The organism is Paenibacillus sp. NPDC057934 (assembly GCF_042887565.1).
In the GTDB taxonomy this organism is placed as follows: Bacteria; Bacillota; Bacilli; order Paenibacillales; family Paenibacillaceae; genus Paenibacillus_AQ.
The window spans coordinates 57,672-115,342 of the sequence record NZ_JBHVPB010000009.1 but is presented as its reverse complement, the minus strand read 5'-3'; the positions used below and the strand labels follow the sequence as shown (position 1 = coordinate 115,342).

Here is a 57,671-nt window from a genome sequence, read left to right as displayed (position 1 = left end):
GACTCCAAACCGATGCAGATGCTGTTTTAAACGCTCGGTTACGATGAGTTGCTCACCCGCTGTAACGATATGCTCGACACAACGCGGGAATTTCTCTGCCAGGCTCGGACTGTGAAAGATGAATTTCAAAAGTGACACCGGTAAATACAGTACGTTGATGTGATTCGATGTAATATGTTCGAACAGCTCAAGCGGATCTTGTCGCACTTCCGGACTGACAAGGTGTAGCTGACTGCCGGACAAAAGTGCCGAGAAGATCTCCTGGGCACTGACATCAAAACCAATCGAAGTATATTGCAAAATTCTTGCCTGACGCGGGATATTCATCTGTGTGAACTGGTAATGCAGCAGATTAACCATATTTTGATGTTCTATCATAACGCCCTTCGGGGTTCCCGTCGTACCTGAAGTATAGATTACATAGAGTAAATGACGAGAGCCGGCTTCTAGATGTATGCTTTTCTCAGCTGAACTCTCAAGCTGCTCCGACTCTGAATCGACCGACAGCCTAATCAGTTCTCGGGACAGCAGTATTGAAGCCTGGCTATGGTTCATCATGTAGCTGACTCTTTCGGCCGGATAGGCGGGATCGATTGGCATATAGGCTCCCCCTGCCTTCAAGATGCCCATGATACCAACGATCATTTCGACAGAGCGTTCCACCATAAGGCCCACAATGCTATCCTGCCGGACTCCTTCTTGACGCAACATGGAGGCTACACGGTCAGCGCGGCGGTTCAGTTCCTTATATGAGATCTGCTCCTCCTCTGATCTAACAGCAATGCTGTTCGGCGTAAGTTTCACTTGCTCTTCAAACAGCCGGTGTATGGTCATCTCTCTTGGATAAGCCGCTGCCGTTTCATTGAAGCCCTCGAAGAGCAACGTTCTCTCATCCTCATCGGAAAGGTGCAAATCACCAAGCTTCACTTGCGGATTCTGAGCGATTTGGCTTGCAAGATATACAAAGTGCTTGGCAAAACGCTGAATCGTTACCGCTTTGAATAATTTTGTGCAATATTCCAGTTTGAAGACCATCGTATTATTTTTTTCTTCCGCAAATAAACATAAGTCATATTTAGATATCCTGGAATGACTATCATACTGTGAAAAAATCAAGTCGCCCTTCCGCACCTCGGGCACTGACATATTGTGCAAGCTGAACATAACGTCAAACAACGGATTCCTAGCAGGCTCCCTGGCAATCTTTAATTGTTCAACCAGGTCCTCAAATTGATAGTCCTGATTTTCGAACGCATGCAGTGTCGTTTCCCTGACTTCCTCTAAGAATTGGGCAAAGGTTTTGTTTGCGGCGGGATGACTTCTCATTGCAAGTGTGTTGACGAACATCCCCATCATTTCAAACAAGTCCGAATGATTTCTCCCTTTAATCAAGCTTCCCACCACGATATCATCCTGACCGGAGTATCTAGCCAACGTAATGTTATAGATGGAGAAGAGCATCATATACATCGTTGTATCCGTCTGGGCCATCTGCTCCTTAAGCTTACCTGCAAGCGCCTTAGGCAACTCGAATTGGAAACAGATCTTGCAAACCGGACGTTGCTTTTTCCGTAATTCTAATGCTTTGCTTTACCATTTGAACAGTGGTCTGTTCAGGTTGAGTTAAGGGTTTTATCTCTGCGGTTTCATCATAATCTACCAGCAATTTCTTCCAATACGATAGTCCGGCTTTTTTGTCCTGCTGATCAAGCCATTGTATGTAATCGCCATATCCTGCAGCCTGACTCTTCTCTTCAGTAATCAATTCCAACAATTGTTTTTTTGTTTTACCGTTGTTAAGTGAATTATAGTACCTTTTAAAATCATTAATCAGTAATGAAAGACACCAACTATCTATAATCAGATGATGAAAATCCCAAATCATCTTCCTATTCTCATTGCTCAAAATAATATATTTCACTCTTAGAAGAGAATCATTCTGTATATCAAAACCGCGCTTAACATCAAGCTCCGATATTTCCGCCAATTTAGCATTTTGGTCTATCTCATGAAGTTCCAACAAATCAATTTGTTCGTATTCCACCTCTCTGCTGCCTACTACGATTTGTCTTGGACTTGCTAATTTTTCATGTATAAAGGCAGTTTTCAACACCTCATGTCTGATTGTAAGCAACCTAAGAGCTTGAATGAGATGTTCCTCTATCACTATGCCCGCGAGATTAAATACATATTGCATTATATATTCATTGGATTCACCGTCAGTCATATGATGGTAAAGCATGCCCTCTTGCAAAGGTGTTAGCGGATATACTCCTTTGATTTCGTTTTCACTGTTAATCACCATCAAGCTCCCTCCGTTACACTTCATTAGTTCTCCAGATTGTTACCTGCTCCTGTCCTGACACTTATCGTTTCTTACTTTTAATCCTTTTTACAAGCTGCACAATTCCAGATGCAAAAACAAATAATCCGTACACGTACAGAAATAAAAGAATTAAATTAAAAAAACCTTCCTGGAGCGTCATAGGAAAAACGTCATGAAAAGAAGATATCTTTTTGGATAAACCAAGATTAGTAAAAACATTATCACCTACAGTAGCGATCGTAAAGATTACAATACCTTTTACAAGTTTATTTCTCATTTATAGTCCCATCCTTTATCCATAGTTAATTATTCACAAGATTAATTATTCACCAAGACATTATTGGAAGAATCTTATTCCCACGTCAAAAAGAACGTCTATTCCAAGTAAATGCAAACACACTTTGGCCCGTTTCTTATGTAAATCAATTTTCTTAACAAGGTTCTCCAGACCCTTAAGGGGTCCTTTTTCAAACACAATCTTTTTATCGTTCACAGAAATATGTGAAAAATTAATCTCCTGATTTTCATTCAGTAATTTAAATAATTGGATCATTTCTTCATTGGGGATCTTTTGAAAAAAGCTGTCTTGAAACTCCGTGTCATTTATCTTGCTAACAAAACACGAATTTTCCAATACATAAAGATTATTGATCTTCTGAACCAAGCCGCGTCCATTATAACCGAGCATTTTAATAATATGCTTTTCTTGACAAATCTGATGATATTTCGAGAAATTCATAGTTGTTTTAATAAAAATGTATCCGGGAAAGATCAATTTGGTTACTTGAATATGTTCTCCGCCCTTTTTCTCAGGCACAATTCGTTTGGGTACAATACAAGATATGTCATTCAAAGTCTTATTATTTGCGATGGACTCCCTTACATTATCCTCTTTGCCGATTTCAACAGAACAAATATACCAATCCATTTCTCATATCACCATCCAAAATTATGAATTATTTCATATCAATATACTTATCCATAAGTCATTTAAAGCTTAAGCAAGCGTCATAATGAATAGGTCAAATATGTAAAAACATCTTCAACGTTAATCGCCATATTTAAAAATACGGCTGATTCCCTAGAAGATGTTTATATTGAATAATTCATAGATTTTAAATAACTATACGGGCATAGCTTCGCCCCTTCATGCTTCAAGTGATGAGCACTACAATATGTTAAATTATCTCCAACCGCTTGAGTATAACGTGCCTAAACATCGATTAAACAAACGGTTATTCTATTATAATATCTATTAAATCCCATCTTTAGACATAATAACATATACCACAAATTCTTTCAATTCATTTTCTATTTCCCTAGTTCTTCATACTAGAGTTAGTATATGATTTTCAATCCGATCTAACGACCCTTATATACCCATTTTTTTATATTATATTACATAATTCTAATCCATAAGGTGTTGTATAAGATTTCGTATCTATGTATCCGTTAATCTCGACGTTAATTCTATAGCCCTCCTCTTTAGATAGATTAATCCCATCATATATTAATTGAAAGGATTCCTGTTATTACCTTTAAAGTATTTTAGATTAGGAGGAAAGTACAGTATAACCCCTCACCTTCCATATACTTGATTCATTTTCAAAAGACTAAAAGCAACTCATCCGCGGACAAGTCGCCTTCTGATCAATCAATGGTTAACAGATGCTTTATAATTTTGTACTCTCCGAACGTAACTCCGCGAGATCCCCAAGTCCTTCGCAATCTCCCACTACGTTCGTTCCTCCCCGCCGGTGTCCAGACCTAAGCGGCCGACGACGACTTCCTTCTCCTAATGCTTAGTGAGCTCTCGTATCTCGTTAGTTCAATCATTTAACTTCAATAACAAAAAACTGCTGATGTATCATCTTTCGAAAACATAAGTAGTGTTAAGGCTACCCTCTGCGGGTGGCCCTTCTTTATAAATCAGGTTAAGTGTTTCCAAATCTGCTTACGATACCCATACTGATGCTCATGTACAAGCAAACCGCTCACATCGGATTGTCTTATCCACACTATCTTCATAGTACATCTAACGCAAAATCAGCCCTGTCTAATCCGGAGTATAGCTTCCTCAAGACTCATGCTTTCCTTCGTCAGTACTTTGCGCTCAATAAGCTCTACCTGACCTTCAGCAGCTCCCTTGCCGATCACAATGGTGAGTGGGAGACCGATCAGCTCGGCATCCTTGAATTTCACGCCTGGACGCTCATCCCGGTCATCGAGCAGCACTTCTATTCCTTGCTCACTCAGCACCGTGTAGAGATTCTCCGCAGCTGTGCGCTGAACTTCATCCTTCACCGACATTAGCAAAATGTGAACCTGGAATGGAGCCAACGCCGCTGGCCAGATTATCCCATGGTCATCATGATTCTGCTCCACTACGGCGGCGAGCAGCCGGGAAATGCCGATGCCATAACAGCCCATGATCATGTCCGTGTTCTTACCGGAAGGGTCAAGATAGCGTGCACCCAGCTTTTCGCTGTATTTGGTCCCCAGCTTGAAGACATGCCCTATTTCAATCCCCAGATGGAATTTTAGCTGTCCTGTGCCGCAACGCGGGCAGCAGTCTCCTTCCTCCACATTTCGGAAATCACCTACCTGGCCCAGACTAAAATCCCGCCCAGGTACTACATAGCGAAGGTGGTAATCCACTTCGCCAGCGCCGACTACCCCATGTGCCATAGCTGCTACCTCTGCATCGACAAGCAACGGGATCAGCAGACTGATAGGACCAATAAAGCCACTCTCCGTCCCCGCAGCCGATTGAACAGCTTCATAATCCACGAGCGTGATCTCCTCGGCACCTACCGCTTTTTTCACCTTGATTTCATTGACTTCATGATCACCCCTGACCAGAACCGCAAATACTTTGCCTCCGCCGGAATAGATCAGGGTCTTGATAATCTCCTGAGGCTGTAGCCCCACAGCTGCAAGCTGTTCAATGGTGCGAAGGCCTGGCGTGTGGAATTTCTCCATGGCTGACAGGTCTGCCTCTACTTTCACTACTTGCTCATTTGTCTTAGCAGATTCGGCCTGCTCTAGATTGGCAGCATAATTGCATGCCGTACAGGCAGCAATGGTATCTTCGCCGATATCTGCAAGTGCCATGAACTCATGACTACCGCCTTCGCCGCCAATCGCCCCTGAGTCCGCCTCCACCGCCCGGAAGATCAGTCCACAGCGTTCAAAAATCCGATGATACGCATTAAACATGTTCTGATAAGATTGGTCCAGACTCTCCCACCCGTTGTCGAAGGAGTACGCATCCTTCATCAGGAACTCTCTGCCCCGCAGAAGTCCCGAGCGGGGACGTCGTTCATCACGGAACTTAGTCTGGATCTGATACAGTGTAACCGGCAGCTTCCGGTAAGAGCTGATCTCGTTCCGTACCAATGTAGTGATAACTTCCTCATGCGTTGGACCAAGCACAAATTCCCGTTCATGACGATCCTGCAGAGTGATCAATTCCTTGCCATATACGCCTAACCGGCCCGATTCCTGCCACAGTTCGGCAGGCTGCAACGCAGGCAGCAGCACTTCCTGGGCTCCCGCCTTGTCCATTTCTTCTCTCACAATGTTCTCCAACTTGTGCAGGACACGCCGTCCAAGCGGCAAATAACTGTAAATCCCGGCGGCCAGCTGCCGGATATACCCGGCCCGCAGCAGCAGGCCATGGCTTGCTGTTTCCGCTTCCGCCGGAGCCTCTCGCAGAGTCGTAAGTAACAGATTGCTTTGGCGCATTTTCATCGTCCTCCCGGATTCCTTTTTAAAAAAGATGTGCACTGTCTGACGGCTGTCAGAACCGTCGCCAGAAAAAACAAAAACAAAAAGACGCATTCGTCAGGGACGAATGCGTCGTGATACCACCCTGTTTCGACTGCCGCAGACAATCGTGGCAGTCCTCCATCGGATAACGGCCGAGTCCGGCAGCGTTTGTACTTTCTCACGCGCTGCTGCTTCCAAGGCAGGATGCACTCCGCTCGTTATGAGGAACCTTTCACCCGGTGGGTTCCCTCTCTGTTCCAACGATAATGAGACTGCAGATCCTTGGTCCATGCATTTTTCCATATGGTTACAAACTAAACGAAGTTCAACTTACATAGATTGTAATTAATTTATACGATCATGTGGAATTCGTCAAGGAGAGGATTTAAATTCTAACACTATGATAACGGATATCCCGGCTGCTGTGCAATCAACAAGAGACCGTTCCCCAGTTCTGACAACTGAGAAAACGGTCTCTTCGTATAAGAAAAATTATGCTTTTATAATAATATTCTTAGACAAGTACAGTGGAGCCCATCAGGAATTTGTCAACTTCACGGGCAGCTGCGCGACCTTCGTTAATTGCCCATACCACCAAGCTTTGTCCACGGCGCATATCACCTGCAGCAAATACTTTCTCCACGTTGGTGTTGAACTTGCCATAACGCGCCTTCACATTCGTGCGACGGTCCGTTTCCAGGTTCAACGCCTGAACCAGATCTTGTTCCGGTCCGTCAAAACCAATCGCAATCAGCGCCAGCTGAGCAGGATAAACCGCTTCTGTGCCAGGCACTGGCTGGTAGATTTTGCGTCCGGTCTCATCAACGATCCGGCGGATTTGCACAGTGTGCAACTCCTGCAAATTCCCCTCTTCATCTCCGACAAACTTGGTCGTCATGATCGAGAACTCACGCGGATCATCGCCGAATACTGCTTTGGCTTCCTGTTGTGCATAATCAAGGGTATACACATTCGGGAACTGTGGCCAAGGGTTAGCTATCGGGTCCCGCTCCAGTGGAGCCTTGTCATGCGTACCAAACTGAGTGATGCTGTTACAACCATGACGAAGCGATGTAGCAACACAGTCAGAACCAGTATCCCCGCCGCCCAGAACAACGACGTCCTTGCCAGCTGCTGATACGAAATTCCCATCCTCCAGATTGGAACTCAGATAGCTCTTGATCGTTCCGTTCAGGTAATCCATCGCATACATAACGCCTTTCAGATCACTGCCTTCGACGTTGAACTGACGCGCCTTAGTCGCTCCTCCGCAAAGTACAACTGCGTCGAACTCGTCCACCAGCTGTTGTGCCGGGATATCCTTGCCAATCTCAGTGTTTACTACAAAGTTCACACCTTCTGCAGCAAGCAGATCCACACGGCGCTGTACTACACGTTTATCCAGCTTCATAGTTGGAATACCGTAGGTCAGAAGTCCGCCGACACGATCGCTGCGCTCGTATACCGTAACGGTATGTCCCGCTTTGTTCAACTGTGCAGCTGCTGCCAGACCTGCCGGACCAGAACCAACAATGGCAACCGTCTTGCCAGTACGTTTCTCTGGAGGTGTAGGTACCACCCAGCCCTCTTCAAAGCCCTTGTCGATAATCGCCAGTTCGATAGTCTTGATGGTAACCGGCTGGCCGATCAGGCCGACCGTACATGAGCCTTCACACGGTGCTGGACAGATGCTGCCGGTGAATTCAGGAAAATTATTTGTCTTGTGCAGGCGCTCCAGCGCTTCCCGCCACAACCCGCGATACACCAGATTATTCCATTCCGGAATCAGGTTGTGTACAGGACAACCTGAGGTTCCGCCAGCCATATCAATACCGGTATGACAATAAGGGGTTCCGCAATCCATGCAGCGTGCACCCTGTGTCCGAAGCTCGTCCTCGGATAAATGGTGGTGGAACTCTTCCCAATCTTTTACCCGCTGCTCAGGATCACGATCACCTGGGAGCTGGCGTTTATACTCCATAAAACCTGTAGGTGTAGACATGTTTACGTTTCCCCCATCCGTTCTCTTCGTGTTGATATCTATAGTTTATTGTAGCATACCTGTGGCTTAATGATGTCGTGAACAGTGCAACTTTAGTCCTGTGCATTCTATCGTTTAGCAATTTCTAATTTTAATAATATTAGCATTCCAGACTTTTGCACTGTAATGGATTAATCTGCTGATTATTTGTACTATTTCACATGTTGTGTTAGAGAAAACGCTTTTACGCCAGCTCCGAACGTTCATATACTATAAAACGGTAATCATACGGATTCTTCTCATCCCTGATTCCAGGTGTATTGGAAACTTCAGCCCATTTTTCCCAATTCACCTCTGGAAAGAGTGTTTCTCCTTCAAAATCATACTGGATCCGCGTCACGATCAGCTTATCTGCATAGGGCAGCATCATTCGGTAAATCTCAGCTCCGCCCATGACCACCAGCTCATCCGTACGCTTCGCAGCTTCCAGCGCCTCCTCAAGCGTATACACCACTTCGGCCCCTTCAGCAGTGAAGCTCCGATCTCTGGTCAGGACAATATTCGTTCTGCCTTTCAAGGGTTTACCGCCCAGTGAATCCCACGTTTTGCGACCCATCAGCATCGTTTTACCCAGAGTCTCACTCTTGAAAAAAGCAAAATCCCGCGGCAGATGCCAAGGCATCTTATTATCCTTGCCGATAACACCATTAACCCCCATAGCCCAAATCATACTGATACTCATACTATCTTCTCCTTTGCTACCTAATCCTAGATGGCTACTGGTGCCTTGATTCCCGGATGATGTTGATAGCCTTCAAACTCAAAGTCCTCAAATACATAATCGAAAATACTGTCCGGGTTTCTGAGAATATTCAGCTTCGGCAGTGGATACGGTTCTCTCTGCAACTGAGTCGCTACTTGCTCTAAATGATTTGTATAAATATGCACATCCGCACCCGACCAAATGAACTCACCGACTTCCAGGCCGGTCTGCTGGGCGACCATGTGGGTCAGCAGTGCGTAGCTGGCAATATTGAATGGAAGACCAAGGAACGTATCCACCGAACGCATGGTGAGCATGCAGGACAGTTTGCCGCCCGCTACATAGAATTGAAATACAAAGTGGCACGGCGGCAGCTTCATATTCTCGATCTCGCCAACGTTCCAGGCACTAACAATGTGTCTGCGTGAGTCAGGATTGTTTTTAATTGCCTCGATGACATTCGTAATCTGGTCGATAAGCCGTCCATCTGCAGTCTCCCATGCTCGCCACTGTGAACCATAGACCGGCCCCAAATTGCCGTTTTCATCCGCCCACTCGTCCCATATTCTAACTCCATTCTCTTTGAGATAGGAGATATTAGTCTCGCCCTTCAAAAACCAAAGTAGCTCATGCACTACCGATTTTAAATGGATACGCTTGGTCGTTACAAGCGGAAAGCCTTTACTAAGGTCAAACCGCAGCTGCCGTCCAAAAACAGACCGGGTACCTGTCCCCGTCCGGTCACTTTTTTCCACTCCGTTGTCCAAAACATCCTGAAGTAATTCCAAATAATTGCGCAAAACTTAACGCCCCTCTTCTTTGATGACATTACATATAAGGTTCTCTCATTTGCTTTTCTTTAACCTTGAATATGCCTTTCGAGAAACGTAAAGCCGCTCCCAAAGGAGCAGCTCTTCATTTCGTCCGTTCTATTAGTTTACCACGACCTGATCCTGCTTGTAACTTGCCAAACTGTAGAAACCGAGAAAAACAGTACTGTTTCTCTACCTTTGCTGCAGTATTTTGAGAAAAGCGCTGACGATAAAAGAACGATTCGCCAATCCTTATAACAACAAGTGCAGATCGCCCTTGCAACTTCCTATACTTTTCATAAGAGGCCCTTACATATCGGTCATGTTGATTACTGACCCATTCAGGAGTGCCTGTGAGCTTCTTTTTGCCAACATGCGTTAGGGGTGCCCTGTCACTTAAATGTCCTTGAGGAGGGTGCTGACGAGGCTTCAGAGGTAATCCGCGAGTGATTGATTTGATCCTAAGTGCATGAACACCAATCCCCTTATTCAGTAATACACAGTTAATTCTTCTGTACACTAGCACGCAAATTTGCCTGGCCAGCTATCGGAAAAGTAATCATGGGAGAAGTATGTCCGAAGTCTACATCCGCTATAACGGGGAGGTATCTAAGCTTCCTGTTTGCTCTTGATTATTTTGGTCAGTAGCTCGCTTGTCATACCTGAACCCTTTTGAAATCTGCCTATAGCGATGCCTTTTACCTGCTCAAAGCCCAATAATACGTATTTCATCGCCTGCTTGTAGCTTGTCTGCTCTCATGAGGATCACTTCCCAGTCCTTATTCAGGTTTTTTAGCCTTCCAAATATACCTGTACTCCCTGATGCCCAATCGACCATAGATGACATGTGCTTTAAACTTGTTCTCCAGTTCCTTGCCATTCTTGAGGTCCGTATAATCCGGGTTGCCGGGAATACCAGAAATAAACTTCGCAAATTCTTTTTCATCTGGAAAATAGGAGACCGCATCATGGAACTCTTCGATCTCTATATGTATAAATCCATTAGCCTCTAGCCGCTCTCTGACCTTGTCTAGTGCGCCCGAATGAATTCCGAATACCGTGGCCCCTCCTGGACGTAAAATCCGGCTGTGGTTCAGGATAGAGGTTGGCCCTCTTCGGTCGTAGATGAGATCAAACTGGTGATTAGCAAAGGGCAGCAGTTCTTTGGTTGAAGACCAGACAAACTGGAGATTGGGTGTCTGCTCCTGGATGAGAAGTCTTTGGGCGATATTAATCATTTCGATGGAGTTATCTTGTATCACCTCATCTAAATTTTGGAAAACAAAAAGAGAGCAAAGACGCAAAATGCGTCCTCGCTCTCTTCAGCAGCCTGACATGCAGGCCGATTGTAATACTATTTCAAGATGTGGATCGGGTGACCTTCTACCAGTTCAGCTGCTTCCATGACGATTTCGCCAAGGGTTGGGTGAGCGTGGATCGTCAGAGCGATATCTTCGAGCGTAGCGCCCATTTCAATGGCCAGACCCAGCTCAGCAATCAGGTTAGAAGCTTCGATACCGACGATTTGCGCGCCGAGTACAAGGTTGTTCTCGCTGTTAGCCACAATTTTGATGAAGCCTTCCGCACCGTTCAGGGAGACTGCACGTCCATTGCCCGCGAACGGGAACTTGCCGCTCTTCACTTTGTAGCCTTTATCCTTAGCTTCTTTCTCAGTCAAGCCAACGCTGGAGCACTCAGGATCTGTGAAGACAACAGCCGGAATGACTTTGTAGTCAACCACGGATGTGTGTCCTGAGATCGCTTCTGCTGCAACTTTACCTTCGTAAGAAGCTTTGTGAGCCAGAGCCAGACCAGGAACAATGTCCCCGATAGCGAAGATGTGTGGAATGTTAGTACGTCCTTGGTGGTCAACTTTGATCAGACCGCGCTCGTCCAGCTCAACGCCGATAAGGTCCAGACCAAGCTCACCATCCGTGTTTGGACGACGGCCAACGGTAACAAGCAAGTAATCTGCAGTAACTTCTTTGGACTCGCCGCCCACAGAGTACTTCACGGTAACTTCCTTGTCGTTTTGTACAGCACTCTCAGCTTTAGCATTGGTAACGATCTCGATGCCAGTCTTCGCCATGTTCTTGGCTACCAGACGAGTCATATCCTTGTCGAAGCCAGGAAGAACAGTATCCAGACCTTCGATGATGGTTACTTTAGTGCCGAATTTAGAGTACATTTGACCCAGCTCAGCGCCGATGTAGCCGCCGCCGATAACGATCAGGCTCTTCGGAATTTCCGGAAGCTCAAGCGCTTCAGTGGAAGACAGAATGCGACCGCCGAACGGGAATGGTTTCAGTTCGATTGGACGGGAACCTGTAGCAATGATGCAGTTCTTGAAACGGTAACGCGGAGATTCGTGATCGTTGAATACCCGTGCTTCGGTTTCGCTGATGAACATGCACTCACCGTTGAATACTTCGATCTTGTTGCCTTTCAGAAGGCCAGATACGCCAGTAGTCATTTGCTTAACAACTTTGTTCTTGAACTCTTGTGTTTTAGCAAAATCCACTTTAACGTTCTCAGCTGTTACACCGTAAACGTCAGCGTGTTGTGCAGATTCATAAGAGTGAGCTGCTGCGATCAGTGCTTTGGACGGAATACAACCACGGTTCAAACATACGCCGCCGAGTTCCGATTTGTCTACGATAAGCACTTTTTGACCAAGCTGAGCTGCACGAATGGCTGCTACATATCCGCCGGGACCTGCACCAATGACTAATGTATCAATATCGAGTGAAGCGTCTCCCACTACCATATTATTACACCTCCATAACTAGCATATCAGGATTAGCAAGCAATGTTTTAATGTAGTTCATGAAATTCTGTGCTGTTGCGCCATCGATAATACGGTGGTCAAAGCTCAGGGACAATGCCATTACAGGAGCAGCTACGATTTCACCGTTCTTAACAACTGGTTTCTCAGTGATACGGCCAGTACCCAGGATCGCAACTTCAGGGAAGTTAATGATTGGAGTAAAGAACATACCGCCTGCGGAACCAATGTTGGAGATCGAGATGGTGCTGCCTTTCATTTCGTTCGGAGTCAGCTTGCCTTCACGACCACGCAGAGCAAGGTCACTAATGGCGCTAGCAATCATCCAGATGCTCTTACGGTCAGCATCTTTGATAACTGGAACGATCAGACCGTTATCCGTATCTGTTGCGATACCAACATTGTAGTATTTCTTGTAGACAATTTCGTTATTCTCTTCGTCAATGGAAGCGTTAAGCGCAGGGAATTGACGGGAAGCTGCAACGAGTGCCTTCACGATGAACGGAAGGTAAGTTACCTTCACGCCTTTTTTCTCAGCTACAGGTTTCATGCGGGCACGGAATGCTACCAGTTCAGTTACGTCAACTTCGTCCATGATCGTAACGTGTGGTGCGGTGTAAGCCGATTTAACCATAGCGTTAGAGATTGCTTTACGGATACCTTTGAATGGTACGCGCTCTTCTTCCAGGCTCACGTTGCCTGCAGAAGTTGCTGCTGCCGGAGCAGCTTTCTCTTCAGTCTTAGGCGCTTCAGCAGAAACTGCTGCCGGTGCTGCTGCAGAACCACCGTTTTGGAAGGCTTCAACATCCTCACGAGTGATTTTGCCACTTTTACCAGTGCCATTAACTTTGGAGATGTCTACACCCTGTTCACGAGCGAATTTGCGCACGCTTGGTGTAGCCAATACGTCACGGTCAGGAGCTGGTACAGAACCAGCAGCTGCTCCGCCTTCTTTAGCGTCAGCAGGGCTGCTTGCCGCTGGAGAAGAAGTTGTATCTGCGCTACCTTTTGCCGCGTCAGCTTCTTGGGAACCCTGCTCTTCCGCGTGGCCGCCTTCATGCACAGGAACGTCACCTTCTGCATCAATTACCGCAACAGTCTGGCCTACGCGGAACACGTCGCCATCCTTTGCCAGTACTTCAAGCACGGTACCGTTAACTGGACAAGGAACTTCTACTACAGCCTTGTCGTTTTGTACTTCCAAAATGATATCTTCATCGGTTACTTTATCGCCGACTTTGATATGCACTTTAATAATTTCACCTTCATGCAGGCCTTCGCCTAGCTCAGGGAACGGGTAGTTGTATTTAGCCACGTTCAAGTACCTCCTTAATGGTAATAGACTATGGGATGTGATTTATTTAGAATTCCAGAACTTTCTTCACGCCTGCAATAACGCGGGCAGGGTTAGGCAACCAAGTGTCTTCGATTTGCGCGAACGGATAGATTGTATCCGGTCCAGCTATACGAAGCACTGGAGCTTCCAAGTGCAGGATACCTTTTTCGTTGATTTGTGCAATAACTTCTGCAGCTACGCCGGAGCTCTTTTGAGCTTCTTGTACCACGATTGCACGGTTTGTTTTCTTCACGGATTCCATGATGGTGTCAATGTCGATCGGGCTAACGGTACGCAGGTCGATAATTTCAGCCTGAATGCCTTCCTTCTCGAGTTGCTCAGCTGCTTTGGTAGCTGTGTGAACCATCAGGCCATAAGCGATGATGGTAACATCAGAACCTTCGCGAACTACATTGGCTTTACCAAGTTCAACGGTGTACTCACCTTCAGGTACTTCAGCACGGAATGCATGGTACAAGTTAAGGTGCTCCATGAAGAATACTGGGTCGTTGTCGCGAATCGAAGCGATCATCAGACCTTTTGCATCGTAAGGGTTGGAAGGAACTACTACTTTAATACCCGGGCTTTGGGCAATCAAACCTTCCAGGGAGTCCGTGTGCAGCTCAGCCGCTTTAACACCGCCGCCAAATGGCGTACGGAATACGATTGGCGAGTTGTATTTGCCGCCGGAACGGTAGCGCATACGTGCTGCTTGGATAACGATTTGATCCAGAGCTTCATAAATAAAGCCGATAAATTGAATTTCTGCGATTGGACGGAAGCCTTGAATACCAAGACCTACAGCCAGACCACCGATAGCGGACTCGGCCAGCGGCGTATCGAATACGCGATCTTCGCCAAACTCTTTTTGCAGACCTTCAGTTGTGCGGAATACACCGCCTACGTTACCAACATCTTCCCCAAAAACAAGGACGTTAGGGTCACGATTCAGTTCAACGCGGATAGCGTCGCGAATCGCTTCTTTCAAGTTCATTTGTGCCATGCCTGTTATCCCCCTTATTCAAAATCGGCTTTTTGCTCTTCCAGATGTTTCGGAGTTGCCTCGAACATGCTGTCAATCAAGCCGGAAACGGTCATTTTTTCGGTTTGTTCTGCTTTTTTGATTTGCTCATTAACAGTAGCTTTTGCTTCTTCTTTCACGCGCGCTGTATCTTCTTCGGTCCAAAGGCCTTTTTTCTCCAGATACTTAGCAAGACGGGCAATTGGGTCCTTCTCGTTCCATTGTCCTTCTTCTTCCTTAGAGCGGTATTTGCTCGCATCGTCAGAAAGGGAGTGTGGACGGAAACGGTAAGTTACAGCTTCGATCAGGGTAGCGCCTTCTCCGTTACGAGCACGCTCAGCAGCTTCTTGAACTGCGCTGATAACCGCGAAGATATCCATACCATCAACCTTGATTCCCGGAATACCGGCTGCAACCGCTTTGTGAGCGATAGACTTAGAAGCCGTTTGCTTCGAGAATGGCGTGGTGATGGCGTAACCGTTGTTTTGAACAAAGAAAATTACAGGCAGTTTAAAGCGCCCAGCAAAGTTAAGGCCTTCATAGAAGTCACCTTCGGAGGAACCACCGTCACCTGTATAAGTAATCGCTACGTTCTTCTGGTTCTTCAATTTGAAGCCCATTGCAATACCAGTAGCGTGCAGAATTTGTGCGCCAATGATGATTTGTGGCATTAGCACGTTTACGCCGTCAGGAATTTGTCCACCATGTTGGTGTCCACGGGAATACAAGAACGCTTGGTACAGCGGAAGGCCGTGCCATACGAGCTGTGGAATATCACGGTAGCCTGGGCATACGAAGTCTTCCTTCTCCAGAGCAAACTCACTACCGATCATGGTAGCTTCCTGACCAGATACTGGTGCGTAGAAACCGAGGCGGCCTTGACGACCAAGATTCACAGCACGATCATCCCAGGTACGGGTAAATACCATACGGTACATAATTTCTTTCAATTGATCATCAGTAAGAGCAGGCAGTTTATCTTTATTGATAACTTCTCCATCCGGGGAAAGTACCGAAAGAGCCTCGACGTCCTCTGTGTACACTTCATAAGGAACTTTACTCATTATCATCTTCACCTCAACAAAAAAATTTGAATATCAGTTGCCTCTGTTATAGAATTATTATACACCTGTTTTATCTATTTCGTCAAAGAAATACGCATAAAATTTATGTTTCCATAAATTTTGTATGTATAACAGGTTTAATTAAATTATATAACAGATGCCAATCATTTTGACAAGTAAATGATGTATGCCACATTTACCCCTTGGTAATATTATCGTATTGCCGTCGGGAATGCAAAATTCGACAAGAAAGGTGACAAGAACAGCTATGAATGACTCTGTTTTTCTGAAACGTACAATTGTTAAAAAAAACCTGTGGAGCGAATCGCTGCAGGAGGAACGCAAGCTGCGTATCTACCTCCCGCCCGGCTACAATGAAGTTCTTAGTTATCCCGTCGTGTACTGCCAGGATGGTGAGGAATTCTTCAACTTCGGCCGAATCGCCACGCTGGCTGGCCAGCTGATCCTGGAAGAAGATGTCGAACCTTTCATTATTGTAGGCGTTGAAGTCGACGTGAAAGTTAGAACCCAGGAATATGCGCCTTTCGGCAACCGGTTTGAGCAATACCTGTCTTGCTTTGCCGAAGAAATTATTCCCTTCATTGAACATAATTATCCGGTACGGCGTACGCCTGCTGAACGTATTCTGGCTGGTGATTCTCTCGGAGGCAGTGTGTCCCTCCATCTGGCCTTAGCTTATCCATCCATATTTAACCGTATCCTCAGCCTTTCTGGTGCTTTTTATCCGGAGACCCGTGAAATGATCGAAGATGAAGAGGACCTCTCCTGGCTTACTATTAATATGGTAGTTGGACTGCAGGAAACAGAATATAAGACAGATACAGGCGTTTACGACTTTGTGGATATGAATCGCAAGACAAAAGCGCTGCTTGAAGAGCGCGGAGCCACAGTATCCTACCGAGAGAAAGACGGCGTTCATCTCTGGGGATTTTGGCAGAAAGAACTGCCTGAATCGCTTCTCTATTTCTTTTAAACACCTGAAACAGCCTTGAGACATGCAAAAATGAACATCATGAGAACAATATGTACATTCCCTGTGTGATTGCGCTTTCAGGGCGGTAGGGACAGAAACGGCCCCCCGCCCTTCTCAAGGACGGTTGTTCCGAATCTTAAAGCAAGGATTAGAGCTTTTCGCTAACGATGGTGTCTAGCAGCACATCGCAGCCGGCATCCATCAGATCATATACCTGTTCAAAGTTTCCGGTAAAGTAAGGGTCCGGCACTTCACGCAGTTCCTCCTCCGGGAGCAAGTCCATAAAGAACAACAGCTCGGCCTCTTCTCCGCCCTGGAGCTTCCGCACATTGGTTCCATTAGAGTTGTCCATACAAATGATATATTGATAGTTCTCAAAATCATCGCTGGACACCCGGCGAGCCTTCATCCCTTCATAACTGATCCCATGCTGATCCAGAATACGCCGCGCCCCTTCATGTGGAGGGTTGCCAATATGCCAATCCCCTGTTCCTGCAGAATCTACAGTAATCGAACTAGACAAGCCGCGTTCATGGATCTTGTGGCGCAACACAGCTTCAGCCATCGGCGAACGGCAAATATTGCCGAGACAAACAAACAGCACGTTTACGATTTCACTCACCTCCAAATCTCTTTTCTATACAATTCAACAGCTTCCAGCATCTCGCTGGACACGCTATTCTTATTTTAGCGTTGTCCGGGGCAATTGTACAACCTTTCAAACTGCATTATACTTGATACTTGGTTCTGGATCAGAATCTTTAGAATTGTAAGGAAGGGGAGGATTAGTGATGCCATCCGGAAGAGTCGTTATTTGGGCCGGTGGGGAGCTGTCTCCGGAACATTTGAATGTATTAGATGAAGAGGATTTTATTATCGGTGCTGATCGGGGTGCCTTATTCCTCATTAACCATGGGATAACGCCGGATCTTGCGGTAGGAGATTTTGATTCTGTATCCCCGGAAGCCCTGCAGGAGATTAGGAACAGAAGCCGGGAGATCATTACCTGCGATGCAATAGACAAAGATCTGACAGACAGTGAGCTGGCCCTGGACCTAGCGCTGAACAGATCGCCCTCATCGATCCTCATGCTCGGTGTGACCGGTTCGCGGATTGATCACATGCTGGCCAGCATTCAAATGATGACGCTGGCGCTGCAGCGTCAAGTGAGCTGTTCCATCATGGACAGTCACAATTACCTTACCCTTACAGGGTCACAGGCCCTTGTTGAGGATCGCGGCTTCGCCTATGTATCTCTGTTGCCTCTAACGCCTGAAGTGACAGGAATTACGCTGGAGGGCTTTCAATATCCGCTTAGCAACGCCACACTGAAGCTTGGTCATTCACTTGGTGTGAGCAACAAACTGCTGGCGGCGTCTGGAACTGTAACGATTGAGAGTGGCCTGCTGCTGATTATTCAGAGCAAGGATTGAATTACATACGAGATTTAGAAACATGGTTGTAACCTTTTAAATGCGATATTGTATAGGCCGAAAATCCCTTGCTGTCAAAGGATTTTCGGCTTTTTTTATCCTATCATCCTTTGTAAATATTAATTTTTTGTAACTTTTAATCGTTTTTTAATAAAACGCTTACATCCCTTGCCCCGTCTCTATTTGCCCCACCTCTTCCAATATATAGGCACTAGATTACCTGCTATACTACGAATCAGCGAAAGAAACGAAACATACGAAACAAACCTTGGAGGGAATTACAACATGAATAAACAACAATGGTTCAAACAAGCGATCACTATCGGGATGTGCACGACAATTGGCCTCTGCACTTTGGCTGCAACAGAAATCGGCACTACACACGCTGCTGCCGCATCTGCTTCAGTCAATGGCCAAAGCATCATCAATCTCGGTAAAAAATATATGGGCGTTCGTTATGAATTTGGAGCATCTACTTCCAGTACCCGCAGCTTTGACTGCTCGTCATTCACTAAATATATTTTTGGTAAATATGGCGTAGATCTGCCCCGTACTTCTGAAGCCCAATCCAAAGTCGGCAAATCCGTATCCAAAGCTAATCTCCGTGTCGGAGACCTTATCTTCTTCTCCAGCGGCAGCAGAGCAAACGGCAAGAACGTCACTCACGTAGCGGTATATGCAGGTAATGGCAAGATTCTGCACACGTACGGTTCGCCAGGCGTCACACTCTCGGATCTAAATTCCGGCAACTGGAAAAGAACGTATTTATTCGCCCGCCGCGTACTGTAACAGCTCTAAAGATTAGAGTTTTGACTATGATAGAGGATTGGGTTCAGCATGTGGCGTCTCCGGGAGACGCCCTCATTACATAGCCGGATCCCCTTACCGTATGAATGAGTTTGGTCCGATAGCCCTTGTCCACCTTCAGGCGGATATGCCGGATATACACATCTACGACATTGGTGTCCGCCTCAAAGTGATAGCCCCAGACCTGCTGCAAGATTTCGGTTCTGGGGCATATTTGTCCTACATGAGCTGCCAGGTAATAGAGCAAGTCGAATTCTTTGCCTGTTAACTTCAGCTGATTGCCATCTCGGTTTACATGCCGGCAGCTAGGGTCCAGAATCAGCCCGTCAATTTTCAAAAGATGATTCTTTCGGCGGCGACGTCCGCTAAGAATTAATAAATTTAAGATCCGGCAGGTCAGTTCCCCTGTATGGATGGGATGGGACAGATAATCATTCGCCCCTGCCTTGAAAGCTGCTACCGCGTCTTCTCCAGAACCAACTCCTGATATGACGAGTACGGGCAGTTCCATCCCTTGGTCCCGTAGCTCGGTAACCAGTTGCCAGCCCTCCCATTCATCAACCTGCTCCAGCTCTGCCAGGAGCAGCAAGAACTCGCCTCCGGTTAACAATGAGCGAAGATCACTGAGATCTTCGCTCATTGTTATTTCCAGGCCGGCTTCCAGCAAGGCCTGAAGAGCGGCGTCATGGTCCATTTTTTCCTGAGTATAAGTCCCGCTGTTAGTTCCTTCTCCGCTACCCTTCCGTTCTTCTTGGAACCATACGATTCTCTCGTTCACCACTGCCGTCCTCCGCGTCACGACTTCATCGCTACCGGGCATCCCGGCATAGATAACCCTAGCGTTCCCCATATACTAAAAGAGCATTCCATCGTAGATGAAATGCTCCCACTTTAATCTGATTGTTAGTTTCCTTTTACAACATCGATTTCTTGAAACTTCGCTACTTCTGTCTCCCAGCGCTGCTGTACAAATTCCTGATGGATGGGGTGATTCATGTAGGTATCAAAAGCTTCCTGGCCGTCAAACTCCATACTGAAGCCAAAATGGAAATCGCATTTCGGGCTGACTTGACGCAGGACTTCGAATTCTTTTACCCCTGTAATAGAGGTCAAAATTCTCTCCCCATCCTTGAGAAATGCTGCTGTCTCCGGTGCATCCACCGGATATTTCAAGCTGAAGTAGACCATATGCCGAAGAATTCCATTGTTCATATTATTTGCCTCCCCATAATTTATACAGACTGTGACGACCACTGCTCAACATCCCAAGTCTTCGTTACCCAGTCTTCATAGAAGTCCGGTTCGTGGGAAACGAGCAGCACAGTCCCTTTGTATTCCTGCAATGCACGTTTCAATTCTGCTTTGGCGATCACATCAAGGTGATTGGTCGGCTCATCGAACAGAACCCAGTTGCTCTCACGCATCAGCAGCTTACACAGACGCACCTTGGCTTGTTCTCCCCCACTTAACATGCTGAGCGGGCGGGTGATATGCTCATTTTTCAAGCCGCAGCGCGCCAAGTGCGCACGCACCTCGTGCTGGTTAAGGCTGGAGAACTCGTTCCATACATCATCAATCGGCGTAATATTCGCCGCCTTAACCTCTTGCTGGAAGTAGGCCGGTGTAAGGTAATCGCCAAGATACGTTTTGCCGCTGTATGTCGGGATTACGCCGAGAATCGTCTTCAGCAGTGTCGATTTACCGACACCGTTGCAGCCGACAATGGCAATCTTCTCCCCGCGTTCAATGGTCATATTCAACTTCGGCAGAAGCGGGCGGTCATAGCCGATCTCGAAATCAATGCCTTCGAACACTGTTTTACCGCTGGCCCGTGATTCCTTGAAGACGAAGGTCGGTTTAGCCGCTTCATCTGGCCGGTCGATCCTTTCCATGCGATCCAATTGCTTCTCGCGGCTCTTGGCCCGGCCGGAAGTTGAAGCCCGCGCTTTATTGCGCTGAATGAAATCCTCTTGCTTTTTAATGAACTCCTGCTGCTTCGCATAAGCTTCGATATGCTGGCTCTTGTTCAGTTCTGCCATCTCAAGAAAACGCTCATAGTTCCCGGTATAACGGGTCAGCTTCGTAAACTCCAGATGATAGACAACGTTCACGACCTTGTTCATGAATTCCGTATCATGGGAGATCAGAATAAAGGCGTACGGATATTGCTTCAAGTAGTTCGACAGCCAGTCGATATGTTCCACATCAAGATAGTTGGTGGGCTCATCAAGTAACAGCGCGGTAGGCTTCTCAAGCAGTAGCTTGGCCAAAAGCACCTTGGTCCGCTGCCCCCCGCTCAGGGAAGCCACATCACGATCCAGACCGATCGCGGACAATCCGAGACCATTCCCCATTTCCTCTACCTTCACATCAATCAGATAGAAGTCGCCGATCTCCAGCGCCTCTTGAATCTCACCCATCTGCTCTAGCAGCACTTCAAGTTCTTCAGGCGTAGCTTCACCCATCTTGTCGGTAATGGCCATCATGTCCTGCTCCAGTTCCAGCAACGGTAGAAAGGCATCTTTCAGCACATCACGTATGGTCTTGCCCGGCGTAAGTTTGGTATGTTGATCCAGATAGCCATAACGCACACGTGGCGTCCATTCTACTTTGCCGCTATCTTTCAGCAGCTTTCCCGTCAAAATATTCATCAATGTCGATTTGCCTACACCATTCGCTCCGACTAATCCGACATGTTCACCGTCCAACAGCCGGAACGATACATCCTTGAACAACTGGCGTTCACCGAAATTGTGGGCAACTTCTTCTACTGTCAATAAACTCATAACTTCTCTGCAAGCTCCTATCTATATTTTAAAATGAGGCGAGATTGCGTAACATACAACGATTCATTTTAGCATAAGTATGTGTCACTCTGACACAGAAAATTAAATAAGACAATCTTAAGACCCTCACTTAAGGCTACCTTCACTGCGGTGAATGTTTGGACTTCCGGCCGTTTTTGTCTCCAGATTTCTTCGGACTGTACCGCTATTGCGGATAAAATCCGGAGACAAATTACGCTTCCGATGCGAGCTTTCCTACGGAAAGCTTTCAGGCGAACACTATCGCCCCTAAAGTTACAAACCTTCCCCTCCGTTCCTCCTCGCTTTTAGTTACTTTTTCTATTCGTCTTATATAACGAATTAAGACGATAATATATTATAGACAGAGAAATCACTGCCTTTTCCCGCGAAAAAGAGCGCTACGCCGCTGCGGCTTCCGCATAGCGATGGCCTCCTTCAGCATCACTTCCAGCACATCACTGAGCCTTCCCTTGGAGCGGAAAGGATCGTGCTGCAGAGGCAATGCGTACACCTCGGCTGTACCTAGCGCTTTTTGCAGCAGTACAGCAGCGTTGTCTCCAGCCAGTGGCAGACCTACCTTCCAGCCTTTCTGAGGCTCAAGTCGACTCCGGCGCAGCCAATGCAGTAGCTCCCCAAGCCGCCAGTCAGCCCCTGAAGCAATCAGCAGCGGCACATCGCTCTGATTGAACTCTTCGAGGGCCCCTTCTTCGCTGAGTGTTCCGAGATCCAGTACAATAAAGGAATAACTACCTTCTGGGAACCTGCTATTTTCTTTGCCCGGACAACTCCAGTAATGAACATTGTTCCAAACAAAAGATGGAACAGCGTTCATACCCGTTGGAACGTGTTCCTGCCCCTGTACCAACGCATAAAGATTTTGGAACACCACGCCATCCGGAGAACCGTCAACCCAGGCCGTGCGACCATACTTGGATAGACGAACAGCTATAGCCAATGAAGTGTGCGTCGTTCCAAGCCCACTCGATGTACCAGCCAGAGACACGACAACTGCATCCGTCACACGTGAGGTCAGGCATTCCAGTGTCTCCTCAACTCGAGTACGGTCGCTGGGATTTAGTAAAGCCAACGCTTCCAGAACCGAAGAGGCACTAGGGTACCTCTCTTCAGGGCGCTGCCGGAGCAGGCGGCGCAGAATCGGAATGAATTCAGGAGGGACGACACCTGGCAGCCTGGACTCCAAGCCCGGCTGCCAGCTGCAGTATTTGCCTCCGGTGAGCAAATGGAGCAGCAGTGCCCCAAGTCCATAAAGATCGGAGGCTGGCTGGCTATGCCCGGCATATTGCTCCGGCGCTGCAAAGCCCACAGTTCCCAGCTTACTCGTGTCGTCATCCCCAGCGCGTCCATAGCTTCGGGCAATGCCAAAATCAATTAGCACTAACTCATGCTGTCCTGTAAGCATGATATTGGACGGTTTCAGATCCCTATAGATGATCGGAGTACGCTGATTGTGTAGATACTTCAGCACTTCCAGCAGTTGCATAGCAAACTGTATCACTTGATCCCAAGGTAGTGGTCCCGGGTGAAGCTCCAAATAACGGCTCAATGTTACCCCATTGATATAATCCATCACCAGATAAGAATATCCGTCTTTATCAGGTGGGTAGAAATCAGTCACTCTCGGCAGCCTGGGATGATTCAAGGAAATCAGTAGTTCCGCCTCGGCTACAATATCACCAGAAGCATATTCCGTTATGCCTGGGTCTACACTTTCCTTCACCGCCCACCACTTGCCTGGCAGCCGCAGGTCTTCGGCCAGGTACACATGACTCATCCCCCCGGACCCAATGAGCTCTACGACCCGATAACGTTCTCCAAGCAGTTGTCCTACTGCTAGCTTCGATGGATACAGCATATAGACACCTCTCCTTAAAAATAGCTCAAGACCAACATCAGTACTTGAACCCAAAAAATATATAAAAAAAGAAAGCACCGCCACTGACGCAATGCCGGCGTTACGCCGGTCGTCAACGGGATGCTTTCCCAGAAAATAATATAATAATGTGATTAATACTTAATCATATAAAGTGTAATTTCGTCACGGTTATGAAACAGCTGCTTCGCCCGCTGAATCTGCATACGTTCGCTCTCGAACATGGCGATAAGCTCCTTGATCAGCGCTAAAGGCTTCTTGTGCATCAGCTTCACTGTCACGATGGCAGTCCCTCCAGGAGCCAAACTGTGCAGCTGTGAGGTCACAAGCTTCGCCATCAGCTTAGGGCTCCAGCTCATATCGCAGACGAAGAGGTCAAACTCATGATCCTTGAATTTCACATCTCCGGCATTCTTGCGCAGCACCTTTAGACCCGGAGCGTTACGCAGGGAAGCGTGCATCAATGCCGGGTCTACGGCTGTGACCTTCACACCGCGTTCCAGCAGGAATGAAGTCCAGCCACCTGGTGATGCACCGATGTCCACGGCATTGCGGAAGCTCGCAAAAGGAATGCCAAACTCCTTTTCCGCTTCCATCAGTTTGAATTTGGCGCGGGAGATTTGACCGTCTTCCTTGCGGAAACGGATCGCTCCACCGTTCCAACCGGAGAGGTTGTCTTCCGGCCGTGAAACCCCGGCGTACAGAGCATCTTTGGTCGCGTAAACGGAAATGACCCACTCCGGCTCCTGAACCGTGAACTCAGCTTCAAGGTTATGCAGTTCTCCCTGAATCCATTCGCGCAGCTCACCAGGGCTCTCCTCCCAGAAGCAATCCGCGCTCTTGCGGACGTGTAGCGCTACCTTCACACCTTCCAGCTCACTGCGGCGGCTCAGATAGGTGGCCAGTCGCTGTAATGCTTCCATACTACCCTCGTCCTGAAATTGCACAGGCTGAATATGCCGCAGAAAAATTGGTGGCTGCTGCGCTAATAGTCTAGCCACGTTCTCAGGCTCCACCTGAAGCGTGGCCAGGAAGATTTCACCTGGCAGCAACAGCGTGCTTTTCACAGCCCCGAACAAACGGCGCAGCTCTTCCTGTGCATAGGGTGCAAAACCATGATTAGCAGTACAAATATAACGTGAGATTACTTCTTCCGAAGCAGTTTCCTGCTCCGCTCTATCTTCTATCAAGTTGTTCAAATGGATTTGCCTCCAGGTCTAATTTTTATCCAGGGACGACCGTTTTCCCATTCCACATGGACAGGGATATCATAGGTCGCCCTAATCATCTCGTCCGTCAGTACTTCTTCCTTGCGGCCGGAGCCGGCCAATTTCCCGTCCTTAATTAACGCCACATGACTGAATAACGGTACGATCTCTTCAATATGATGCGTCACATATACCACTGTAACGTTGCGCTGTCTCAGCTTGTCCACTTCATCCAGCATTTTCTCCCGTTCGTACAGATCGAGTCCCGCACAAGGTTCATCCATGACTAACAGCTTGGGATCAGCCATCAAACAACGGGCCAGCATGACTTTTTTGCGCTCTCCCTGCGAAAGAGTCCCCAAAGAATGGAACGCAAGCGCGCCAAGATTCATATCTTTTAGCAGTGCAAGAGCTCGTTCCTTAACGTCCTCCGGGATACTCTGGTAGAAACGCAAGAAGGCAAACGCCCCAGTTGCCACGACTTCCCACACCGGATCACTGAGAGACAGCTTCTCCATCAGGGAAGGTCCAATATAACCGATTTCCTTCCGCACTTCGCGTAGGTCACATTGCCCGTACAGATTACCAAGCACCTCGATCGTCCCGCTACTCGGAAACATATATCCGGTCAGCATCTCCAGAATCGTGGTTTTACCGGAACCATTGCGGCCCAGAATTGCCCAGTTTTCACCTTCGTTAATTTCCAGCGACACATCGTCTAGGATCAGACTCTCTTCCCTGCGGAGCGTAAGATGTTGTAATGATATCATGGCGTAATCCCCCTCCTTATGTATTCCAGCACCCGTTCTACCGAACTCATCGCATAATGAACTTCTGGCGGCTTCAGGCGGTCAGCTTGTGCCACTAGAAGGGCAGGTACACTAGATATACGGTAACTGCCCACAATTTCCGGCAGCATGTTCACATTTGCCTCGTGAATCACAAGATCCTCTGGCAGCAAATGTCCTGCGATCTCCAGCATACGACGGGCAACTTGGCAAGTTCCGCACAGAGGTGTGTGCAGAAAGACTACCAGCGACTTACCGGGAACCTCCAGCGCTTTCAGCAATTCTGGCTCCTTTATCTCGTGAATAATCATAAGACACCGGCACCAGAAGCAATCTTCTGCAGTTGCTCCACACTAAGCGGACCATTATGCAGAGCCGTTCCATCCGGCTTGGCTGGGTACAGGATTTCGAACATTTCCTTGCGACCCGAAGGACTGGAGGTGTGCAGAAAGATAGACCGTGGGAACAAACCCTCCAGCACGATCCGTTTAGCCACTTCACCGCCATTCTGGTCATCAGGACCCATGTCATAATCCAGCGATAAAATATCAACTTCACAATCCCGCAACAGAATCAGACATTCTTCTGTCGTCCGGGCCAATGCAAAACCCTCCGGCCGCTTACGGTAATCATCCATATATACGTTAATCAAGGTCAATCCTCCGTTCCAAACCAGGCCTTTACCAGGGAGATCTCTCGGGAATGACTCCCGTCTGGTCCCTTCTCTGTTTCCATAACAAGTGCTGCACCCTGCAGTGGCTCTGATGTCAATAGTCCAGCCAGACCTTTCTCTCCGATATACCCCTGCCCAATGGCAGCGTGTCTGTCCCGACGCGTGGCCAAGGGGTACTTTGAATCATTGAGATGTACGGCAACGAGATGAGGCCAATAGCCGAGGTCATCTCCACGTCGGAGCAGAGCTTCCGTATCTTCCGGGTTCCAGATTCCAGCTGCATAAGCATGACAAGTATCGAAGCAGAATCCAATTTTCTCCGGGTATCGGCTCAGTTCACGTACCTTCACCAATTCCTCCAGCGTCATGCCCTCGCGGCCGTGATTGCCGGCTTGATTCTCGATTAAGAGCTTGGCTCGGCCTTCCCAAGACGCCAAGGTTTCATTCATACATTGTATAATATTTTGATAGCCTTGTAACGGCTCCATCCCGCCAAATTGTCCAAAATGCACGACAATCCCCAAGGAGCCGCAAGCTTCGGCAATCTCCAGATCATTTCGCAGTGAAGACACCATCACCGCCTCAGGTGTTGCAGCATCCTTCCCCGCCGCCATATTGGTCGGATAAGGGGTGTGCGCAATAGAGACGATTCCGTGCTCCTGGCAAAAGGATGCGCAGTCCTCAGCATCCCGGCCATCGACCGATTTAAGCTTCAGACTGCGCGGATTTTTCGGAAAATACTGAAAGCTTGTCGCACCGCTCTCCCAGGCGAACCGGGCCGCTCGGCCGTATCCGCCGCGAATGCTGACATGTGCCCCAATTTTAGGGCTATTGTTCATGCTGGCAGTCCGGGCAATAGAACACTTTGCGTCCGGACAGCTCGATTTTGACAACTGTTCCCCCTCCGCGCAGGCAAGGCTCACCCTCACGGTCGTACACTAGACACCGATCGTTATAAGTGCCTGTGACGGTATCTCCATTCATAAACGGCATTTCCATATAGCCACCGATCTCTGTCGCGTCGGTCAAAACCTTACGAATGGCATCATACAATCTCGTGATGGAATCCGGTGTCAAGTTATGCACGAGCGCAGAAGGCAGCAATCTGGCTTCAAAAGCAATCTCATCTGCATAGCAGTTACCTATGCCAGCGATGAACTGTTGGTTCACTAGCAAACTCTTCAGCGCGCCACGCCGGCCTTTGAGCATCCCTGTGAAACGCTCCAGGGTCATTCGCCGATCTAGCGGTTCTGGTCCAAGTTTGCCCATGGCTGCTTCCGCTTCTTTAACCGATAGCAGATGCAGATAGCCCAGCCGTAGGCCCATGAAATAGAGGATATGATCTCCAAAAGCTATTTCCACCTGAGTGTTGCGGTCCGGTCTTTCTTCTTCTGTTCCATAGAATAGCAACCCGCCCAACATTAAATGCAGCAGCAGTCTGCGACCGTCATGCAAGTGGAACAAAATATGCTTAGCTCGTCTCTCTACAAATACAACACGTGCGCCGACCAGTGCCTGAGTGAACGCCGCAGTCTCCAAATTAATGGACTTCTCTCTATTCACAGTTACGCCTGTAATAGGCACGTTGATAATATGTTGACCAAGCCTTTGTCTATAGTTCTCCATTTCCGGCAGTTCCGGCATGTCTCAATCTTCCCTTCTAGGTTGGTGAAATGGCCTGCGCCTATACCATTATACACCGAGAAATGTTTGAAGTTCAGTTAAATCAGCACAAATGACGTCCGGGGTGATTCCCGTGATCTCTTTATAATGTTCCAGATTCTCAGCGTTGGTGAGTCCAGTATACACCAGTATGGTTTGACAGCCTGCACGTGCACCTGCCGCGATATCTGTCCGCATGTTGTCTCCAACCATGATAGCATCTCCTGGCTCAATTCCCAGCCGATCTGTTGCATATGCTATCAAGTGGGAATGGGGTTTGCCAATAACCACTGGAGCAATCCCGGTGGCTGCTTCAATAGCAGCGCCGATCGTTCCTGCACCTGGCATGATTCCTCCATCACCTGGCAGCATAAGATCCGGGTTCGTCAGTATGGATCGGGCACCACCCAAAATCCAGCGCTGGGCCTGTGCCAGCTTGTCATATGTAAAGGAACGATCGATTCCCTGAACGACATACTGTGGCGATTCTGTCACAATATTCAGACCGGCCTCTTCACAAGCCTGCTTGAGACCCTTTTCTCCAAGTATCGCCACGGATGCCCCCGGCGATTCCTCGGCAATATAGCGGGCAGCCGCCAGCGAGGATGTGCATACTTCATCAGCCTTGGCTTCGATTCCCATACCTCGCAGATGTGCCGCCACGTCCTCCGCTGTACGCGAAGAATTATTAGTTACGAACAAGAAGGGGACTTTGGCTTTTCTTAAGCCAGCAATCAGGCTATCCGCGCCAGCAATCATCGTATGCCCGTGATATAAGGTTCCATCGAGATCGATTAGCAATCCTGAGATTTTATTCATAGCTTCTCCTTTGCCAATGGCAAGTACTATATTTAATGTTATGAATTAATCATGATATGAAATAAATATTTCCTTATGTTATAAGGCATCCCGATTAATCCAATACAACTTTCACCATAAAGTCTTTATATTTCAACGCACTTTGTCGACCCAAATCGAACCCGGTTTGGGTTCCGGCATTTTTTGGACAAGGCTGTCAGTTCCTGCGCTTTCCCGGAAAATAATTATTTTCCGGGCGCTCTTCGGCACACCGGAAATGTGCAGAACTCTTCGGCCAATAGTGTCTCCGGAAAAACGGCTTGTGCCTCTTCCTGAAGCGGAGCCAATTCATCAAATGAAATGTACCGGGAACTGAAATGGGTTAAGAGCAAAGAACGTGCTCCGGCTTCGCGGGCAGTCTCCGCAGCCTGCCTTGCCGTACTATGATAATACTGATGGGCCATTTCTGCCAGATCATGAGCAAAAGTGGCTTCGTGGATCATCAGGTCCGCATCCAGTGAAAGGCGAAGGGCTTCCTTACAGGGTCTTGTATCCCCAAGCACTGTTACGATACGTCCGCGCTTCGGCTCATTGACAACATCGGCAGGCTGGATCACTAGACCATCCGGTGTTGTTACGGCTTCCCCTTTCTTCAGCTTGCCGTACAACGGGCCCGGTTTAAGTCCATAGCCCAGCAGACGTTCAGTGTTGAGGCTACCGGGGCTGTCCTTTTCCGTTACACGGTATCCGTAACTGTCAATCCGGTGTTCAAGCAGGCCCGCCTCCACACGAAAGCTCGCATCCTCGAACACAACTCCCCCGGTATGCTCCACGACCTCAAGCTTATAAGGGATGCGGGACTGGCTGACGGACAACGAGATCTCGAGATAAGCTTTCAACCCTGGAGGTCCATATACAGTCAGTGGGCCAGTGCCCCCTTGATAGCCGCGACTGGAGATTAGTCCAGGCAGTCCGAACAAATGGTCACCATGCAAGTGAGTGATGAAGATCTTCTCCAACTTGCCTAGTCGCAGCGGGGAGCTAAGTACCTGATGTTGTGTCCCCTCCCCGCAATCAAACATCCAGAAGCTACGCCGCTCTTCCAGCAGACGCAAGGCAATCGACGTCACGTTTCTTTGCAAGGTCGGCACCCCGGCATTGGTTCCTAAAAAGTATATTTCCATAGCTCTCCTCCTTTCTGTGCATTGTGTCTTGCCCGTTCTTCTATTATTCCAGCAAAAAACCTCCCGTAACCGGGAGGCTTCGCCGGAGAGGACTTATAATCACCCTCATTCCGGCTATCATCAAGAAGAAATTACTGCTTCTCTACGTTAAAATACTGCGCTTCAGGATGCGCGAATACCATCGCAGAGACAGAAGCTTCCGGTTCCATCATGAAGCCCTCAGTCAGCTCAACGCCGATATCTTCAGGAGACATCAGTTTGAACAGCGGCCCCTGATCTTCCAGATCCGGGCAAGCCGGGTAACCAAAGGAAACACGAATCCCTTGATAACGGGCGCCATGACGTTGCTTCATGGTCAGATCCGCAGGATCGGGGAAGCCCCAAGTATCCCGCATCATGTGATGGACACGCTCCGCCAGACCTTCCGCCACCTCAAGAGCAACTGCCTGCAGTGCATGGGAGCGCAGATAATCGCCCTTATCCTTCAGCACCGTGGACATTTCACGAACGCCGTGTCCAGCCGTCACCACAAGGAATCCAACATAATCCATAATACCGCTATCGACTGGCTTCAGGAAGTCGGCCAGACACAGGAATGGCTCAACCCCTTGACGAGGGAAAGTAAAGGTATGCAGTACCTTGGAGGTATCCTGCGGATCGTAGATCAGAATATCATTGCCCTTAGACTGGGCCGGGAAGAAGCGGTACATCGCATGTGGCGTAATCGTTCCGTTCACCATCGCTTGATGCAGAATATCATCTACCGTCGCCTTTAGATCCACTGTACGCTTGTCCCCTGCAGCGAGCAAGTTTTCCACCGAGCCCTTAAGTCCGAGATGGTGGCCCAGCAGCATCTGCAAGTTCACATAAGGAACGATATGCCCCAGCGGATAATTGCGCAGGACATGACGATCCAGATCCGGTGGTGTAAAGACCGGTGCATCCGGTGAGATATTCGAGCGAACCGCACGGGTCAGCTTTGGCAGTTCTGTCTTCACCGCTACAGTAGCACCTGCTTCAGCTTCGGCACGAACCTCTTCTTCAATCTTGGCCCGTTCCTCCGGATTCATGAGCCGGTTGGCAATATCCAGTCCATCCATGGCGTCCTTAGCGTACAGCACCAGTCCATCATATTCTGGACGAATGCGAGTCTTGGTGAATTTGCGTGTCAACGCGGCGCCACCGACCATGATCGGCACATCGATCCCAGCGTTCCGCAAATCCTGTGCGGTCAACACCATTTGCTGAGCCGACTTCACCAGAAGTCCTGAAAGGCCAATGGCATCTGCTTTTTCGCGCCGGAACGCTTCGATGATGTTTTCCGGTGGTACTTTTATACCCAAATTGACGATCTGGTAACCATTGTTGGACAGGATGATCTCCACCAGGTTTTTGCCAATGTCATGCACATCCCCTTTGACGGTGGCCAGCATGATCTTTCCTTTGACCGCAGTCTCGTCCTTCTCCATAAACTGCTCCAGATGTCCAACTGAAGCCTTCATAACTTCCGCGCTCTGCAGCACCTCAGCCACGATCAGCTCATTGTTGTTAAACAATCTTCCGACCTCAGACATACCAGCCATGAGAGGACCGTTGATAATCTGCAGCGGCGACGCTTTGGTCAGTGCCTCGTTCAAATCAGGAATCAGACCTTCCTTCGTCCCTTCAACAACATACGAAGCCAGACGCTCGTCTAACGAGAGATTGGAGATTTTCTCCTTCTTCTCGATTTTCTTGCCACGAAATGCAGCGACAAAGGCGGACAGGGTATCATCGTTCGTATTATAAATCAGTTGCTCAGCCAAGATCCGCTCAGCTTCAGGAATGGAAGCATAACGCTCCACCTTCTCAGTATTCACAATAGCGTAGTCAAGTCCAGCCTTGGTGCATTCATACAGGAACACGGAGTTTAACACCTCACGCCCTGCTTCAGGCAGACCAAATGAAACGTTACTGATCCCAAGGATCGTATGAACGGAAGGCAACGCCTCTTTGATCATGCGGATCCCATCAATCGTCTCCTTCGCGGAACCGATATACTGCTCATCCCCTGTTCCAACCGGGAAGACCAGCGTATCAAAAATAAGATCCTCCGAAGACAGACCATACTTGTTCACAAGCAGATCATGGGAACGTTTCGCTACCGCCAGCTTGTCTACCGCTTTGATTGCTTGTCCACTCTCATCAATTGTTCCGACGACAATAGCAGCACCATATTTATGGATCAACGGCGTGACATGCTCAAATTTTTCTTCACCATCTTCAAGATTAATGGAGTTAATGATCGCTTTACCCTGGCAATACTGCAAGGCAAGGTCAATAACCTTCGGGTCAGTCGTGTCAATCATAAGCGGAACCTTAACCTTCTTAACCACGAGTTCCAAGAACTCCTTGATATCTTCACTCTCGTCACGGTCAGGGTCCTGTACGCAGACGTCAACTACCTGTGCACCACTCTTGACCTGGGCCCGGGCAATTTCAGAAGCTTCCTCATACTTCCCTTCCACGATCAGGCGCTTGAACTTCCGTGAGCCCAGTACATTCGTACGCTCTCCGACCATGTAAGGACGGTTGCCATCCTCGACATAGACTGGATCAATCCCCGACAAAGCAGGCGGATGTGTGCCGTTCAGCTCACGTGGCGGGAATTTCGATAATTCTTCTACCATGGCCCGGATATGTTCCGGTGTTGTTCCGCAGCAGCCGCCTGCGATATTCAGCCAGCCCTTTTCGGCGAACGCACCAATCTTACGGGCAAGAGAATCCGGTGATTCATGATAATGTCCGTTCTCGTCCGGCAGACCCGCATTGGGGTAACAGCTGATGGCAGATGATGAAATATCCGCTAGCGTGCGGATATGATCGCGCATGAACTCTGGTCCAGTCGCACAGTTGAGGCCAATAGAGATCGGTTTCAAATGCTCCAGTGAAATGTAAAAGGCTTCGATATTCTGGCCAGCGAGTGTTGTGCCCATCGGCTCAATCGTACCCGAAATCATAACAGGCAGTGTAATACCAGTCTTCTCAAAAGCATTACGGATTCCGATACTACCCGCTTTAACATTCAGGGTATCCTGTGAAGTCTCTAGCAGTAGTACATCGACTTCACCATCAATCAAAGCAACTGCCTGTTCCTCATAACTGTCCACCAGTTCCGCAAACGTGACACCGCCGGTTACCGACAAAGTCTTGGTTGTAGGACCCATAGCGCCAACTACATAACGCGGGTGGTCTGGAGTCTCATACTTTTCGACAGCATTGCGCGCCAGCTTGGCAGCTGCCAGGTTAATCTCGCGTGCCCGCTGCGGAATATCATACTCCGCAAGGACGACTGATGTAGCTCCAAATGTATTGGTTTCGATGAGATCAGCGCCTGCTTCCAGGTACTGCTCATGAATTGTCTGAATAACCTCTGGCCTTGTAAGCACCAACATCTCATTACAACCGTCCAGTTCTTCGCCACCAAAATCTTCTCCAGTAAGCGGGACCTGCTGGATCATGGTCCCCATTGCGCCATCAAGAATCAAAATTCGTTGCTGTAAGCTCTCAGCAAGTGTATATTTAGCCACGTTCCTATCCCCCCAGTAAAACATTAGAGTAAGTTTATCAGAATAAAGAGAATTCGGAAAGTCTTCCGTCCGTCTCTGCCGATTCTTAGTTGCTCAAGTCATGCTGTCGTAATTATGGCAACGACTTAACGGAAAGCTCCTTGCTCGGCATGGAATGCTGTGTCCGTGCAGATACATGAGAGGTCACATTGTAAAGCCCTTCCTCGGCAAAGGTTCCTTCTGCGGTATACTTCCCGTCTCCTGTCGAAGACCCTTTTAGTTCTATCTTTTCGGTCTTTCCATCTTTGCCAACGATTTCAAAAAGCACTTCCCGGGCATCATCCACAGGTTTACCTTCTTGGGTTACCGTAGCTTCGAATGTAACCGGGCTGCTCACTGTAACTTCAGCCGGGCTCCATTCTAGTTCTACTTTGATCGGCTCCATAGACATATCTACAGAATGACCGGCATGCCCTCTCCCACCTGTCCCAGAGGCGCAGCCTGCCAGTAGCAATGTAAATGCAATACCTAATAATGAGACCGTTTTCTTCGGGTTCAACATCTGAAGCCCTCCTGATATAATGGTTATCTTATTACTAGAGATGCTATATATACTGAACTTAAGATTTTCCTTTCTAGGTTGTACTGTGACTCCAGTGAATGTTTGGACTTTCGGCCGCTGTTGTCCCCGGATTTCTTGATTTATACCACTGATTGCGGTTGAAATCCGGTGACAGCCCATGCTTCCGATGAGAGCTTTCCTGCGGAAAACTTTCAGGCGGACGCTATGCTCCTACAGTTCCAAAATCCCCTTCCGTCACTTCACCATGATCTGAAGTTTTTAAGTTCATTTTTATAGCATCAAACATTGCTGCATGGAGCCCTCGGTGTAATCATTCTCTTTCTATTATACACATTATTCTCAATTTTTCAGGAAGGAAAGACTGCTTCATTAACATACTAGTAATAGAAAAGGCCGCCCCATCCGTAGAAAAACTACTTCTGGAGGCGGTCCTATTCAAAAAGTTCTTTACAGAGTTTGTACCAGTGGAAGAAGCTCTGTTAGATGCCCGATTTCATAGTTCGGCGTAATTGCCGGATCTTTGTCCTTACCGGTACGGTTAATCCAGACGGTTGTAATGCCTGCACTCAGACCGCCAAGAATATCGGTAGTCAGCTTGTCACCGACCATGACTCCCTGCTCCGGTGCAATGTCCAGCAGGCCAAGGGCATGCTCGAAAATCGAAGCATCCGGTTTGCCTTTGCCAAAACTGCCAGAAATCACAATATGATCAAAATAAGGAATCAGTTCCGGCACGCCATCCAGTTTCTCCTGCTGAAGTGCAGGACAACCATTGGTTAGCAGCAACAGCTTCACTTGGCCGCGCAATTGCTCCAATACCTGCAAAGTCTCTTCGTACATATAAGGACGACTGCGGCGTTCGGACGCAAACTTAGCTGCGAGCGTCTCGGCAAGGACCTCGTCATCTACACCAAGCGACGCCAGCCCCCGTCGCCAAGACTCTTTACGGTAGACCGGTGCCAGCTGTTCCAACTGACGGAATTCAGGCTGTTCACCGGCGCTGAAGTTGGCCCAAAGTGCTTCAAACGGATTGATCCCAATCATTTTAGTAAACGAAAAGGTCTCATAGGATTCATACAAGCCCCTGGCTTCCCTACGTACAGCAGCTTCCAACTCATGGGGATCCACTGCGTCTCCTGCACCCTCACAAGCAGAAAGGAACGATTCCTCTACACTGCGTTCATCCCATAGCAGCGTGTCGTCCAAATCAAACAGTACAGCGGTAATCGGCATTTACGTAACTCCCTCTCCCTGAAGTGAACTGCTCTATATTGTTTACAATTGCTCTACCGGAATGTTGTTGACCTTACCGAATTCTTGCAGTCGTTCACCCATAGCAGCCGTGTCATAACGGTTAATCAGCTTGGAGAACATCCACGTGGTGCGTTTGCCTTTATACTTAATCGTGACCGCACTACGCGAAAGTGTGATCTTCTCAATATCGGTAGCAGGCAGCCAACGTTCGCGGTTGAATTTGATGGTAGACAATCTGTTTCGCTCTACCTTCAGGAAAGGACGACGGAAATACAGCATAGCTGCCAGCAGCAAGTACAGCCCAACGCCTAGCCAGTGCATGAAGACGCTACCTCCACTTTGATCCAGAGTACCGATGATCCAATACAGCACACCTAGTGCAACGAGAGCAACGGGCAATATGATATTGCGACCCTTGAATACATCGCTGGTCTTTGTAGTGGAGTTCGCGGAATGAATAGTATCCTTGCCCTGTTTCTTTCTTTGCTTATTGAGTTGCTGTGAATTGCGTTGAACCATTCTTTCCCAAGAACGGGCCATGTCATTTCCCCCTAGTCATCCTGAAATATCTATGAAAAGAAACAGAGGGTTCATGCGAAGCCTCTGCTTCTTGTTCAGCGCTTATTTATCTACAAACTCAATAGTATCCAGTTGGGACCGGAAATTGCTGCGGATATTACCCAGGTAAATTTCACGTAGCTTGGCGCGTTCAGCCATTTCCTCTTCATTCAGGCCTTCGCTCTTCTGCTTGCGTGCCAATTCATTAATTCGTGCAACCAATACATCTATATCCAACGATTTCGCCTCCCTAATAAATTCATTCTAACTTTGCCATGAGAAAAAGAGCTTGTCAAGGTTTACCCCCTGCAAGCTCTAAGCTGTTTCTATCTATGATCATGATGTTCTTAAAATAACGGCACTGTTATAATATCTCCTGCTCGAATATGACTGTCCGTCAATTGGCTCGATCGTTTAATTCCTTCTATATATACGGCTGTCTTCATATTGGCCGGTTTATTCTTGAGAGCAATGCTCCAGAGTGTATCCCCTGGTGCAACAACCACTTTCTTCTCCTGCTTCGCAAGATTAACGGGTCCAGCAAACACATTACCAACTACTGTAAATCCTGCAATAATCAGCAGTAAAAAGAGAGCTATCTTATAGAAGTTAAATTTTCTTAACAACAGACTTAATCCATCCGACAGTACCTTGGCGATTTCTTGAATTCTATTTATTACTCCGGAACCTAAAGTTTGTCCTGCAGAGTTAACTTCTGTGCCCTCGTCATAGATGCTATGGTATGTACTGTACTTTAACATGATTCATCATCCTCCAAACACTTGTTCTTACTTTCAAAAACAATATAACACGAACATGTGTTTTGATCAATACTAATTTCGAACAATCGTTCCCCTATTTATAATTTACCTTTTTGGATGCAAAAAATGCTCCTGACATGCAAATTCCCCTTGCTGCTCCTGCTCATTTCTTCAACATGCTAGTCAATTATTGAAGATACGGTTGTCCTTCCCGTTCTCACCCCTGTTCCCCTCTCTTAAACTATTGATAACGTTAGAACTTATGTTTGTGCGAACGGCAGTTCTATGTTATAATTTTCCCAAACATTACTATATGGGGTTGATTCTGATGTCAAAGATTTCGAGTCGCCAGCTGGCGATCCTGGAATTTATACGTAACGAAGTCCGCAGCAAGGGTTATCCTCCTTCCGTACGGGAAATCGGTGAAGCTGTAGGGCTCGCCTCCAGTTCCACGGTGCACGGTCATCTGGACCGTCTTGAGAAGAAAGGCCTGATCCGCCGGGATCCGACAAAGCCGCGTGCCATTGAACTGCTTGGCCAGGAAGACTCGGAAAATGTCCATCAATTTGCCCAGACGATTACTCGTGTTCCAGTTGTAGGTAAGGTTACCGCCGGGGTGCCTATCACCGCAACGGAGAACATTGAGGACTATTTCCCGCTCCCAACGCATTATGTTGGTGACAACAAAGTGTTCATGCTCTCTGTTCTTGGTGACAGTATGATTGATGCTGGCATTATGAACGGCGATTATGTCATTGTGCGCCAGCAGCAGACGGCAGACAACGGTGATATAGTTGTCGCTATGACTGAAGAGGATGAAGCTACCGTCAAGACCTTTTATAAGGAACGTGATCATATTCGCCTCCAGCCGGAGAATCCATCCTATGAGCCACTTCGCCTGAATCGGGTAAGCATTTTGGGCAAAGTCATCGGATTGTTCCGGGATGTCCACTAAACTATCATTAATGACTCTATTAGAAGGCTGTTCCGTCCTACGGAGCAGTCTTTCTCCTATACCCTCTCACTTTCACGGAAATATAAGCAGCAGTATAAATCTCGATAGGTTGATACTAATGTCCTCTCTAATTCTTTGATAAAACCTTACATTTTATTTTCCATCACCGCTTCGCATTAACGACACCCACACTCCGCACATATCCTGATTGTAAAGGAGTGCTGATCTCATGCCCAATTACCGAATTATCGTCGATTTGACACAACGGATGCTTTATTTGCTGGACAACGATTCTGTCGTCAGAGGTTTCCCTGTTGGAATCGGAACCATGCTAACTACAACGCCAGAGGGAGATTATACGATCATTAACAAACAGCCCAATCCCGGGGGCCCTTTCGGTGTGTTCTGGATGGGACTTTCCAAGCCGCATTATGGCATTCACGGGACGAACGACCCTTCTTCGATCGGACATCTGGTCTCGCACGGATGTATTCGAATGTTTAACCAGGATGTACTGGCACTTGCTGCGCTGGTCCCCATTGGGACTCGAGTGACTATCCGCCGTTAAACGCCTGGTGTTAGAATATTTGACATGCAAAAAGCCGTCAGACATGGTCTGGCGGCTTGAACATGGGGATGTAATCAAATTAAATCCAGAAAGATTTAGTGATGATAACCAGCAAGATGAAGAGAACCAAGATCGCAGCAGTAGATGTGCCCAAACCGTATCCACCAGCAAATTGACTCATGAGTAATTCCTCCTTTTCTATGAAGAAACCAGGTTTTGCAGCAACAACAGGTCGGCCCTTAGGATAGGGTGATTTTTCTTACCGGCTAGCTTATTGTCAGTTTAGTTCAGCTTTCTCTTTATTAGATCCAGCAAATGCTCAAAATGATCACAAGCAGAATGTAAAGCACCAAAATCGTTCCTGTAGATGTCCAAGGACTAACTACCGGTCCACAATGTTCTGCACCCATGTGAATTCCTCCTTCAGATTAATGACTACAGAACAGAATATGTAACAATATCCTACTAAGTATGGGCAATTTGGAAAAGAAAATGTACTTCTGCATTAGGGGTGAAAGCTTACATATGAGGGGAATGTAGAAGGTCCACACAGCGGAGGGTCTTATTTATTTCTAGCGGGCAAGTATAGTACACTGGTAACAAACCAATGTTCGGAGGGTTCCCACCATGTGCGGACGTTACACCATTACAGTCTCTATAGAAGAACTAATGCTGAGGTATCTTACGAATGATGCCAGCATCCCTTACTACGCCCCCAGGTACAATGCCGCTCCCATGCAGCATATTCCGGCTGTGATTCACACAGGCACCGGCAACCGAATCGGTGAACTCCGTTGGGGCCTTGTCCCATCCTGGGCGCAGGATGACAAGATCGGCAGCAAGATGATTAATGCACGTGGAGAATCTTTGTTGGAGAAAGCCTCGTTCAAGAAACTTGTGGCGACGCGGCGGTGCCTGATCCCTGCAGACGGTTATTACGATTGGAAAAAGGAAGACGGTCGCAAACAGCCCTTGAGAATTGGCATGCGAGACAGCGGTATTTTCTCCATGGCTGCTCTATATGATATATGGATGGACCCCAGAGGCCAGAAGCTAGCCACCTGCACGATTATCACGACCACACCCAATACATTAATGGCAGAGATTCATGACCGAATGCCTGTAATTCTGCGACCGGAAGACGAGAGCGACTGGCTCGGACGGGACAACCACGATGTCCAGAATTTATTAAAGCTGCTTAAGCCATATGACTCTGCCAAAATGAGAGCATACCCTGTAGCCTCCGCTGTCGGTAATGTTAAAAATGATTATCCCGAACTATTGAAAGAGGCTGCCGAATAGCAGCCCCCTTTACTTACTCTTTGGTATTCCCATTCCGGTTGTTAAAGGCCAGTTCGAACAGTCCCGTCGCGGACAAACCGGACAATGCCCCCGCCCATAACCGCAGCACGAGCTCCATGTCTGTGAACGGATAAGCTGCCGCCCCAATAAGCATCCCTACAATTACACCAATTAGCGGTAAAATATTTTTCGGAACCTTCACCGTAACCTTTACCAGCTGTACCCCTGTCAGCACGAAGACAGACAACAGAGATGCAAAGGCCAGAACATTCGTTAAATTCTGATTCTCCATCCACCTCTCCCCTTTCTGCTCTTCTATTCCTATTCCTCACTTAAGCGGTACATGCTCAATAATCAAGACCTCTCTCCAAAAATATACCGTTCCGCATACAAATATTTTTATTGTCAGCATACTATATTGCAAAAATACTAGCCCCAAGAAAACTGTCATTCATAACACTAACTGTCATAATGGCGTTAAATTACTCCTAAGAATGAGGAGGTGCAGGTTCGATGTGGGGAATCATGATTCAGCAATATTTCGATTACTCAATCAGACATCCGGAAGAGCAGTCCAAGCCGGGGAATATTTTCGAGCGCTTCTATTCATTTATGGTGGATTTGCTCGGCATGGACGAACAGGACGCGGAGATGGAAGTCGCTTATTTTATGAACGCAATGTATGACCTGATGGATGAATAGTTGCCGTTACTTGCAAAAGGACCCTTCAATGGCCATCCTTGAGGGGTTCACTGCGTCCCCTTTGACCAGTATTTCCCCCGAAAAATCTCATCTTCTTCAGCGTTTCCCCTGTTCCGACTAGTAAACACACCCTAAAGTCCTATTATTTTAAAATATTCCCCTATGTATATAGAACTATAGACATAGAGATGCTATATTTAGGGAAACCCTATAATTGGAAAGGTGAGTCTTCTATGATCCGGAAAATCGCTAGATTTAGTTTGTTGTTCGTTCTTATCTTTGTGCTCAGTACCCCGCCCCTATTCGCAGCTGGTAAAACTGTAAAGATTAAAGTTACTTTTGTGGAAGCCAAATTAGCGGAAAATAATCATGTGGGCAACGAATGGTGGTGGGGTGGTTTTGTCAATGGCAAAGAACTTAATGACGGGGAAAGCGTGACGATTAACGCAGATACTGCTGGATCGATCAAACTCCACGCAGAAGCACAGGAACAGGACAAGTACCCGGATGACGGTGAAGCTAGTGCTTCAGTTAAAGTCTCTTCCATTACAACTAGCGTGACCAAGAAGCTGAACGTGACCGTTGTCGAGAACCGCGGACGCTACTCCGGAAACACCGCGAAGTGGCAGTTTACTTTTAAGCTAGAGAAAGTGAAGTAAGCTTCAAATAACTTCCTTAAAGTCAACTACCTAAAGAATTATGAATTGAAGCTCATTCCGATCCATCCGATAACAACTGCAGCGAAGATTAATAAAAGAATAACTGCTGTCAGCCAACCATATTTTCGGCACATTTCACTACCTCCCTTGTCTAATGTAGCATCGCTACAAGCGGATAACGGGAATTTTTCTGTTTTTTCCAAATATAATGATTGGCTTGTATGTAAAGTTTCTAGCATCTGGATTAATTTATTGATAAAGTTGGTCACATGGGTCTGAGCAAAAGAAAGAACACCTCGAAAAACGCTCATAGGTAACAATAGATTTGTTATATGTAAAAGGTAACAACGACTCACCACTTGCTAACCACGACTTTATTATACAAATATCGGGTTTCAATTAATTTCTTGCATAGATGGGTTGTATGCTGTTACGCTTTCTTGATCCTCGTATGTTCTCGGATAAGTTTCACCCTTTCTCTTCAATTTCTTTAGCGAAGATCTTTTCATTTTATATATTCGACCTACCGAATCTTCTATGTGCAACGACCTAAGGTTACTATTAAATATATGAGGTGCCTCTTTGTATAAGGAAAAAGAATCCATTGGGCTTATGGACCGCGGAATTTCTGTGCTAGCCAACGAAAAGTATCCTTTACCATTAGGCGTACTAGTCGTCCCTGAAATACTGCTCACACGGAGTGGTTTATCTGATACATTCAGAATCTTATATTCAATAAATTCACCTACATGGGGGCTTTCAATCGTACCTCTCATAACTACAAACCTACATTCAAGTTTCAATTTACGCTTATTGAGAATCCAGGTAACAATGTTCCAAATAAAAGTTGATGTTGCAATTATTGCAGCATAAATAGCTATATACTCAGTCATTTTCATATGAATCACCTCTAAGCACAAGATTAGCAGATTGTTACTCTTTAGTCATTATAATCATCAATAACAACCGAAAATGCTCTAGCATCGGTTTCTATAAGCCTCCGCCAGCGCACTAGCCTTTGCAGAAGGCCAGCGACTGTTTTTATAATGTCCGGAAATTATTCATGCTTCTGGACTGAACGCTCTTGATCCATATCTTTCAACTCAGAGATCAAGGTTACCCAGAAGATATCGGGTAAGGGCTGTGGTTCTATATACCCGTCACAGATTGCCAAAACCAGATATGAGTGTTTCCAGAAGTCTCATTCTCACTTCAAAATCATCTCTGCCCACAAAAAAAGCCCCCAACGCTTCCGCGTCAGGGGCTGCTTCATTCTAGTAAAGAGTCATGTATTGATCTCTTTCCCATTGGTGTACTTGCGTACGGTAGATATCCCACTCGATTTCTTTGAGCTCGTAGAAGTGAGCCAGCGCATGCTCACCGAGAGCTTCGGTGATCACTTGGCTGCGGATAAGTTCGCTTAGTGCTTCCTTCAAGTCGGATGGCAAGCTAGGGATGCCTTCTTCGATGCGCTCTTCTTCGGACATCACATAGATGTTACGGTCGATTGGGGCTGGAAGCTCAAGCTGACGCTTGATGCCATCAAGGCCTGCCTTCAACATTACAGCAAGTGCAAGGTAAGGGTTAGCAGCAGGGTCCGGGTTACGAACCTCTACGCGTGTGCTAAGACCTCTCGAAGCCGGGATACGGATCATCGGGCTGCGGTTACTTGCAGACCATGCCACGTAACAAGGAGCTTCATAACCAGGAACCAGACGTTTGTATGAGTTCACAGTCGGGTTGGTGATAGCTGCAAAAGCACGTGCGTGCTTCAGGATGCCCGCCATGTAATAACGTGCGGTTTTGCTGAGGCCCAGCGTGTCGCTCTCGTCATAGAACATGTTCTCGTTGCCTTTGAACAAAGATTGGTGAGCGTGCATACCAGAACCATTCATTCCGAACAGTGGTTTCGGCATAAAGGTGGCGTGTAGACCATGTTGACGGGCAACAGTCTTCACGACAAGCTTGAAAGTTTGAATTTGGTCAGCCGCTTTGATGGCGTCCGCATATTTAAAGTCAATCTCGTGCTGGCCGGAAGCCACTTCATGGTGGGAAGCTTCGATTTCAAAGCCCATTTCTTCCAGGGTCAATACGATTTCACGACGGCAGTTCTCACCAAGGTCCATAGGTGCCAAGTCGAAGTATCCACCGTGATCGTTAAGTTCCATGGTCGGATTACCCTTCTCATCTGTCTTGAACAGGAAAAATTCCGGTTCTGGACCAACGTTCATGGAAGTGAAGCCGAGTTCTTCCGCCTCCTGTAGACAGCGCTTGAGGATACCACGTGGGTCCCCTGCAAACGGAGTACCATCTGGCATATAGACATCACAGATCAGACGCGCTACACGGCTGTCAGTTACCCAAGGGAAAATTACCCAAGTGCTGAGGTCAGGATACAGATACATGTCAGACTCTTCGATACGTACATAACCTTCGATGGAAGAGCCATCGAACATCATTTTATTGTCGAGCGCTTTTTCCAATTGACTCACAGGAATCTCAACGTTCTTGATAGTACCCAGCAAATCGGTGAACTGAAGACGAATGAAACGAACATTTTCTTCTTTGGAAATACGCAGAATATCTTCTTTAGTAAAGCTCACAATAACCTCTCCTTTTCGAGTATCTTTATATTATTTATTGAAAAACCGGGATAACTCACCTTGGATGAGAGATACTTGTCCCGGTCTTTTCCCGGAAACGAGTTCTTGCTTCAACAACCGGTGAAGCTGGGAATCGGACAACTCTCTACGTTTAACCTCTGTATCAGGGGTAATCACAGTCGCCTCTTCAGATTCCTTGGAGACAGGATTCATCACCTGCTTAATCCCGGCGATATTAACGCCCTTCTCAATCAAAGCCTTGATCTCCAGCAGACGTTCTACATCATTAAAAGAGAACAAACGCTGGTTGCCGGAAGTACGCGCTGGTACAATCAGGCTGTGTTGCTCATAATAGCGAATCTGCCTTGCCGACAGATCGGTTAGCTTCATTACAATTCCTATAGGAAATAATGCCATATTTCTGCGGATTTCATCACCCATGACTCATCCAACCTTCCAATGATCTTTTTCTATTTATCATTGTACATTCCCTAATCCAGCGCGTCAATAGTATGTTAGATAAACTTACAACAATTTACGATCTTTCATACTTTGTAGGGCCATCAAGACGCCATATTTCACATGGGAATAGGTCAAACCGCCTTGCATATAGCCAATATATGGCGCGCGAATCGGTGCATCGGCTGATAATTCCAGGCTGCCACCTTGAATGAATGTACCTGCCGCCATAATGACAGGATGTTCATAACCCGGCATATCCCATGGCTCAGGAACCACGTGGCTGTCAACAGCTGCAGCGCGCTGAATACCTTGAACAAAAGCAATCAGATGCTCTGGTCCGTCAAAAGCCACGGCTTGGATAAGGTCCGTACGAGGCTCATTCCACGCAGGCTTTGTCTCAAAGCCGCAGCGAGCAAACACAGAAGCTGCGAAAATACTGCCTTTGACCGCTTGTCCCACCGTATGTGGCGCCAGGAACAGGCCTTGGTACAGACCGCGGGTGGTTCCCAGCATCGCACCCACCTCACCGCCGATGCCTGGCGCAGTTAGACGGTATGCGGCTAACTCGACGAGATGGCTGCGTCCGCAAATATAGCCACCGGTCTCAGCAATGCCACCTCCGGGATTTTTAATAAGTGAACCGGCAATAAGATCTGCACCAACCTGCATCGGCTCCAGTTCCTCCGTGAATTCGCCATAGCAATTGTCCACAAAAACAATTACATCCGGCTTCAGCTCCTTCACCTTCCGCACCATCTCACCGATCTGAGATACCGTGAATGATGAGCGCCAGTCATAGCCGCGTGAACGCTGAATGCCTATGACCTTGGTATTATCACTAATGGACAGTGCCACCTGATCCCAGTCTACCCCGCCCTCTGGCATCAATGCAACTTCACCGTAACCAATGCCAAAGTCCGCAAGTGAACCTGTACCGTCGCCGGTTTTGCCAATGACCTTGTGTAAGGTATCATACGGGGTTCCTGTGATATAGAGTAGCTCATCCCCCGGTCGCAGCACACCAAACAGAGCCGTGGAAATGGTATGCGTACCGGAAGCAAAATGAGGCCGCACCAGTGCTGCCTCCGCACCGAATACATCGGCATACACAAGATCCAGCACCTCACGGCCCCGGTCATTATAAGCATAGCCAGTAGAACCAGCAAAATGGTAGTCACTGACTTGATGACGCTGAAACGCCTCAATGATCTTCCATTGGTTTTTGTCAACAATCCGTTCCAGGTTCTTTACTGCACTTTCGATTTCAAGCTCTGCGGCTTCTGCCGCCTGTAGAATATCCTCTGCAAATGCTGCCATGTTCCTCTGCTCTCTCCTTACATTTACTTGCCATTAAAATAACAGGAAGCGACAGTTGCCTGACGCTTTCCTGAGCATGCTTATTTTTATTTCACTGCGGGTCCACAAAATCAGCCAGCATGTAGCCCCATTTTGCGTAATCTTCTTTGTTCAAACGAACGGTGTACAGGATATCATTCTCATCAAAATCCTGTTCCAGCACCTCACCGACCCTGTACAGCACAGAGGTCAGATCTCCCCGTTCACCAGGAATGCGGAAAGTCAGCGTATCTCCGGCCAGTCCATCGACAATCACTTGCGTGATGCGGGCCAAGTCCTCGGGGTTGAACGCACTGATCTTCAAGTATCCTTCACCCGACGGCAGCATTTCGAGCTGACTTGGGTCACAAATATCGGATTTGTTAAACAGCACAATTTGCGGTTTGCCCGCGGCACCGAGATCTTGCAAAATACTCTGCACAACATCCATCTGCTCTTCCCGCATCGGCGAAGAAGCATCCACCACATGCAGCACCAGATTAGCTTCGTTCACTTCTTCCAGTGTCGCCCGGAAAGAAGCAACGAGATCATGGGGCAGGTTCTGGATAAAACCAACCGTGTCGGTTAGCACAACTTCCTTGCCACCAGGGAGCTGAAGCACCCTGGAGGTGGGATCAAGCGTGGCAAACAACTGGTTTTCGATATAAACATCCGCGTCCGTAAGCTGTTTCAGCAGGGTGGACTTCCCGGCGTTCGTATACCCCACCAAAGCCACCTGCACAGCTCCGCTCTTCCGGCGGCGTTCGCGGTGCAGTTCACGTGTCTTAACAACCTCATCCAGTTGACGTTTCAGTTCGGTAATCCGGTCACGGATATGACGACGGTCGGTCTCCAGCTTGCTTTCCCCTGGTCCTCTCGTCCCAATCCCGCCACCCAGTCTGGACAGGTTCTTGCCATGCCCGGACAGACGAGGCAACAAGTACGATAGCTGGGCAAGCTCTACCTGGATAATCCCTTCTCGCGTCTTCGCCCGGCCAGCAAAAATATCCAGAATCAACTGGGTCCGGTCGATGATCTTGAGGTCCAGTGCTTCCTCCAGATTACGAACCTGAGCGCCTGACAGCTCCTGGTCGAAGATAGCGGTGTTAGCTCCTAGGCCGTCTGCCGCCATGCGCAGCTCCTCGACCTTGCCTTTTCCGATAAACCATCTGACATCAGGGGTTTCCTTGTTCTGACGAAGCACATCCAGCACCTCAACCCCGGCTGTCTCCGCTAATTGAACCAGTTCCTGCAGGGATAGCTCAGGGTCAACGCCTGTGCGCTTGATTTTGTCCGTAACGAGACTGACCAGGATTGCCCGGTCTTGTACTTCCGTTGTTGTATTATGTGTTGCAATTGCCATGTATGCTTACTCCTTATGCCCGTTTCGGTATTCCTGTCCGCCCGCTCAGACCCTACAGCTTGAAGTCCTCTGTTCGCAGTGTCATTAGCTCCTGCTTGCCGGGACTATTGTTCTCGTACTGGTACAAGAGCCTTACTGCCTGGCTGCGGACTGCTTTCTCTATTGCATTACGCACATATCTTGCATTGCTGAACGCATGAAGACTTTCGGTTTTCTCCAGCAGCAGATGCTGCTTTAGTTTGAGTATCGCCTGCGGCATCAAAATATAATCGCGCTCCTTGGCCATCAGACCCGCGATCTCAAGCAACTGATCGATGGTATAGTCGGGAAACTCGACTTGAATCGGGAACCGGGAAGGAAGTCCCGGATTACTCATCAGAAAATAATCGATCTCGCCGGAGTATCCGGCTAAGATAAGAATAAATTGGTTGCGATGATCTTCCATGGATTTTACAAGACAATCAATGGCTTCCTTACCAAAATCCTTGTCTCCACCACGCGCCAGACTGTAGGCTTCATCAATAAAAAGAATGCCGCCGAGCGCCTTCTTAACCAGATCCCTCGTCTTTTGCGCGGTATGCCCGATATATTCGCCTACCAGATCGGCTCTTTCCACTTCAATCAGATGCCCCTTACTCAGTACACCCATACGTTGGAACAGCTTCGCCACAATACGTGCGACAGTGGTCTTGCCAGTACCGGGATTGCCCTTAAACACCATGTGATAGGCCTGCCCACTACTGGCAAGACCTGCTTCAATACGCATCTGGGCGACCTGAAGCAACGCGTAGATCTCAAATACCAGTTCCTTAATGTTATCCAGTCCAACCAGTGCGTCCAGTTCACGACTTAATTCCTGGAACAGGCTGTTATGGCTGTGAATTTTCGCGGGTGCCGCCTCCGGCTCCTCTGCCGCGCTGCCCAAGGCAACAGGCTCCTGATTGCGCAAGACGATATTAATTTGCCGGGACGGTCTGCCTTCCTCCCGCCCGCTTGCCGCCGCTACGCGTCCGTTCATCGGTTTCACCTCATTATCCAGGGCTGACTTGCTCTAAACAAGTCTATTCCTGCTGGGGAGGTGATATTAGCAGTTTTGGGATTTTCCCTTTATTCAAAGAAACAACTGCTGAATCTTCCATTTGGTATAGGCGAGTACCTCGCGCGATTTGTTCCAAGCCATAGACATCACGCGGGAATCTGTCAGTCCCAGCTCCGGTTTGTCGTAACCAAGAGCATCTGCTATTTCCATAGATCGTCGCCCATGATAGGTATGCGTAATGATGATAGAAGTAGTCAAACCTTCTTTTTTCATAATCTCGCGGCTAAACAGTAGATTCTCATACGTACTGGTCGCTGCATTTTCAATCAAAATATCACCTTCCGGGACGCCTGCACCAACCAAATAATTGCGCATTCCCTCGGCTTCGGTATACTTGTAATCCGGCTGATCCAATCCTCCGGATACAATAAAACGGGGGAACATCCCGTTATGGTAAAGCTTAAGCCCGTAATCAAGGCGTTCCTTCAATCCGGGACTCGGTTCATCGCCCCACATGGACATTCCAAGAACGATCCCCACATCTGCTTTATGCATGGGGACCGTCGACTTAGCACGGTTAATGTTCCATAGTGCAAAACCGCTCCATAGCAGCCCTAGAATGATCAGGATAGCTAGTCCAATCAAGAACGGTCCCTTAAAACGGAACCGCCGTCTTTTAGATACTACCCGGATCGGGGAAGAGCCTCTTCCGTAGACGTACCAATCCATTTTGTCATTTCCTCCTGAACTCTCCGTGATGAAATAATTCCGCGCGATGCTTCAGGGAGAGGGAGAAATAAGGAAAAGCATGCGCGTCTATACTTCGTAAAATCGTATTCGCTGTGGTCCAGGCCTGGTTATAGTCACTGTCCGAAATGTCCCCTCGTTCCAGTGCTTCCTCCAGTTCGTCTTCATCCAGCAAGAACACTTCCCCATTCCAGAGCACCACAACATCCAGGTATAGATCATCGAACCAGGGCACGCCTTGATCGGTGACACCCTGCACTTTACAGGTATCTATGTACCATTGAACGATATTTTGTCGCTCGTCGAACATAGCCGTGACAATATAATGGCTATCCTTGGGGAAATATTGCAGCCAGGAATACCCTTTGTCAGCAATACGGTATGTATGCCGGCCATAGCTTTTCCACAGGGGTTCTTTCAGCCCATAAATAGTGTACAGCGTAATATAACCACTGAACTCCCGGCTCTCCACATAGCGGCAAGCAAAATGGCGGCGCGTAATCCGGCGCCAGTTGGCCCGGTCTCCGAATTTACGTTTCATAAGAAATAACCCTCTCCATTATGGTGTCTTCAGCTTACCACATTTAGGAGATACACTCAAAGGAAGACAAGTGAACAGTATTCCTGTTATTTTCGTAACCGCGCATGTTTCGTGCATATGATCGACAATTTATTGTACTGCTAACTTCATGCCTAACATCTCATAATATAAAGAAGGCTATCCAGAAGTTCTGGATAACCCGTCATACAATACTGCATTTTAAGCTGGCAATCGCGCATTTACCCGGCCTGCAAGAGCACCTACGAAGGAAAGGGCAAATCCAATCGAAGCAATGATATACAGCATTTGAATCCCCAAAGTATCTGCTATCCAGCCAGATAATAATAAAGAAACACCATATAGAATTGAGGTAAGTGTCGATTGAGCCGCAAATAGCGGCGGGAGCTCTGAAGTGGGGACGCTAGTTTGGTAAGAAGTTCGCTCCGCCAAATTCTTTATAGCTTGGAAAGCCCCTATGGCGAACATGATGCCGAGCGTTGCCACTGGGCTAGTAGAAAAACTGAAGCCGAGTGTTAGCGCAGCAACGAAGCCGCTGCCTACAGTCAGCATAACACCAAGGTTCCACTTTTCGTCCGTCAAACGACTCATCAAAATGCTTATGAGAACGAATCCACCTAAATTGGCACCGTTCATCCATCCCCACCATATCTCGCCTACATGTAGCCGTTCATTTACGAATACGAGCAATAGCGCTCCAGCAAATGCCCCTCTAAATAGGCCTTCCCAAACATCCATCCATAACAAGACACGTAACTTAGGTAACGTAAAATAAATACGCCATCCCTCTTGAAGTGATTGTCCCCAAGAAACGACTGGCGCTTGGTGTGTGCTGCTTCTGACTTCTTTGATCATGAAAGATGATATGCAAGCACCGCCTAATAGCAGTGTAGAAAGGAGCAGCACTTGGCTGGTACCGAGCCAACTAACAGTGATGGATCCGAACGCCCATCCTGCCAGAGAACAAGTCTCTACAACACCCGCTAGTACGCTGTTCGCTTTAAGTAACGAAGTTTCAGGTACGGTTAGCGCAACAAGTGACGACCTGACAGGACCCGCAACACCCTCCAGAATGGATATCCCGAAAACCATCCCGACCAAGATAGCAATATTGGGATTCTCATTCCCCATTAAGAGCATGTATATGGTGAGTAAACCCAAGCCAAGTGTTTGCCCGCCAAGACTAGAGGTAAGCAGGCGGTTCAATCCCAGTTTACGCATAACAACAGGAGCTGCTACGCTACCGATTGTCATGCCGGCAACTCTGAGTAGTGGATACAAAGCCGTTATGGTAGCCGAACCAGAAAGATGATAAAGCGTGACAACTAGCGCCAAAATGTACCAGATGTCTCCTAAAGTAGATAGAGCCTGACTAAGCCAGAGTCTATGAAATGATTGTGTAAGCAATGGACTCATCCTTCCCTATATTCAGTTTTATTCAGGAAAAGGAATGAGATTTTACAACGGTCTGCCTCCGATCAAAATGAAAAAGATTGTATCATTGTAGCATTTTTCAATCAGAATAGCATTCCCTCTGGCAAAAAAAAAGAACCCCGGCTGTACGTGCACCCCTCCTAATGAAGGACTACAGCACAACCAGGATTGTGGCGCTTCTATTCAGTGGTTGGCAAGAACCAACCTCTTAAGGCGCAGTTGCGCCATCCGTCCCTGTACCTGCTTCCTGATCGGAATTGGTCGGGGCACCCGTGTCGACACCAGCATTGGCTGGATTGGCAGGTTCAGTTGTAGCTGCTGGCGGCGGTGTCGTTATAGGGGGCGGCGTCGGAATTGGCGGCAGTGTACTCTCAGGCGGAACAACCGTTCCGCTGTCACTTCCACCATTACCGTTATTCCCGCCCTGATCTCCTCCTCCATTATTCCCGCCTTGATCTTCTCCACCGTTACCCGGCGTTTCGATAGGGACATTAGGATCAGGTGTGATCGTAGGTTCTGGAGTCGGTTCTTCATCCTCCACATAGACGGAAACCGTACTCGATGCCGGTCCTTCTGTACCCAGCTCAGGATAATAAGCCGTTACATAATATTCATAGGTCAGACCTGGCATCGCGCTGATGTCTCCAACCCCGGCATTTGTTGTGCTCAGCACGGAACTGAAGTTCGCTTCTGAAGTCTCCTTGCGGTAAATACGATACTCTACGCCCGCAGTAGATACGGCATTCCAGCTGAGATTTACCGTCAACGTAGACGGATCATACTGAGCGGACAGACCGCTCACCGCTTGAATGGTATCCGGAGTCGGTGTAGGCTCCAGTTTCACAATATTGTCCGGCTGCGGGAACGACTTCTTCGGCACATCTCGCAGCGCTTCTTTCATGACCTTGCCCCAGAATGCTGCTGCCAGCGGACTGCTGTTCTTGAGCAGATGTTTCTTGCTTGGTTTGTCATACCCCATCCAGACGGCAGCCGTCCATTCCGGAGTATAGCCAACGAACCAGACATCACGGTTTGAGCTGATGCCAGGGTATCCGCTTTGGGTCGTACCCGTCTTGCCGGCTACCGGACGGTCAATTCTGGCTTTTTTACCCGTTCCGCTCTCAACAACCTTCTGCATCATATCGGTCATCTGGTAAGCGGTACTTTCTTTCATGACACGCGTAGGTGTTGTATTAGCCTTGAATTTGGTTTCTCCGCTGCTATCTGTAATAGATTTGATCGAATAAGCATCGCGGATTTCGCCTCCATTGGCAAAAGCACTATAAGCTTGCGCCATCTCCATTGTGTTCGTTCCCTTGCTCATACCCCCGAGGGCCAGCGAAAGGTTCTTGTCTTCATCGGTGAGGTCAATCCCCATTTTCTTGGCGAACTGGAAGCCTGTATTCACACCGATTTCATTCAGCAGCCATACCGCGGGAATATTCTCCGACTTCTGCAAGGCATCGCTCATGTTGATTGTGCTGGAATATCCATGCAGATTGTTCGGACAGTATTTGCCGAAACACTGCTTCACATTGCTGAGCAAGGAATTCTCGTTGAATTTGCCAGTCTCCAGTGCCGGCGCGTATGACACCAGTGGCTTGAAGGCAGAACCCGGCGAACGGCGGCTGGCGGTTACCCGGCTATAGCCTTTTTTCTCATAATTACGACCACCCAGTAGGGCAACTATGCTTCCGTTCTCCTGGTTGATGATCGTCATCGAGCCTTGCACCAGCTCATCGTCCACACTTTTCTCAAAGTTTGCGCTGTCGGCAAAGGCATCCTCCACCGTCTCTTGCGCGTGCTTATCCATAGTAGTGTAGATCTTATATCCGCCGATATTCAGATCATCCTCAGTCAGTCCATATTTATCTTCTGCTTCGTCCACTACATAGTCAATGAAAGCCTGGTAGCGTTGTTTAGTTTCCGGCGGCTTATAGTTGTAGTCCACCACTTTGGCTTCGTCCCGCTCTTGTTCGTTTATGTAGCCTTGCTCATACATGAGCTGCAGCACCACCGCACGACGCTCTTTGGACAAGTCCGGATTGCGGAGCGGATTATATCGGGAAGGACCTTTAGGCATAGCCGCCAAGGTTGCTATCTGCCAGATTTCCAGCTGATTAAGATCACTTTGGCCGAAATAACGGATCGACGCTGCCTTGATACCATATACCGTGCCACCGAAGTTGATCCGGTTCAGATAGAGCGTAATAATATCTTCCTTCGTCTTCTGGTTCTCCAATGCGACAGCGATGGAGACCTCTGTTGCTTTTCGGAAGAATGTCTTATCCCTTGTTAAAAAGATGTTCTTGGCGAGCTGCTGCGTAATCGTACTACCGCCCTCTACCATGCTCCGTGCAGCAATATCCTTGACTGCGGCACGGCCGATGGACCACAGATCCACCCCGCTATGCTCGAAGAATCGTCTGTCCTCGGTGGCTACAAACGCCTCAATCAGCAGCTTAGGGATCTTGTCATACTCCACTGGATCACTTTTCTCAAAAGCCAGCTCACCGATGATGTTCGCATTTCGGTCATAGATTTTGGTTGTTTCATTAACAGTCAGCTTGTCTTCGTTCTCCTGCAGCAGCTTCTCTCCGTTAAGCATTATGAAGAGGTAACCACCCAGTGCACAAAAAATAGCTAGTGCTGTTGCAAAAAACAAACTCCATAATACACGTTTTTTGGTTAGAAACTTTTTCTTCTTTGCATTTGTCTTTGGTTTGGATGACGTCGGCGTTCTGTCTCTATTCCGATTCGTCCTTGACATTTCATCTTTAGACATGGTGCCTCCTGACTCCCTTTAAGGAAAAAAATCGTGAATGCCTTCCTGAATGAAAAGAACAACCTTCTCAGGTTGCTCCTTCTCACTCTTTATTCAAACGCTGTATACACAAAAAGGTTTCACTTCAGTTGTTTAAAATCTGCCAGGCAGATTAATCAAGTACGTGCCCGCTCGTTATTCCTCATTGCTGTTATCCTGCATCAAGGACACGCTGCGTTGCGGTGTGAAGGTAGAAATGGCATGCTTGTACACCATTTGCTGACGGCCATCACTGTCAATGACAATGGTGAAATTGTCGAATGCTTTAATGATGCCCCGGATTTGAAAACCGTTGGTCAAATATACTGTAGCAGGGATATTCTCTTTGCGTAGTTGGTTCAAGAACGTATCTTGGATGTTAATGGACTTGTTCATATGACGTACCCCCAATGGTTCAATTAGATTGTTCAGAAGTATATTCGAGACCTCAGAGAAACTTTCCTGCTATTATATCACGGATCATCCCCCTTCATCAATGGAGGATGCACGGGGTAAAACAGGGGCTTATTTTATCGGTCAAGGATATATTCATCACTTCTTGATAAATACGAATAAATTCAAGTTCAGTACTGAATCTCTTTGAAAAATGGCTCCCCCTTAATGTGTTGTACTCATACATTATAAGCCTATTGTAATCCTTGGTCCAATTGTCGGACGACACCTGACCCAAGTTCCTTACAAAGTATTGATTTCGACCTCACCTTCCTATTCTCCTTCTTGAATTAAACAATGAAACCCAGCTTTTGGACAATTCAAAAAAAGAACGGGATCGTTGGCAACCACCCGCCCCGTCCTTATGCACACAAAATCTGAAATTAGTCCCTGATCTCGCTAAAAAAATCCCGTCTACACCGCCCGCTCAAACTGGCTAACATACAATTCATGATAGACACCATCAAGCTTAAGTAGTTGCTCATGGGGACCTTGTTCAACAATCCGGCCGCTCTGAATAACCAGGATACGGTCCGCATCCTGAATCGTACTGAGCCTATGCGCAATGACAAAGCTGGTGCGTCCCTGCATAAGGGTCTTCATGGCTTGTTGAATCTGCATCTCCGTGCGAGTATCGACACTACTTGTCGCTTCATCCAAAATCAAGATAGCAGGATCGGCGAGAATAGCGCGTGCAATCGTCAGCAGTTGGCGCTGTCCATGGCTCAAATTACTGCCTTCCGTCTCCAGTATTGTATCGTAACCATGCGGGAGCCTCGCGATAAAATCGGCGGCGTTAGCCAGTCTCGCCGCTTCTTCAACCTCATTGTCAGTGGCATCAAGACGGCCAAAACGAATGTTCTCCCTTATGGTCCCCGAGAATACATGAGCATCTTGCAACACCATCCCGATCTGGCTGCGAAGCCCACGTTTGTTCCGCTTCCGAATGTCAAAGCCATCAATGGTAATTGAACCAGCCGTCACCTCATAAAACCGGGTCAGCAGATTTACAATTGTCGTCTTACCTGATCCAGTGGGCCCGACAATGGCCACTTTCTCACCAGGCAAGGCTTCAAAGGTCATCCCAGTCAAAATAGGCGAATCAGCCTTGTAATGGAAGGATACGTCACTGAATTCAACTTTCCCGGTCAAGTTTGAGCATTCCGTGTCTTCCACATCTACTGGTTCATACTCCGACGGTAAATCTAACACTTCAAACACACGCTCCGCCCCCGCAATAGCAGACTGGATCAGATTGTACTGATTAGCCAGTTCAGAGATCGGTCGCCCGAATTGCTTGGAATAATTCAGAAAGCTTACGATAATTCCCACCGTGGCTAGCCCATGGTAAGCCATCCAGCCGCCGACACCAGCAATGATTGCAAAGCCCAGATTATTGATAAGGTTCATAACCGGCCCTACAAGTCCAGATACAATCTGTGCTTTGATGCCGACTTTGTTCAGTTTATGACTGATCCCGCGAAACCTCTCTGTCTCCATACCTTCTCTGACATATTGTTTAACGACCTTTTGTCCACTGATCGTCTCCTCAATAAACCCGTTAAGCTCGCCCAAATGCCGCTGTTGATCCTTAAAATAGATTCGGCTCAATCCGGCGATTTTGCGGCTGCTTACGAGTACAAGAGGGATTGTTAACAGTGCAACCACTGTAAGCGGAACATTCAGGGTGAGCATGATGACCAGCGAACCACTCAGCGTAATGAGACTGTTCAGAAGCTGTGTCACACTCTGATTCAGCGAATTCGATACATTTTCGATATCGTTGGTTGCCCTGCTCATCAGTTCTCCGCGAGCATGTGTGTCGAAGAACTGTACCGATAACTCCTGATACTTGGCGAATAAGTCACGCCGGAGTTCAAGCACTGTATTTTGCGACACTGCTGTCATGACATAGGCCTGCACCCAGGCAACCAGACTAGACAGCCCATAGATCCCCAGCAGAAGAAGGCTAAAGCGAACCAGCAAATTGTATTCGCGTGGAATAACGGCGATGTCTACCGCCTTGCCTAGCAGAAACGGTGCAACCAACGATAACACTGCATTCAGCACAGTGAAAATGTACACCACGATCAATCCGCCCCGTTGACGATTCAAATAAGCCCAGATGCGTCTAATGGTGGCACTCCGATTCTTAGCGCGAACGATAGGCATAGCAGGTCCGCCTCCTCCATGACCTCTGCCGAAAGCACCCGGCGGACCGGGAACCTGTGCTGATGTACGATTATGGGGACTAGACATTACGATGCCTCCTCTTCTTTCAACTGCGATTGGCGGATCTCGCGGTAAACCTCAGAGGTTCGCAGTAATTCTTCGTGCGTCCCCTGGGCTGCGATTACACCCTTTTCCAAAATCAGAATATGATCAGCATCTACGACAGAAGAAACGCGTTGCGTAATCAGAATGTTGGTGCTGCTCCCCATCTGCTCACTGAGCCGTTTGCGAATACGTGATTCAGTTACTGCATCCAGCGCACTAGTACTGTCGTCCATGATCAGAATGGTAGGCTGAATCAACAGTGCCCGCGCAATAGCTAGCCGCTGCTTCTGTCCACCGGATAGATTAATTCCGCGCTGACCCAGTACAGTATCGTAAGCTTCTGGAAGTCCCATAATAAATTCATCTGCTTCCGCAGCAATGGCCACCTGCTTAACTTCCTCATCCGTAGCATCAGGCCGGCCATAGCGGATATTATCGCGGATAGTTCCACTGAACAAAATCGTTTGCTGCATGACAAATCCGATGTTTCTGCGAAGATGCTCCAGATCAATTCTTCGAATGTCTGAGCCGTCGATTGTAATAGAACCTGATGACACCTCATAGATCCGCGATATGAGGCTAACCAGTGTCGACTTGCCCGCACCGGTGCCGCCAAGGATTGCGACCGTTTCACCAGGTTTAGCCGTAAATGAAATATCCTCCAGTACAAGATTCTCATCATTTGAATCATAAGCAAATGTGACCCTATTAAACTCAACCTGACCGACATGCACAGCATTTGTTAGACTGTCATGCGAATTTGTGATTTCATTAGTTGTTGCGAGCACTTCACTTACACGATCCCCTGACACTTTTGCCCGCGAGATGAATGTGAGCATATTACTCAGCATCAGCATCGACATCAGAAGCTGGGTGACGTAGTTGATAAAAGCTATCAAATCGCCGATAGGCAATCCGTGATTCCAGCTTGCCAGTCCCCCAAACCAAAGAACCGCAACAATGCTGACATTCAGCACCAGCATCATGAGTGGTAAATTGAGTGACATAAGCCGTGTAACCTTGATCGCCGTCTCGGTATAATCCTTATTCGCCTCGTTAAACCGCTTCTGCTCATGTTCACCACGAACAAAGGCCTTAATGACCCGAATCCCAGATAGATTTTCCTGCAGCACCGTGTTGACCCCATCGAGCTTGATTTGCATTTTGCTAAACAGCGGGAAGGAAAGCCGGATCAGTACATAAAGCAGTACAAACAACAGCGGAACCGAGACCAGCAAGATTAGCGTCAATGAAGGACTGATGCGAATCGCCATAACCAAACTGCCGATCAATAGCAGCGGTGAACGAACCAGAGATCGCAGAATGATCTGAACAAACGTCTGTAGTTGCACCACATCGTTCGTTAGACGGGTAATCAGCGATCCGGTCTTCAGCTTATCCAGATTTCGATTTGAAAAAGACTGTACCTGCTCAAACAGCCGAATCCGCAGGTCGTTACCGAAATTTTGTGACGCGATGCTTGAAAAAATAGCACATCCCACACCACCAATCAAACCAATAAAGGCTACGCCCAGCATGGTCAGACCAGTCGAAACAATATGCGGCAAATCATTCTTCATTATGCCTTTGTCCACAATGCTT

At 47.7% G+C, this 57,671-nt stretch carries 55 protein-coding genes and 1 pseudogene (2 of these 56 cut by a window edge); 8 read left to right on the top strand and 48 right to left on the bottom strand.

Annotated elements, in window-relative coordinates; all coding sequences use genetic code 11:
• The 13 genes and pseudogenes from ACFVRY_RS20910 to pdhA form a co-directional block, all read right to left on the bottom strand.
• Window positions 1-1,527 carry the start of a non-ribosomal peptide synthetase gene (locus ACFVRY_RS20910; RefSeq protein ID WP_387502234.1) on the bottom strand. It extends 1,590 nt beyond the left edge of the window, so 1,527 of the gene's 3,117 nt are visible here — the first part of the coding sequence; its start codon is at window positions 1,525-1,527; the stop codon falls past the left edge of the window.
• Window positions 1,520-2,305 (bottom strand): condensation domain-containing protein, encoded by a 786-nt coding sequence (locus ACFVRY_RS20905; RefSeq protein ID WP_387502233.1) that lies wholly within the window; start codon window positions 2,303-2,305, stop codon window positions 1,520-1,522. The genes ACFVRY_RS20910 and ACFVRY_RS20905 overlap by 8 nt, the downstream gene beginning before the upstream one ends.
• Window positions 2,306-2,663: 358 nt before the next feature.
• Window positions 2,664-3,254, bottom strand: coding sequence for an antiterminator LoaP (loaP, locus tag ACFVRY_RS20900; RefSeq protein WP_387502232.1), 591 nt, complete (start codon window positions 3,252-3,254; stop codon window positions 2,664-2,666).
• Between the two features lie 1,118 nt (window positions 3,255-4,372).
• On the bottom strand, window positions 4,373-6,073 hold the full coding sequence (locus ACFVRY_RS20895; protein WP_387502231.1) for a proline--tRNA ligase: 1,701 nt from the start codon (window positions 6,071-6,073) through the stop codon (window positions 4,373-4,375).
• 538 nt (window positions 6,074-6,611) lie between these two features.
• Entirely contained in the window at window positions 6,612-8,099 is a 1,488-nt protein-coding gene (locus ACFVRY_RS20890; protein WP_387502230.1) for a glutamate synthase subunit beta, read from the bottom strand.
• Window positions 8,100-8,322: 223 nt separating this feature from the next.
• The gene (locus tag ACFVRY_RS20885; RefSeq protein ID WP_387502229.1) at window positions 8,323-8,820 is read right to left on the bottom strand and encodes a dihydrofolate reductase; all 498 of its coding nucleotides are present in this window, start codon (window positions 8,818-8,820) and stop codon (window positions 8,323-8,325) included.
• A 26-nt stretch (window positions 8,821-8,846) separates the two neighbouring features.
• Window positions 8,847-9,641, bottom strand: a complete 795-nt coding sequence (thyA, locus tag ACFVRY_RS20880) for a thymidylate synthase (RefSeq protein ID WP_387502228.1) — start codon at window positions 9,639-9,641, stop codon at window positions 8,847-8,849.
• Between the two features lie 515 nt (window positions 9,642-10,156).
• Window positions 10,157-10,364, bottom strand: a pseudogene (locus ACFVRY_RS20875) (LD-carboxypeptidase); the annotation flags it as partial.
• Window positions 10,365-10,432: 68 nt separating this feature from the next.
• Entirely contained in the window at window positions 10,433-10,891 is a 459-nt protein-coding gene (locus tag ACFVRY_RS20870) for a class I SAM-dependent methyltransferase (protein WP_387502227.1), read from the bottom strand.
• A gap of 116 nt (window positions 10,892-11,007) precedes the next feature.
• Complete coding sequence (gene lpdA / locus ACFVRY_RS20865; RefSeq protein WP_387502226.1) at window positions 11,008-12,420, bottom strand: dihydrolipoyl dehydrogenase; 1,413 nt, start codon at window positions 12,418-12,420, stop codon at window positions 11,008-11,010.
• Window positions 12,421-12,424: 4 nt separating this feature from the next.
• Entirely contained in the window at window positions 12,425-13,753 is a 1,329-nt protein-coding gene (locus ACFVRY_RS20860) for a dihydrolipoamide acetyltransferase family protein (RefSeq protein WP_387502225.1), read from the bottom strand.
• Between the two features lie 46 nt (window positions 13,754-13,799).
• Entirely contained in the window at window positions 13,800-14,777 is a 978-nt protein-coding gene (locus ACFVRY_RS20855; protein ID WP_066361643.1) for an alpha-ketoacid dehydrogenase subunit beta, read from the bottom strand.
• 14 nt (window positions 14,778-14,791) lie between these two features.
• Window positions 14,792-15,859 (bottom strand): pyruvate dehydrogenase (acetyl-transferring) E1 component subunit alpha, encoded by a 1,068-nt coding sequence (gene pdhA, locus ACFVRY_RS20850; protein WP_066361645.1) that lies wholly within the window; start codon window positions 15,857-15,859, stop codon window positions 14,792-14,794.
• 268 nt (window positions 15,860-16,127) lie between these two features.
• Between pdhA and ACFVRY_RS20845 the strand changes: the two genes are divergently transcribed.
• Window positions 16,128-16,853, top strand: coding sequence for an alpha/beta hydrolase (locus tag ACFVRY_RS20845; RefSeq protein WP_379464204.1), 726 nt, complete (start codon window positions 16,128-16,130; stop codon window positions 16,851-16,853).
• A 148-nt stretch (window positions 16,854-17,001) separates the two neighbouring features.
• Here ACFVRY_RS20845 and ACFVRY_RS20840 read toward each other — a convergent pair whose 3' ends face one another.
• Window positions 17,002-17,466 (bottom strand): low molecular weight protein-tyrosine-phosphatase, encoded by a 465-nt coding sequence (locus ACFVRY_RS20840; protein WP_387502454.1) that lies wholly within the window; start codon window positions 17,464-17,466, stop codon window positions 17,002-17,004.
• Between the two features lie 178 nt (window positions 17,467-17,644).
• Here ACFVRY_RS20840 and ACFVRY_RS20835 point away from each other — a divergent pair, with 178 nt between their 5' ends.
• Window positions 17,645-18,286, top strand: coding sequence for a thiamine diphosphokinase (locus ACFVRY_RS20835; protein ID WP_387502224.1), 642 nt, complete (start codon window positions 17,645-17,647; stop codon window positions 18,284-18,286).
• A gap of 285 nt (window positions 18,287-18,571) precedes the next feature.
• Window positions 18,572-19,075: a C40 family peptidase gene (locus ACFVRY_RS20830; RefSeq protein ID WP_387502222.1), complete on the top strand. Its 504-nt coding sequence runs from the start codon at window positions 18,572-18,574 to the stop codon at window positions 19,073-19,075.
• Between the two features lie 43 nt (window positions 19,076-19,118).
• Here the strand turns inward: ACFVRY_RS20830 and ACFVRY_RS20825 are convergent, their stop codons facing one another.
• The 18 genes from ACFVRY_RS20825 to ACFVRY_RS20740 all read right to left on the bottom strand — a co-directional run bounded on the left by ACFVRY_RS20825 (window position 19,119) and on the right by ACFVRY_RS20740 (window position 36,808).
• A complete protein-coding gene (locus tag ACFVRY_RS20825) occupies window positions 19,119-19,943 on the bottom strand; it encodes a winged helix-turn-helix domain-containing protein (RefSeq protein ID WP_387502221.1) in 825 nt (274 codons plus the stop codon).
• Window positions 19,944-19,996: 53 nt separating this feature from the next.
• Entirely contained in the window at window positions 19,997-20,305 is a 309-nt protein-coding gene (locus ACFVRY_RS20820) for a Dabb family protein (protein WP_387502220.1), read from the bottom strand.
• A gap of 20 nt (window positions 20,306-20,325) precedes the next feature.
• Complete coding sequence (locus ACFVRY_RS20815; protein ID WP_387502219.1) at window positions 20,326-21,879, bottom strand: ABC-F family ATP-binding cassette domain-containing protein; 1,554 nt, start codon at window positions 21,877-21,879, stop codon at window positions 20,326-20,328.
• 391 nt (window positions 21,880-22,270) lie between these two features.
• A complete protein-coding gene (locus ACFVRY_RS20810) occupies window positions 22,271-23,773 on the bottom strand; it encodes a serine/threonine-protein kinase (RefSeq protein ID WP_387502217.1) in 1,503 nt (500 codons plus the stop codon).
• Window positions 23,774-23,925: 152 nt separating this feature from the next.
• Entirely contained in the window at window positions 23,926-24,990 is a 1,065-nt protein-coding gene (locus ACFVRY_RS20805; protein ID WP_387502216.1) for an SAM-dependent methyltransferase, read from the bottom strand.
• A complete protein-coding gene (locus tag ACFVRY_RS20800) occupies window positions 24,987-25,769 on the bottom strand; it encodes an ABC transporter ATP-binding protein (RefSeq protein ID WP_387502215.1) in 783 nt (260 codons plus the stop codon). Before ACFVRY_RS20800 ends, ACFVRY_RS20805 begins: the two co-directional genes overlap by 4 nt.
• Window positions 25,766-26,098, bottom strand: coding sequence for a thioredoxin family protein (locus tag ACFVRY_RS20795; RefSeq protein WP_387502214.1), 333 nt, complete (start codon window positions 26,096-26,098; stop codon window positions 25,766-25,768). Before ACFVRY_RS20795 ends, ACFVRY_RS20800 begins: the two co-directional genes overlap by 4 nt.
• The gene (locus ACFVRY_RS20790; RefSeq protein WP_387502213.1) at window positions 26,095-26,439 is read right to left on the bottom strand and encodes a cyclic-phosphate processing receiver domain-containing protein; all 345 of its coding nucleotides are present in this window, start codon (window positions 26,437-26,439) and stop codon (window positions 26,095-26,097) included. The genes ACFVRY_RS20795 and ACFVRY_RS20790 overlap by 4 nt, the downstream gene beginning before the upstream one ends.
• A 2-nt stretch (window positions 26,440-26,441) precedes the next feature.
• Complete coding sequence (locus tag ACFVRY_RS20785; RefSeq protein ID WP_387502453.1) at window positions 26,442-27,299, bottom strand: deoxyribonuclease IV; 858 nt, start codon at window positions 27,297-27,299, stop codon at window positions 26,442-26,444.
• Window positions 27,289-28,104 carry an Fpg/Nei family DNA glycosylase gene (locus ACFVRY_RS20780; protein WP_387502212.1) on the bottom strand — a complete coding sequence of 272 codons (816 nt, stop codon included), beginning with the start codon at window positions 28,102-28,104 and terminating at the stop codon, window positions 27,289-27,291. Before ACFVRY_RS20780 ends, ACFVRY_RS20785 begins: the two co-directional genes overlap by 11 nt.
• Before the next feature lie 48 nt (window positions 28,105-28,152).
• The gene (locus tag ACFVRY_RS20775) at window positions 28,153-28,941 is read right to left on the bottom strand and encodes a TIGR01457 family HAD-type hydrolase (RefSeq protein ID WP_387502211.1); all 789 of its coding nucleotides are present in this window, start codon (window positions 28,939-28,941) and stop codon (window positions 28,153-28,155) included.
• A 224-nt stretch (window positions 28,942-29,165) separates the two neighbouring features.
• A complete protein-coding gene (gene rnz / locus ACFVRY_RS20770) occupies window positions 29,166-30,104 on the bottom strand; it encodes a ribonuclease Z (protein ID WP_387502210.1) in 939 nt (312 codons plus the stop codon).
• Between the two features lie 131 nt (window positions 30,105-30,235).
• Entirely contained in the window at window positions 30,236-33,697 is a 3,462-nt protein-coding gene (gene metH, locus ACFVRY_RS20765; protein ID WP_387502209.1) for a methionine synthase, read from the bottom strand.
• Window positions 33,698-33,785: 88 nt separating this feature from the next.
• Window positions 33,786-34,214, bottom strand: coding sequence for a FixH family protein (locus tag ACFVRY_RS20760; RefSeq protein WP_387502208.1), 429 nt, complete (start codon window positions 34,212-34,214; stop codon window positions 33,786-33,788).
• Between the two features lie 468 nt (window positions 34,215-34,682).
• On the bottom strand, window positions 34,683-35,468 hold the full coding sequence (locus ACFVRY_RS20755) for an HAD family hydrolase (RefSeq protein WP_387502206.1): 786 nt from the start codon (window positions 35,466-35,468) through the stop codon (window positions 34,683-34,685).
• A 42-nt stretch (window positions 35,469-35,510) separates the two neighbouring features.
• Window positions 35,511-36,029, bottom strand: a complete 519-nt coding sequence (locus ACFVRY_RS20750) for a hypothetical protein (RefSeq protein WP_387502205.1) — start codon at window positions 36,027-36,029, stop codon at window positions 35,511-35,513.
• An 81-nt stretch (window positions 36,030-36,110) separates the two neighbouring features.
• Window positions 36,111-36,284 carry a DUF896 domain-containing protein gene (locus ACFVRY_RS20745; RefSeq protein ID WP_387502204.1) on the bottom strand — a complete coding sequence of 58 codons (174 nt, stop codon included), beginning with the start codon at window positions 36,282-36,284 and terminating at the stop codon, window positions 36,111-36,113.
• Window positions 36,285-36,394: 110 nt separating this feature from the next.
• Window positions 36,395-36,808, bottom strand: a complete 414-nt coding sequence (locus ACFVRY_RS20740; protein ID WP_387502203.1) for a LysM peptidoglycan-binding domain-containing protein — start codon at window positions 36,806-36,808, stop codon at window positions 36,395-36,397.
• A gap of 328 nt (window positions 36,809-37,136) precedes the next feature.
• Here ACFVRY_RS20740 and lexA point away from each other — a divergent pair, with 328 nt between their 5' ends.
• Window positions 37,137-37,763 (top strand): transcriptional repressor LexA, encoded by a 627-nt coding sequence (lexA, locus tag ACFVRY_RS20735; RefSeq protein ID WP_387502202.1) that lies wholly within the window; start codon window positions 37,137-37,139, stop codon window positions 37,761-37,763.
• A 229-nt stretch (window positions 37,764-37,992) separates the two neighbouring features.
• Complete coding sequence (locus tag ACFVRY_RS20730) at window positions 37,993-38,331, top strand: L,D-transpeptidase (protein WP_387502201.1); 339 nt, start codon at window positions 37,993-37,995, stop codon at window positions 38,329-38,331.
• Window positions 38,332-38,410: 79 nt separating this feature from the next.
• Here the strand turns inward: ACFVRY_RS20730 and ACFVRY_RS20725 are convergent, their stop codons facing one another.
• Window positions 38,411-38,512: a YjcZ family sporulation protein gene (locus ACFVRY_RS20725; RefSeq protein WP_387502200.1), complete on the bottom strand. Its 102-nt coding sequence runs from the start codon at window positions 38,510-38,512 to the stop codon at window positions 38,411-38,413.
• A gap of 446 nt (window positions 38,513-38,958) precedes the next feature.
• Here ACFVRY_RS20725 and ACFVRY_RS20720 point away from each other — a divergent pair, with 446 nt between their 5' ends.
• Window positions 38,959-39,633, top strand: a complete 675-nt coding sequence (locus ACFVRY_RS20720) for an SOS response-associated peptidase (protein ID WP_387502199.1) — start codon at window positions 38,959-38,961, stop codon at window positions 39,631-39,633.
• A 13-nt stretch (window positions 39,634-39,646) separates the two neighbouring features.
• Here the strand turns inward: ACFVRY_RS20720 and ACFVRY_RS20715 are convergent, their stop codons facing one another.
• Window positions 39,647-39,925, bottom strand: a complete 279-nt coding sequence (locus ACFVRY_RS20715) for a holin (RefSeq protein WP_066361706.1) — start codon at window positions 39,923-39,925, stop codon at window positions 39,647-39,649.
• A gap of 221 nt (window positions 39,926-40,146) precedes the next feature.
• Here ACFVRY_RS20715 and ACFVRY_RS20710 point away from each other — a divergent pair, with 221 nt between their 5' ends.
• The gene (locus ACFVRY_RS20710) at window positions 40,147-40,335 is read left to right on the top strand and encodes a hypothetical protein (RefSeq protein ID WP_387502198.1); all 189 of its coding nucleotides are present in this window, start codon (window positions 40,147-40,149) and stop codon (window positions 40,333-40,335) included.
• A gap of 233 nt (window positions 40,336-40,568) precedes the next feature.
• Window positions 40,569-40,994 (top strand): hypothetical protein, encoded by a 426-nt coding sequence (locus ACFVRY_RS20705; RefSeq protein WP_387502197.1) that lies wholly within the window; start codon window positions 40,569-40,571, stop codon window positions 40,992-40,994.
• 38 nt (window positions 40,995-41,032) lie between these two features.
• On the opposite strand, the gene ACFVRY_RS20700 is transcribed toward ACFVRY_RS20705, so the two are convergent.
• The 14 genes from ACFVRY_RS20700 to ACFVRY_RS20635 all read right to left on the bottom strand — a co-directional run.
• Window positions 41,033-41,305 carry a hypothetical protein gene (locus tag ACFVRY_RS20700; RefSeq protein ID WP_387502196.1) on the bottom strand — a complete coding sequence of 91 codons (273 nt, stop codon included), beginning with the start codon at window positions 41,303-41,305 and terminating at the stop codon, window positions 41,033-41,035.
• A gap of 84 nt (window positions 41,306-41,389) precedes the next feature.
• Window positions 41,390-41,893, bottom strand: a complete 504-nt coding sequence (locus ACFVRY_RS20695; protein ID WP_387502195.1) for a hypothetical protein — start codon at window positions 41,891-41,893, stop codon at window positions 41,390-41,392.
• A gap of 375 nt (window positions 41,894-42,268) precedes the next feature.
• The gene (gene glnA, locus ACFVRY_RS20690) at window positions 42,269-43,597 is read right to left on the bottom strand and encodes a type I glutamate--ammonia ligase (protein WP_066361711.1); all 1,329 of its coding nucleotides are present in this window, start codon (window positions 43,595-43,597) and stop codon (window positions 42,269-42,271) included.
• A 30-nt stretch (window positions 43,598-43,627) separates the two neighbouring features.
• Window positions 43,628-44,038, bottom strand: coding sequence for a MerR family transcriptional regulator (locus tag ACFVRY_RS20685; protein WP_066361713.1), 411 nt, complete (start codon window positions 44,036-44,038; stop codon window positions 43,628-43,630).
• An 84-nt stretch (window positions 44,039-44,122) separates the two neighbouring features.
• Window positions 44,123-45,376 (bottom strand): methionine gamma-lyase family protein, encoded by a 1,254-nt coding sequence (locus ACFVRY_RS20680; protein ID WP_387502194.1) that lies wholly within the window; start codon window positions 45,374-45,376, stop codon window positions 44,123-44,125.
• Window positions 45,377-45,467: 91 nt separating this feature from the next.
• Window positions 45,468-46,757, bottom strand: a complete 1,290-nt coding sequence (gene hflX / locus ACFVRY_RS20675; RefSeq protein ID WP_387502193.1) for a GTPase HflX — start codon at window positions 46,755-46,757, stop codon at window positions 45,468-45,470.
• A 52-nt stretch (window positions 46,758-46,809) separates the two neighbouring features.
• Window positions 46,810-47,775, bottom strand: a complete 966-nt coding sequence (locus tag ACFVRY_RS20670) for an AAA family ATPase (protein WP_387502192.1) — start codon at window positions 47,773-47,775, stop codon at window positions 46,810-46,812.
• 93 nt (window positions 47,776-47,868) lie between these two features.
• Entirely contained in the window at window positions 47,869-48,525 is a 657-nt protein-coding gene (locus ACFVRY_RS20665) for a YdcF family protein (protein ID WP_387502191.1), read from the bottom strand.
• A gap of 4 nt (window positions 48,526-48,529) precedes the next feature.
• The gene (locus ACFVRY_RS20660) at window positions 48,530-49,084 is read right to left on the bottom strand and encodes a ribonuclease FAU-1 family protein (protein WP_175373284.1); all 555 of its coding nucleotides are present in this window, start codon (window positions 49,082-49,084) and stop codon (window positions 48,530-48,532) included.
• A gap of 219 nt (window positions 49,085-49,303) precedes the next feature.
• Entirely contained in the window at window positions 49,304-50,518 is a 1,215-nt protein-coding gene (locus ACFVRY_RS20655) for an MFS transporter (protein ID WP_387502190.1), read from the bottom strand.
• A 226-nt stretch (window positions 50,519-50,744) separates the two neighbouring features.
• The gene (locus ACFVRY_RS20650; RefSeq protein WP_387502189.1) at window positions 50,745-53,321 is read right to left on the bottom strand and encodes a transglycosylase domain-containing protein; all 2,577 of its coding nucleotides are present in this window, start codon (window positions 53,319-53,321) and stop codon (window positions 50,745-50,747) included.
• A 174-nt stretch (window positions 53,322-53,495) separates the two neighbouring features.
• Window positions 53,496-53,735 carry an RNA chaperone Hfq gene (hfq, locus tag ACFVRY_RS20645; RefSeq protein ID WP_042128368.1) on the bottom strand — a complete coding sequence of 80 codons (240 nt, stop codon included), beginning with the start codon at window positions 53,733-53,735 and terminating at the stop codon, window positions 53,496-53,498.
• Window positions 53,736-54,206: 471 nt separating this feature from the next.
• Complete coding sequence (locus tag ACFVRY_RS20640; protein ID WP_387502188.1) at window positions 54,207-56,051, bottom strand: ABC transporter ATP-binding protein; 1,845 nt, start codon at window positions 56,049-56,051, stop codon at window positions 54,207-54,209.
• On the bottom strand, window positions 56,051-57,671 hold the 3' portion of the coding sequence (locus ACFVRY_RS20635; RefSeq protein WP_387502187.1) for an ABC transporter ATP-binding protein. Its footprint extends 110 nt past the window's final position; only the last 1,621 of its 1,731 coding nucleotides appear in the window; the start codon falls outside the window, past its right edge; it ends in the stop codon at window positions 56,051-56,053. The genes ACFVRY_RS20640 and ACFVRY_RS20635 overlap by 1 nt, the downstream gene beginning before the upstream one ends.

Coding starts and splice junctions, on each gene's coding strand:
- ACFVRY_RS20725 (WP_387502200.1), bottom strand. CDS start 38,512: ATGAGTCAATTTGCTGGTGGATACGGTTTGGGCACATCTACTGCTGCG.
- ACFVRY_RS20740 (WP_387502203.1), bottom strand. CDS start 36,808: ATGTTAAAGTACAGTACATACCATAGCATCTATGACGAGGGCACAGAA.
- ACFVRY_RS20755 (WP_387502206.1), bottom strand. CDS start 35,468: ATGCCGATTACCGCTGTACTGTTTGATTTGGACGACACGCTGCTATGG.
- ACFVRY_RS20775 (WP_387502211.1), bottom strand. CDS start 28,941: ATGAATAAAATCTCAGGATTGCTAATCGATCTCGATGGAACCTTATAT.
- ACFVRY_RS20870 (WP_387502227.1), bottom strand. CDS start 10,891: ATGATTAATATCGCCCAAAGACTTCTCATCCAGGAGCAGACACCCAAT.
- ACFVRY_RS20820 (WP_387502220.1), bottom strand. CDS start 20,305: ATGAACAATGGAATTCTTCGGCATATGGTCTACTTCAGCTTGAAATAT.
- loaP (WP_387502232.1), bottom strand. CDS start 3,254: ATGGATTGGTATATTTGTTCTGTTGAAATCGGCAAAGAGGATAATGTA.
- ACFVRY_RS20665 (WP_387502191.1), bottom strand. CDS start 48,525: ATGGATTGGTACGTCTACGGAAGAGGCTCTTCCCCGATCCGGGTAGTA.
- ACFVRY_RS20810 (WP_387502217.1), bottom strand. CDS start 23,773: ATGCTGTATCCATCGAAGCTAGCAGTAGGACAACTGCTTGGAGAACGT.
- ACFVRY_RS20655 (WP_387502190.1), bottom strand. CDS start 50,518: ATGAGTCCATTGCTTACACAATCATTTCATAGACTCTGGCTTAGTCAG.
- ACFVRY_RS20750 (WP_387502205.1), bottom strand. CDS start 36,029: ATGGCCCGTTCTTGGGAAAGAATGGTTCAACGCAATTCACAGCAACTC.
- ACFVRY_RS20885 (WP_387502229.1), bottom strand. CDS start 8,820: ATGAGTATCAGTATGATTTGGGCTATGGGGGTTAATGGTGTTATCGGC.
- rnz (WP_387502210.1), bottom strand. CDS start 30,104: ATGGAAATATACTTTTTAGGAACCAATGCCGGGGTGCCGACCTTGCAA.
- ACFVRY_RS20760 (WP_387502208.1), bottom strand. CDS start 34,214: ATGTTGAACCCGAAGAAAACGGTCTCATTATTAGGTATTGCATTTACA.
- ACFVRY_RS20895 (WP_387502231.1), bottom strand. CDS start 6,073: ATGCGCCAAAGCAATCTGTTACTTACGACTCTGCGAGAGGCTCCGGCG.
- ACFVRY_RS20855 (WP_066361643.1), bottom strand. CDS start 14,777: ATGGCACAAATGAACTTGAAAGAAGCGATTCGCGACGCTATCCGCGTT.
- ACFVRY_RS20640 (WP_387502188.1), bottom strand. CDS start 56,051: ATGTCTAGTCCCCATAATCGTACATCAGCACAGGTTCCCGGTCCGCCG.
- ACFVRY_RS20845 (WP_379464204.1), top strand. CDS start 16,128: ATGAATGACTCTGTTTTTCTGAAACGTACAATTGTTAAAAAAAACCTG.
- lpdA (WP_387502226.1), bottom strand. CDS start 12,420: ATGGTAGTGGGAGACGCTTCACTCGATATTGATACATTAGTCATTGGT.
- ACFVRY_RS20785 (WP_387502453.1), bottom strand. CDS start 27,299: ATGAACAATAGCCCTAAAATTGGGGCACATGTCAGCATTCGCGGCGGA.
- ACFVRY_RS20795 (WP_387502214.1), bottom strand. CDS start 26,098: ATGATTATTCACGAGATAAAGGAGCCAGAATTGCTGAAAGCGCTGGAG.
- ACFVRY_RS20825 (WP_387502221.1), bottom strand. CDS start 19,943: ATGGGGAACGCTAGGGTTATCTATGCCGGGATGCCCGGTAGCGATGAA.
- ACFVRY_RS20685 (WP_066361713.1), bottom strand. CDS start 44,038: ATGGGTGATGAAATCCGCAGAAATATGGCATTATTTCCTATAGGAATT.
- ACFVRY_RS20705 (WP_387502197.1), top strand. CDS start 40,569: ATGATCCGGAAAATCGCTAGATTTAGTTTGTTGTTCGTTCTTATCTTT.
- ACFVRY_RS20815 (WP_387502219.1), bottom strand. CDS start 21,879: ATGAGTTTATTGACAGTAGAAGAAGTTGCCCACAATTTCGGTGAACGC.
- ACFVRY_RS20700 (WP_387502196.1), bottom strand. CDS start 41,305: ATGAGCGTTTTTCGAGGTGTTCTTTCTTTTGCTCAGACCCATGTGACC.
- hfq (WP_042128368.1), bottom strand. CDS start 53,735: ATGAACAAGTCCATTAACATCCAAGATACGTTCTTGAACCAACTACGC.
- metH (WP_387502209.1), bottom strand. CDS start 33,697: ATGTTTTACTGGGGGGATAGGAACGTGGCTAAATATACACTTGCTGAG.
- ACFVRY_RS20720 (WP_387502199.1), top strand. CDS start 38,959: ATGTGCGGACGTTACACCATTACAGTCTCTATAGAAGAACTAATGCTG.
- ACFVRY_RS20660 (WP_175373284.1), bottom strand. CDS start 49,084: ATGAAACGTAAATTCGGAGACCGGGCCAACTGGCGCCGGATTACGCGC.
- ACFVRY_RS20670 (WP_387502192.1), bottom strand. CDS start 47,775: ATGAACGGACGCGTAGCGGCGGCAAGCGGGCGGGAGGAAGGCAGACCG.
- hflX (WP_387502193.1), bottom strand. CDS start 46,757: ATGGCAATTGCAACACATAATACAACAACGGAAGTACAAGACCGGGCA.
- ACFVRY_RS20695 (WP_387502195.1), bottom strand. CDS start 41,893: ATGAAAATGACTGAGTATATAGCTATTTATGCTGCAATAATTGCAACA.
- ACFVRY_RS20830 (WP_387502222.1), top strand. CDS start 18,572: ATGAATAAACAACAATGGTTCAAACAAGCGATCACTATCGGGATGTGC.
- ACFVRY_RS20890 (WP_387502230.1), bottom strand. CDS start 8,099: ATGTCTACACCTACAGGTTTTATGGAGTATAAACGCCAGCTCCCAGGT.
- pdhA (WP_066361645.1), bottom strand. CDS start 15,859: ATGAGTAAAGTTCCTTATGAAGTGTACACAGAGGACGTCGAGGCTCTT.
- ACFVRY_RS20710 (WP_387502198.1), top strand. CDS start 40,147: ATGTGGGGAATCATGATTCAGCAATATTTCGATTACTCAATCAGACAT.
- lexA (WP_387502202.1), top strand. CDS start 37,137: ATGTCAAAGATTTCGAGTCGCCAGCTGGCGATCCTGGAATTTATACGT.
- ACFVRY_RS20715 (WP_066361706.1), bottom strand. CDS start 39,925: ATGGAGAATCAGAATTTAACGAATGTTCTGGCCTTTGCATCTCTGTTG.
- ACFVRY_RS20800 (WP_387502215.1), bottom strand. CDS start 25,769: ATGATATCATTACAACATCTTACGCTCCGCAGGGAAGAGAGTCTGATC.
- ACFVRY_RS20730 (WP_387502201.1), top strand. CDS start 37,993: ATGCCCAATTACCGAATTATCGTCGATTTGACACAACGGATGCTTTAT.
- ACFVRY_RS20905 (WP_387502233.1), bottom strand. CDS start 2,305: ATGGTGATTAACAGTGAAAACGAAATCAAAGGAGTATATCCGCTAACA.
- ACFVRY_RS20780 (WP_387502212.1), bottom strand. CDS start 28,104: ATGCCGGAACTGCCGGAAATGGAGAACTATAGACAAAGGCTTGGTCAA.
- ACFVRY_RS20835 (WP_387502224.1), top strand. CDS start 17,645: ATGCCATCCGGAAGAGTCGTTATTTGGGCCGGTGGGGAGCTGTCTCCG.
- ACFVRY_RS20650 (WP_387502189.1), bottom strand. CDS start 53,321: ATGTCTAAAGATGAAATGTCAAGGACGAATCGGAATAGAGACAGAACG.
- ACFVRY_RS20680 (WP_387502194.1), bottom strand. CDS start 45,376: ATGGCAGCATTTGCAGAGGATATTCTACAGGCGGCAGAAGCCGCAGAG.